The 57,671-nt window shown below is 72.1% G+C and carries 47 protein-coding genes and 1 riboswitch (1 of these 48 running past the window's edge); of the genes, 26 read left to right on the forward strand and 21 right to left on the reverse strand.

The genetic code is table 11. The features are described from left to right. Positions 1–752 (reverse strand): maltotransferase domain-containing protein (locus ABZ899_RS30195; RefSeq protein ID WP_361352084.1); only part of this gene is annotated, 752 nt, incomplete at its 3' end. A 263-nt stretch (positions 753–1,015) separates the two neighbouring features. Then, positions 1,016–2,218 (reverse strand): S8 family peptidase, encoded by a 1,203-nt coding sequence (locus tag ABZ899_RS30200; protein ID WP_361352087.1) that lies wholly within the window; start codon positions 2,216–2,218, stop codon positions 1,016–1,018. Positions 2,219–2,539: 321 nt separating this feature from the next. On the opposite strand from ABZ899_RS30200, the gene ABZ899_RS30205 reads away from it, so the two are divergent. Further along, the gene (locus ABZ899_RS30205) at positions 2,540–5,158 is read left to right on the forward strand and encodes a glycosyltransferase family 1 protein (RefSeq protein ID WP_361352090.1); all 2,619 of its coding nucleotides are present in this window, start codon (positions 2,540–2,542) and stop codon (positions 5,156–5,158) included. Positions 5,159–5,277: 119 nt separating this feature from the next. Next, a complete protein-coding gene (locus tag ABZ899_RS30210; protein WP_361352093.1) occupies positions 5,278–5,967 on the forward strand; it encodes a hypothetical protein in 690 nt (229 codons plus the stop codon). A gap of 30 nt (positions 5,968–5,997) precedes the next feature. Here ABZ899_RS30210 and ABZ899_RS30215 read toward each other — a convergent pair whose 3' ends face one another. The 9 genes from ABZ899_RS30215 to glgX all read right to left on the reverse strand — a co-directional run bounded on the left by ABZ899_RS30215 (position 5,998) and on the right by glgX (position 22,517). Then, positions 5,998–6,510 carry a DUF1990 domain-containing protein gene (locus tag ABZ899_RS30215; protein WP_361352095.1) on the reverse strand — a complete coding sequence of 171 codons (513 nt, stop codon included), beginning with the start codon at positions 6,508–6,510 and terminating at the stop codon, positions 5,998–6,000. A gap of 71 nt (positions 6,511–6,581) precedes the next feature. Beyond that, the gene (locus tag ABZ899_RS30220; RefSeq protein WP_361352098.1) at positions 6,582–8,240 is read right to left on the reverse strand and encodes a M4 family metallopeptidase; all 1,659 of its coding nucleotides are present in this window, start codon (positions 8,238–8,240) and stop codon (positions 6,582–6,584) included. A 213-nt stretch (positions 8,241–8,453) separates the two neighbouring features. Then, positions 8,454–10,502 (reverse strand): M4 family metallopeptidase, encoded by a 2,049-nt coding sequence (locus ABZ899_RS30225; protein ID WP_361352101.1) that lies wholly within the window; start codon positions 10,500–10,502, stop codon positions 8,454–8,456. Between the two features lie 272 nt (positions 10,503–10,774). Beyond that, a complete protein-coding gene (locus ABZ899_RS30230; RefSeq protein ID WP_361352104.1) occupies positions 10,775–12,805 on the reverse strand; it encodes an NAD(+) synthase in 2,031 nt (676 codons plus the stop codon). A gap of 103 nt (positions 12,806–12,908) precedes the next feature. Further along, positions 12,909–14,687, reverse strand: coding sequence for an ABC transporter ATP-binding protein (locus ABZ899_RS30235; RefSeq protein ID WP_361352107.1), 1,779 nt, complete (start codon positions 14,685–14,687; stop codon positions 12,909–12,911). After that, positions 14,684–16,396, reverse strand: a complete 1,713-nt coding sequence (locus ABZ899_RS30240; protein WP_361352109.1) for an ABC transporter ATP-binding protein — start codon at positions 16,394–16,396, stop codon at positions 14,684–14,686. The genes ABZ899_RS30235 and ABZ899_RS30240 overlap by 4 nt, the downstream gene beginning before the upstream one ends. 43 nt (positions 16,397–16,439) lie before the next feature. Beyond that, the gene (locus ABZ899_RS30245) at positions 16,440–18,293 is read right to left on the reverse strand and encodes an ABC transporter ATP-binding protein (protein ID WP_361352111.1); all 1,854 of its coding nucleotides are present in this window, start codon (positions 18,291–18,293) and stop codon (positions 16,440–16,442) included. Beyond that, a complete protein-coding gene (locus ABZ899_RS30250; protein WP_361352114.1) occupies positions 18,290–20,074 on the reverse strand; it encodes an ABC transporter ATP-binding protein in 1,785 nt (594 codons plus the stop codon). The genes ABZ899_RS30245 and ABZ899_RS30250 overlap by 4 nt, the downstream gene beginning before the upstream one ends. Before the next feature lie 187 nt (positions 20,075–20,261). After that, positions 20,262–22,517, reverse strand: a complete 2,256-nt coding sequence (glgX, locus tag ABZ899_RS30255; protein WP_361352117.1) for a glycogen debranching protein GlgX — start codon at positions 22,515–22,517, stop codon at positions 20,262–20,264. 158 nt (positions 22,518–22,675) lie between these two features. Here glgX and ABZ899_RS30260 point away from each other — a divergent pair, with 158 nt between their 5' ends. The 5 genes from ABZ899_RS30260 (at position 22,676) to ABZ899_RS30280 (ending at position 27,339) form a co-directional block, all read left to right on the forward strand. Then, complete coding sequence (locus ABZ899_RS30260; RefSeq protein WP_361352120.1) at positions 22,676–23,923, forward strand: Ig-like domain-containing protein; 1,248 nt, start codon at positions 22,676–22,678, stop codon at positions 23,921–23,923. 177 nt (positions 23,924–24,100) lie between these two features. Continuing rightward, positions 24,101–25,339 (forward strand): Ig-like domain-containing protein, encoded by a 1,239-nt coding sequence (locus ABZ899_RS30265; RefSeq protein WP_361352275.1) that lies wholly within the window; start codon positions 24,101–24,103, stop codon positions 25,337–25,339. Positions 25,340–25,457: 118 nt separating this feature from the next. Next, positions 25,458–26,225: an enoyl-CoA hydratase-related protein gene (locus tag ABZ899_RS30270; protein ID WP_361352123.1), complete on the forward strand. Its 768-nt coding sequence runs from the start codon at positions 25,458–25,460 to the stop codon at positions 26,223–26,225. Positions 26,226–26,519: 294 nt separating this feature from the next. After that, complete coding sequence (locus ABZ899_RS30275; protein ID WP_361352126.1) at positions 26,520–27,023, forward strand: ATP-binding protein; 504 nt, start codon at positions 26,520–26,522, stop codon at positions 27,021–27,023. Between the two features lie 97 nt (positions 27,024–27,120). Then, entirely contained in the window at positions 27,121–27,339 is a 219-nt protein-coding gene (locus ABZ899_RS30280; RefSeq protein WP_361352129.1) for an EF-hand domain-containing protein, read from the forward strand. A gap of 62 nt (positions 27,340–27,401) precedes the next feature. Here ABZ899_RS30280 and ABZ899_RS30285 read toward each other — a convergent pair whose 3' ends face one another. The 5 genes from ABZ899_RS30285 to gcvT form a co-directional block, all read right to left on the reverse strand. Continuing rightward, entirely contained in the window at positions 27,402–27,959 is a 558-nt protein-coding gene (locus ABZ899_RS30285; RefSeq protein WP_361352132.1) for a glycoside hydrolase family 25 protein, read from the reverse strand. A gap of 92 nt (positions 27,960–28,051) precedes the next feature. Further along, positions 28,052–29,419 (reverse strand): L-serine ammonia-lyase, encoded by a 1,368-nt coding sequence (locus ABZ899_RS30290; protein ID WP_361352135.1) that lies wholly within the window; start codon positions 29,417–29,419, stop codon positions 28,052–28,054. A gap of 124 nt (positions 29,420–29,543) precedes the next feature. Then, positions 29,544–30,821, reverse strand: a complete 1,278-nt coding sequence (gene glyA, locus ABZ899_RS30295; protein WP_361352138.1) for a serine hydroxymethyltransferase — start codon at positions 30,819–30,821, stop codon at positions 29,544–29,546. Between the two features lie 16 nt (positions 30,822–30,837). After that, the gene (gcvH, locus tag ABZ899_RS30300; RefSeq protein ID WP_361352141.1) at positions 30,838–31,215 is read right to left on the reverse strand and encodes a glycine cleavage system protein GcvH; all 378 of its coding nucleotides are present in this window, start codon (positions 31,213–31,215) and stop codon (positions 30,838–30,840) included. Positions 31,216–31,349: 134 nt separating this feature from the next. Next, complete coding sequence (gene gcvT / locus ABZ899_RS30305; protein ID WP_361352144.1) at positions 31,350–32,477, reverse strand: glycine cleavage system aminomethyltransferase GcvT; 1,128 nt, start codon at positions 32,475–32,477, stop codon at positions 31,350–31,352. 152 nt (positions 32,478–32,629) lie between these two features. Next, positions 32,630–32,728: riboswitch (glycine riboswitch) on the reverse strand. 173 nt (positions 32,729–32,901) lie between these two features. Here gcvT and ABZ899_RS30310 point away from each other — a divergent pair. The 9 genes from ABZ899_RS30310 (at position 32,902) to ABZ899_RS30350 (ending at position 43,014) form a co-directional block, all read left to right on the forward strand. Then, entirely contained in the window at positions 32,902–33,570 is a 669-nt protein-coding gene (locus ABZ899_RS30310) for an AAA family ATPase (protein ID WP_361352146.1), read from the forward strand. Between the two features lie 79 nt (positions 33,571–33,649). Next, on the forward strand, positions 33,650–34,441 hold the full coding sequence (locus ABZ899_RS30315; RefSeq protein WP_361352149.1) for an enhanced serine sensitivity protein SseB: 792 nt from the start codon (positions 33,650–33,652) through the stop codon (positions 34,439–34,441). A gap of 246 nt (positions 34,442–34,687) precedes the next feature. Next, positions 34,688–35,476, forward strand: coding sequence for an enhanced serine sensitivity protein SseB C-terminal domain-containing protein (locus ABZ899_RS30320; RefSeq protein WP_361352152.1), 789 nt, complete (start codon positions 34,688–34,690; stop codon positions 35,474–35,476). A 362-nt stretch (positions 35,477–35,838) separates the two neighbouring features. Further along, positions 35,839–36,837 (forward strand): ABC transporter permease, encoded by a 999-nt coding sequence (locus ABZ899_RS30325; RefSeq protein ID WP_361352155.1) that lies wholly within the window; start codon positions 35,839–35,841, stop codon positions 36,835–36,837. 37 nt (positions 36,838–36,874) lie between these two features. Further along, positions 36,875–38,647, forward strand: coding sequence for an ABC transporter substrate-binding protein (locus ABZ899_RS30330; RefSeq protein ID WP_361352158.1), 1,773 nt, complete (start codon positions 36,875–36,877; stop codon positions 38,645–38,647). Between the two features lie 69 nt (positions 38,648–38,716). Next, positions 38,717–39,724, forward strand: coding sequence for an ABC transporter permease (locus ABZ899_RS30335; protein ID WP_361352161.1), 1,008 nt, complete (start codon positions 38,717–38,719; stop codon positions 39,722–39,724). After that, positions 39,721–40,818, forward strand: coding sequence for an ABC transporter ATP-binding protein (locus ABZ899_RS30340; protein WP_361352163.1), 1,098 nt, complete (start codon positions 39,721–39,723; stop codon positions 40,816–40,818). Before ABZ899_RS30335 ends, ABZ899_RS30340 begins: the two co-directional genes overlap by 4 nt. Beyond that, positions 40,815–42,293 carry a dipeptide ABC transporter ATP-binding protein gene (locus ABZ899_RS30345; protein WP_361352166.1) on the forward strand — a complete coding sequence of 493 codons (1,479 nt, stop codon included), beginning with the start codon at positions 40,815–40,817 and terminating at the stop codon, positions 42,291–42,293. The genes ABZ899_RS30340 and ABZ899_RS30345 overlap by 4 nt, the downstream gene beginning before the upstream one ends. A 64-nt stretch (positions 42,294–42,357) precedes the next feature. Further along, positions 42,358–43,014 (forward strand): trimeric intracellular cation channel family protein, encoded by a 657-nt coding sequence (locus ABZ899_RS30350; RefSeq protein WP_361352169.1) that lies wholly within the window; start codon positions 42,358–42,360, stop codon positions 43,012–43,014. On the opposite strand, the gene ABZ899_RS30355 is transcribed toward ABZ899_RS30350, so the two are convergent. After that, a complete protein-coding gene (locus ABZ899_RS30355; RefSeq protein WP_361352172.1) occupies positions 42,923–44,149 on the reverse strand; it encodes an alpha/beta hydrolase-fold protein in 1,227 nt (408 codons plus the stop codon). The two genes, ABZ899_RS30350 and ABZ899_RS30355, sit on opposite strands and share 92 nt — an antisense overlap. Before the next feature lie 98 nt (positions 44,150–44,247). Here ABZ899_RS30355 and ABZ899_RS30360 point away from each other — a divergent pair, with 98 nt between their 5' ends. Beyond that, positions 44,248–45,111, forward strand: coding sequence for a thioesterase family protein (locus ABZ899_RS30360; protein WP_361352175.1), 864 nt, complete (start codon positions 44,248–44,250; stop codon positions 45,109–45,111). A 69-nt stretch (positions 45,112–45,180) separates the two neighbouring features. Here the strand turns inward: ABZ899_RS30360 and ABZ899_RS30365 are convergent, their stop codons facing one another. Next, positions 45,181–45,807 carry a TetR family transcriptional regulator gene (locus ABZ899_RS30365; RefSeq protein ID WP_361352178.1) on the reverse strand — a complete coding sequence of 209 codons (627 nt, stop codon included), beginning with the start codon at positions 45,805–45,807 and terminating at the stop codon, positions 45,181–45,183. A gap of 136 nt (positions 45,808–45,943) precedes the next feature. On the opposite strand from ABZ899_RS30365, the gene ABZ899_RS30370 reads away from it, so the two are divergent. From ABZ899_RS30370 to ABZ899_RS30380, 3 genes are read left to right on the forward strand one after another with little or no spacing between them, the layout of a single operon-like run. Beyond that, entirely contained in the window at positions 45,944–46,096 is a 153-nt protein-coding gene (locus tag ABZ899_RS30370; protein WP_361352181.1) for a hypothetical protein, read from the forward strand. 60 nt (positions 46,097–46,156) lie between these two features. Beyond that, positions 46,157–46,435: a DUF4190 domain-containing protein gene (locus ABZ899_RS30375; RefSeq protein ID WP_361352184.1), complete on the forward strand. Its 279-nt coding sequence runs from the start codon at positions 46,157–46,159 to the stop codon at positions 46,433–46,435. Between the two features lie 54 nt (positions 46,436–46,489). Beyond that, positions 46,490–47,659 (forward strand): cysteine desulfurase family protein, encoded by a 1,170-nt coding sequence (locus ABZ899_RS30380; protein WP_361352187.1) that lies wholly within the window; start codon positions 46,490–46,492, stop codon positions 47,657–47,659. Here the strand turns inward: ABZ899_RS30380 and ABZ899_RS30385 are convergent. Next, on the reverse strand, positions 47,652–48,353 hold the full coding sequence (locus tag ABZ899_RS30385) for a peptidoglycan recognition family protein (protein WP_361352190.1): 702 nt from the start codon (positions 48,351–48,353) through the stop codon (positions 47,652–47,654). The two genes, ABZ899_RS30380 and ABZ899_RS30385, sit on opposite strands and share 8 nt — an antisense overlap. A 60-nt stretch (positions 48,354–48,413) precedes the next feature. Here ABZ899_RS30385 and mnmA point away from each other — a divergent pair, with 60 nt between their 5' ends. After that, a complete protein-coding gene (gene mnmA / locus ABZ899_RS30390; RefSeq protein ID WP_361352193.1) occupies positions 48,414–49,550 on the forward strand; it encodes a tRNA 2-thiouridine(34) synthase MnmA in 1,137 nt (378 codons plus the stop codon). A gap of 43 nt (positions 49,551–49,593) precedes the next feature. On the opposite strand, the gene ABZ899_RS30395 is transcribed toward mnmA, so the two are convergent. Continuing rightward, positions 49,594–50,373, reverse strand: coding sequence for an alpha/beta hydrolase (locus tag ABZ899_RS30395; protein WP_361352196.1), 780 nt, complete (start codon positions 50,371–50,373; stop codon positions 49,594–49,596). Positions 50,374–50,410: 37 nt separating this feature from the next. Continuing rightward, positions 50,411–50,734 carry a DUF427 domain-containing protein gene (locus tag ABZ899_RS30400; RefSeq protein WP_361352199.1) on the reverse strand — a complete coding sequence of 108 codons (324 nt, stop codon included), beginning with the start codon at positions 50,732–50,734 and terminating at the stop codon, positions 50,411–50,413. Between the two features lie 51 nt (positions 50,735–50,785). Between ABZ899_RS30400 and ABZ899_RS30405 the strand changes: the two genes are divergently transcribed. The 5 genes from ABZ899_RS30405 to ABZ899_RS30425 form a co-directional block, all read left to right on the forward strand. Beyond that, entirely contained in the window at positions 50,786–51,325 is a 540-nt protein-coding gene (locus ABZ899_RS30405) for a TIGR00730 family Rossman fold protein (protein WP_361352202.1), read from the forward strand. Between the two features lie 26 nt (positions 51,326–51,351). Then, on the forward strand, positions 51,352–52,041 hold the full coding sequence (locus ABZ899_RS30410) for an SDR family oxidoreductase (protein WP_361352204.1): 690 nt from the start codon (positions 51,352–51,354) through the stop codon (positions 52,039–52,041). Positions 52,042–52,080: 39 nt separating this feature from the next. After that, positions 52,081–53,088: a methionine synthase gene (locus ABZ899_RS30415; RefSeq protein ID WP_361352207.1), complete on the forward strand. Its 1,008-nt coding sequence runs from the start codon at positions 52,081–52,083 to the stop codon at positions 53,086–53,088. A gap of 14 nt (positions 53,089–53,102) precedes the next feature. Then, on the forward strand, positions 53,103–55,298 hold the full coding sequence (ligA, locus tag ABZ899_RS30420) for an NAD-dependent DNA ligase LigA (protein ID WP_361352209.1): 2,196 nt from the start codon (positions 53,103–53,105) through the stop codon (positions 55,296–55,298). 272 nt (positions 55,299–55,570) lie between these two features. Further along, positions 55,571–57,671, forward strand: the 5' portion of a protein-coding gene (locus ABZ899_RS30425; RefSeq protein ID WP_361352212.1) for a bifunctional diguanylate cyclase/phosphodiesterase. It continues 107 nt past the right edge of the window; 2,101 of the gene's 2,208 nt are visible here — the first part of the coding sequence; the start codon lies at positions 55,571–55,573; its stop codon lies beyond the right edge, outside the window.

The raw sequence follows: 57,671 nt of genomic DNA on the forward strand, positions 1-57,671 counted from the left end.
AAGAACTCGTACCACGCCCCGTACAGGGCGCGTTCGCGCTCCACCAGCAACGGCAGCGGCTCCGACGCCGTCACCAGATCACGCAACGGATACCGGGCCAGGACGTCGTCGACCTCGGGGGTCAGCGCGGCCGACAGCCGCCAGGCGGCCGGGCGGCTCTCGTCCCGGAGCGCCTCGGCGGCCCGCAGGACCACTGTCCGTCCCGGGCCCTCGGGCACCCCGGCGGCGGCGCGTTCGTGCAGGCGCGCGCCCTCCTCCAGCACCAGGTCGGTGTCGATGCCGGCCGGGATCTTGATCTGGGCGTGGTGCCGCCAGGTGGTGACCGGATCGCTCCACGCCTCCACCCGGTAGGTCCAGTGGCCGGGCGCGTCCGGTGTCACGGTGGCGCCCCAGCGGTCGGTGCCCGGCGCGAGTTCGCGCATCGGCGTCCACGGACCCGGGCGGCCCTTCGGATCGGTCAGCACGACGTTGGCGGCGACCGCGTCATGGCCCTCCCGGAACACGGTGGCGGTGACCATGAAGGACTCGCCGGTCACCGCCTTGGCGGGCCTGCGCCCGTGCTGCACGACCGGACGGACGTCGAGGACAGGTATGCGCCCGATCCCGTCCGCCGCCCCGGCCGGGACAGGCCGCGGCGCCGGTGGTCCCGGCTCGGCGGCGGCGCCACGGACCGGTGGGGCTTCGGCGCGGGACGTCGGGTTCTCGGCGCGGGATGTCGGGGGTGAGGACGACTGGTGGTGCTTGGCGGGCATGACCGCTCCTGTCCGCGTCATCGGTGGTGGGCGGATGGCAATGGGGAGGTGGGTCCTGCGGTGTGACGGTGTCGCTGTCGGATGCGCCCCGTGGGGGTGTGCGCCCGGGAGCGCACGGGTGGGGCGTACCGGAGGAGCCTTCCCACCCTATTCGGGTGTGCAATCCGGCACTTTGTTAACTACTCACGCGTATGTCTACGCACAAGACCGGTCCCGTTCCGGACGAACGGGACCGGTCCCCGTGGTCCGCGTCGACACGTCCGCTACGGCCGCGGAACCCGCAGGAGTTCGTCCGGCGACCCGGCCCCGCGGCCGGAGATCCTGCCGGACACGGACCGCGCCACCAGCGCCTTGGACACCTGCGCGGGTGTCGCCCCGCGATGTCCGGCCAGATACAGCGCGGCGGCGCCCGCGACGTGCGGCGACGCCATGGACGTGCCCGACCAGGTGGCCTTCGCGGTGTCGCTCGCGGGCGACGCCGAGGTGATCGACACGCCCGGGGCGAACAGGTCGAGGGCCGGGCCGTGGTTGGAGAAGCCCGCCCGCCGGTCGGTGCGGTCGGTGGCGCCCACGGTGATGGCCTGGGCCACCCCGGCGGGGGAGTACAGCGCGGCGGGCTGCCCGGCGTTGCCCGCCGCGACCGTGTAGGTGACGCCGGAGGCCACGGAGTTGCGTACGGCGGCGTCCAGTTGGCTGTTGCGGGGCCCACCCAGACTCACGTTCGCCACGGCCGGCTTCCGCGCGTTCCGGGTCACCCAGTCGATGCCCGCGATGACGTCGGCGGTGCTGCCGCCGCCCGTGTCGTCCAGCACGCGCACCGACACGACCTGCGCCTTCTTGGCGACGCCGTACCGGGCGCCCGCGATCGTGCCGGCGACGTGGGTGCCGTGGCCGTTGCCGTCGCCGGCGGTCCGGTCGTCGTCCACGAAGTCCCAGCCGTACGCCGCCCGGCCGCCGAAGTCCCGGTGCGAGACGCGGACGCCGGTGTCGATGACGTACACCGTCACACCGGCCCCCGCGGACCGCGGCCACCGGTAGCTGTCGTTCAGCGGGAGATTGGCCTGATCGACGCGGTCGAGTCCCCAGGACGGCGGATTCCTCTGCGTGTCCTCCAGCGTCACCCGGGTGTCCTGCGCGACCGAGGCGACCCGGGGGTCGGCCGCGAGCCGCCTGGCCTGTCTCGCGTCGGCGTGGATGGCCCAGCCGTTGAGGACCGTGCCGTACGTATGGCTGATTTCCACCCCGTACCGCGCGGCGAGGCTCCTTCCGGCCGCCGACAGGGCCGGCGTCCCCTGTCTGAGTGTCACCACGTAGCTGCCGCCGACGGCGCCGGGCAGCCCGGCACCCCGTATCCGCCCCTCCGGTGCGGCGTGCGCGGGCGCGGTGACGGCCGAGAGCGCGGCGACACAGGTCACCGCGGTCAGGCCGGACGCCCAGCGCAGACGCCGTGTACGCGTCCGTGCCATGGTGTTGGCTTCCCCTCCTCGACTCGGCGCACGGCGGCCCTGGAACACCCGGTGCACCCGGCGTGGGCCGGCGCGCCACCCGTCACCCTCTCCCGATGCGAGAAGGCGCCACAAGGACGCCTACGGGGGTGGAACCGGCCATATCCGCCATGGCCGGACGCGTAAAGGTTGCGTCCACTTTCGGACGGGCATCCGCCGTACGACGCGCCCGGGCTACGCAAAACGCACGGTGGTGACGAAGCCCCGCATACCGATACCGTCGGTGGCCCACGGGACCCACACCGCCGTGTGTCCCCTGCCACGTGCTGCCCGAGGTGGAAAGTGAAGGCGATCCGTCGGTTCACCGTCCGTCCTGTCCTCCCCGAACCCCTGCGGCCCCTCAGCGATCTGGCGCGCAACCTGCGCTGGTCCTGGCACGCGCAGACCCGCGAACTCTTCCGCTCCGTCGACCCCGGGCGCTGGGCCGCCTCGGGCGACGACCCCGTACGCCTGCTGGGCAGCGTCCCGCCCGCACGGCTCGCGGAGCTGGCCGCGGACGAGTCCTTCCTGGAGCGGCTGGCCACCGCCGCCCGCGAGCTCGACGACTACGTCACCGGCGAGCGCTGGTACCAGCAGCAGCCCGCCGGACTGCCCGCGGCCATCGCCTACTTCTCGCCCGAGTTCGGCATCACGGCCGCCCTGCCCCAGTACTCCGGCGGTCTCGGCATCCTCGCCGGCGACCACCTGAAGGCCGCGAGCGACCTCGGCGTCCCCCTGATCGGCGTCGGCCTGCTGTACCGGCACGGGTACTTCCGCCAGAGCCTGTCCCGGGACGGCTGGCAGCAGGAGCACTACCCGGTGCTCGACCCCAACGAGCTGCCGCTCGCCCTGCTGAAGGAGGCCGACGGCACACCCGCCCGGATCCGGCTGGCGCTCCCCGGCGGCCGGTCGCTGCACGCCCGCGTCTGGCTGGCCCAGGTCGGCCGGGTCCCGCTGCTGCTGCTCGACTCCGACGTCGAGGAGAACGACCTCGGCGAACGCGGCGTGACCGACCGGCTCTACGGCGGCGGCAGCGAGCACCGGCTGCTCCAGGAGATGCTCCTCGGCATAGGAGGGGTGCGGGCCGTGCGGACGTACTGCCGGCTCACCGGCCACCCCGCGCCGGAGGTCTTCCACACCAACGAGGGCCACGCCGGCTTCCTCGGCCTGGAGCGCATCGCCGAACTGTGCGCACGGGACCTCGACTTCGACGCGGCGCTGGAGGCCGTCCGGGCGGGCACGGTGTTCACCACGCACACCCCCGTCCCGGCCGGCATCGACCGGTTCGACCGCGAACTGGTCGCCCGCCACTTCGGGCCCGACGCCGAACTGCCCGGCCTCGACGTCGCCCGCATCCTCCAGCTCGGCATGGAGACCTACCCCGGCGGCGAGGCCAACCTGTTCAACATGGCCGTGATGGGCCTGCGCCTGGGCCAGCGGGCCAACGGCGTGTCCCTGCTGCACGGCAACGTCAGCCGCGAGATGTTCTCCGGGCTGTGGCCGGGCTTCGACCCCGACGAGGTCCCGATCACCTCCGTCACCAACGGGGTGCACGCCCCGACCTGGGTCGCCCCCGAGGTGTTCCGCCTCGGCGCCGACCGGATCGGCGCCCGGCGCATGGAGGACGCGCTCACCGTGGGCGGCTCCGACCGCTGGGACGCCGTCGCCGACATCCCCGACCAGGACGTCTGGGACCTGCGCCGGGTGCTGCGCGAACAACTGGTGCAGGAGGTGCGCGAGCGGCTGCGCGCCTCGTGGCGGCAGCGGGGCGCCGGGACCGCCGAACTCGGCTGGATCGACTCGGTCCTCGACCCCGACGTCCTCACCATCGGCTTCGCCCGCCGGGTCCCCTCGTACAAGCGGCTGACGCTGATGCTGCGGGACCCCGACCGGCTGATGAGCCTGCTGCTCCACCCGGAGCGGCCCGTGCAGATCGTGGTCGCCGGCAAGGCGCACCCGGCGGACGACGGCGGCAAACGGCTCGTCCAGGAACTGGTGCGGTTCGCGGACGACCCGCGGGTGCGCCACCGCATCGTCTTCCTGCCGGACTACGGCATGGCGATGGCCAAGAAGCTCTACCCCGGCTGCGACATCTGGCTGAACAACCCGCTGCGGCCCCTGGAGGCGTGCGGCACCTCCGGCATGAAGGCGGCGCTCAACGGCTGCCTCAACCTGTCCGTCCTGGACGGCTGGTGGGACGAGTGGTACCAGCCCGACTTCGGCTGGCCGATCCCCACGGCCGACGGCACCGGCACGGACCCCGACCGCCGGGACGACATAGAGGCCGCGGCGCTGTACGACCTGCTGGAGGAGAGGGTCACGCCCCGCTTCTACGAGCGCGGACGGGACGGCCTGCCGGACCGCTGGATCGAGATGGTCCGCCGGACGCTGACCCTGCTCGGCCCGAAGGTGCTGGCCGGACGGATGGTCCGCGAGTACGTCGACCGCCTCTACACCCCGGCCGCGCACGCCCACCGCGCGATGACCCCGGACGCGGCACGTGAGCTGGCGGGCTGGAAGGCCCGGGTGCGCGCGGCGTGGCACGCTGTCACCGTCGACCACGTCGAGACGTCGGCCGCGGAGCCGACCGCGGAGCTCGGCTCGACGCTGAGCCTGCGTGTGCGGGTCGGCCTCGGCGAGCTGGGCCCGGAGGACGTGGAGGTGCAGGCCGTCTCGGGCCGGGTCGACGGGGAGGACCGGATCGCGGACGCCTCGACGGTGCCGCTGAAACCGGTGGGCAGCCCCGACGCGGAGGGCCGCTGGGTCTACGAGGGCCCGCTCTCCCTGGACCGCACGGGCCCCTACGGCTACACGGTCCGCATCCTTCCCTCCCACCGCCTCCTCGCCTCGAGCGCCGAACTCGGCCTGCTGGCGGTGCCCTCGCAGGAGACGGGGGAGGGGGGCGGGGTGCTGCTGCGCTGACCCGGCCCGGACCGGCCCGGACGTGATCCCCCCCACCACGGAGGGGGCGAACCCTGTGAGAATGGGGGGCGCTTCACCGTGGAGAGGGGGATCTCATTCAGTCGGTCCTGGGGAACATCGTGATCGGGTTGGTGACCAGCCTGCTCGGTGGAGGTTTCGTCTGGCTGTGGGAGCGGCTCAAGCGCGCCCGGGCGGTGAACAGGAGAGCGGCCTTCTTCGGTGTCCGGCCGGGTGAGACGTGCCTGATCGTGCTGGGCGACAAGCACAACGCGTCGGGCACCGCCGCCTACCGGGACGTGCGGGCCGTCGTCGAACTGACGCTGCTGATCGGCGAGCTGGGGTGCAGGGCCTCCGTCGAGTCCGGAGCCTTCCGCGGTGGCAACGGCGATCGTACGGAGTTCTGCGTCGGCGGCCCTGCCGGCGGCTCCAATCCCCGCACCGGCGGGCATCTCGCCGCCCATCTGCCCGGGGTCACCATCCACCCCTACGACCGCGCCCGGCCGGAGTCGGTGGCCATCGAGGTCGGAGGGGAGAAGTTCCTCTTCGACCACGGCAACCAGGAGTACGCCCTGGTGGCCAAGTTCACCCCCGCCGAGTCCGGCCGACCCGTGTTCCTGGTGGCCGGGCAGTCGTCCGTGGCCAATCTGGCGGCCATCCACTTCCTGCGCCGGGACTACGCGCGGGTGGCGGAGCGGCTGCCGTCGGTGGAGCGGTTCTGCCTGCTGATCCGGGTGTCCGACATCCGCACGTACGAGTTCCACCGGGCGACCCTGGAACGGGACGTCACCGCCGCCGCGTTCGGGTGGTGAGGGCAGACACTCGCCGTGGCCCGGCGAGCGTCATGTGCCGTCTCCGCACAGCCTTCGCAGCACCGCCCCGCACCGTCGTGCGTACGCGTGCTGGAGGCCGCGGGTGGCGGGGCCGCCCGCGCGGGAGTACCACTTGGCCGGGCGGCTGAAGGCGTTCACGGTCAGCCAGACCGTGCCGTCGCCGGTGCGCTCCACCAGGAAGGCCTCCTCGCCGCACTCGGGGTGGCCGGTCAGGGTGCCGTAGGCCCAGCCGGTCCTGCGGTACTCCTCCACCGTCCACACGACCCGGCAGGGCGCCTTGATCACGCCGGCGAGGGTGACCGTGACGTCGACGTCGGTGGCCGCGCGGTCGGCCGAGGCGTCGACGCCGACGCCCATCGCGCGGTGCATCTCCCAGGTCATCACCGCGTCGGCGGCTCTGCGGAAGACGTCCTCGCCCTCGCCCACGCGGGTGCGCACATGGAGGGGGTGGAAGCCGGACGGGCAGAAACCGGTCTCCCGGGTCGCTCCGACGTCGTCGTACGTGAAAGGCCCCAAAGACATAGCTCCCAAGAGTAGGGCGGCACCCGGGACGCGTTCGTCCCGGGTGCCGCCCGCCGGTCAGGAGGACCGGGTCAACTCACGTTGACCGCTGCCCAGGCGGCGGTCACCGCCTTGTACTCGGTGCTGGTGGAGCCGTACAGGGCGGACGCCGCGTTCAGCGTCGCCGTGCGGGCGCCCGCGTAGTTCGTCGTCGACGTCATGTACGACGTCAGCGCCTTGTACCAGATCTGCACGGCCTTGGCGCGGCCGATGCCGGTGACCGTCGAGCCGTTGGAGGTGGGGGAGTTGTAGCTCACCCCGTTGATCGTCCGGGCGCCGCTGCCCTCCGCGAGGAGGAAGAAGAAGTGGTTCGCGGGGCCCGAGGAGTAGTGCACGTCGAGGTTCTTCAGGCTCGACGACCAGTTGTCGGCGGACGCGCCGTCCTTGCTGGGCTTGTCCATGTAGCGCAGCGGCGTGCCGTCGCCGTTGATGTCGATCTTCTCGCCGATGAGGTAATCGCCGGCGTCGGAGGAGTTCGCCGCGTAGAACTCCACCGCCGTGCCGAGGATGTCCGAGGTGGCCTCGTTGAGGCCGCCGGACTCGCCCGAGTAGTTCAGGCCCGCGGTGTTGGAGGTGACGCCGTGCGTCATCTCGTGGCCGGCCACGTCCAGCGAGGTCAGCGGGTGGGTGTTGCCCGTGCCGTCGCCGTACGTCATGCAGAAGCAGCTGTCGGACCAGAACGCGTTGACGTAGGCGTTCCCGTAGTGCACGCGGGAGTAGGCGGCCCTGCCGTCGTTCTTGATGCCGTTGCGGCCGAAGGTGTTCTTGTAGAAGTCCCAGGTGACCTGGGCGCCGTAGGCGGCGTCCACTGCGGCCGTCTGGTCGCTGGTCGAGCTGGAGGCGCTGCCGGTGCCCCAGACGTCGTCCGCGTCGGTGAACAGGGTGCCTGTGGCCGAGCTGGTGCTGCGCGCCTTGTTGTACGTCTTGTGGCCGCCGCGCGAGGTGTCGTACAGCTGGTACGTCGACCCCGACGCGGTGGTGCCGAGGGTGACGGTGCCCGAGTACAGGCTCTTGCCGCTGCCGGTCTCGACGCCCTGGAACTCGTAGAGCTTCTCGCCGGTGGCGGCGTCGGTGACGACGTGCAGCTCGTTCGGGGTGCCGTCCTCCTGGAGGCCGCCGACGACCGTCTCGTACGCGAGGGTCGGCTTGCCGCTCGCCGCCCAGATCACCTTGCGGGGGGCGCGGTCGGCCTCGGTCCGCTCGGCGCCGGCCGCCTCGGCCCGCTTCAGGGCCTGGCCCTCGGCCTTCGCGGCGCTGATCGCCGGCTTCAGCGAGGACACCGTGATGGCGGCCTTCGTCGCCTTGGTCACGCCCTTGCGCGCGCCGGACGCCGACTCGTGGACGACCAGGTCGCCGCCGAGGACGGGGAGTCCGGCGTAGGTGCGCTCGTAGCGGGTGTGGACGGAGCCGTCGGCGTCCTTGACGACGTCTCTGACGACCAGCTTCTCCTGGGCGCCGAGGCCGAGTTCCTCGGCGGTCCCGGCGGCGTCGGCCTGCTGGTCCTGGATCAGGGCGGTGCGTGCCGCGGGCGCCAGGGCGACCGGGACGGCGAGCGGGGTGGCCTCGGCGCCGGCGGCGGGGGCCGCGGACGACGTCCCGGTGGTCAGGGCGGTGGTGAGGAGTGCCCCGGCCGCGACCGCGGTGGATATGGCCAGGGTGGTGCGCTTGCGACGCGCGTAGAGGGGGGTCACACGGGCTCCTTGGTGGGGGAAGGACGGGAGTTCTGTGCGGCGGGTGGTGGAAGAGTGACATCTAAGTCGCGTACATGTCATGAGGCCGCGATGATGTTGACCTGAATTTGACCGTCCGGTCAATGTTTCTGATATGTGAACGGGCGCCGCCCCGGCGGGAGTTGAACCCACCGGGACGGCGCCCCGTACCGGGATGCGCCGTGTGCGTGCGGCCTACGGGAAGGTCAGCTTCCAGCTGTTGATGTAGCCGGTGTCGAGCGACGCGTTGTCCTGGACCCGCAGATTCCAGACACCGTTGGCGGCCTCGGAGGAGGCGTTCACGGTGTACGTGGTGTCGATGTTGTCCGCGCTGCCGCCGGTGCCGTAGGCCTTGAGGACGTACACGCTGCCGTCGGGCGCGACGAGGTCGACCTTGAGGTCACCGATGTAGGTGTGGACGATGTTCACACCGACCTGGAGGTTGGACGGCGCGTTGCCGGTCCGCCCCGACACCGTGATCGGCGAGGTGACCGCCGAGCCCCGGTCCGGGATGGCGACGTCCGCCGTGTTCTCGAAGGTGGTGCCGCCACCGCCGCCCCCGTCGGAGCGCGTACCGACGTTGACGCCCGCCCAGGCGTCCTGGACCGCCTTGTACTCGGCGCTGGTGGTGCCGTACAGCTCACCGGTCGCGGCCAGGGTGCCGGTGCGGGCGGCCGCGTAGTTGGTGTTCGAGGTGAACTTCGTGGTCAGTGCGCGGAACCAGATCTTCTCCGCCTTGGCGCGGCCGACGCCGGTGACCGGAAGGCCGTCCGAGGTGGGCGAGTTGTAGGTGACACCGTTGATGGTCTTGGTGCCGCTGCCCTCGCTCAGCAGGTAGAAGAAGTGGTTCGCGGGGCCGGACGAGTAGTGCACGTCGACCGAGCCGATGCCCGAGTACCAGGAGTCCTTGGACGCGCCGTCCTTGCTCGGCTTGTCCATGTACCGCAGCGGCGAGCCGTCGCCGTTGATGTCGATCTCCTCGCCGATGAGGTAGTCGCCCACGTCGGAGGAGTTGTTGGCGTAGAACTCGACGGTCGAGCCGAAGATGTCGGAGGTCGCCTCGTTCAGGCCGCCGGACTCGCCGCTGTAGACGAGGCCCGCGGTGTTGGAGGTGACGCCGTGCGTCATCTCGTGGCCGGCCACGTCGATCGAGGTCAGCGGGTGCGTGTTGCCGGAGCCGTCGCCGTACGTCATGCAGAAGCAGCTGTCGGACCAGAACGCGTTCACGTAGTTGTTGCCGTAGTGGACGCGGGAGTAGGCGCCGACGCCGTCGCCCCGGATGCCGCTGCGGCCGTGCACGTTCTTGTAGTAGTCCCACGTCAGCGCGGCGCCGTAGTGCGCGTCGGCCGCCGCGGTCTCCGCGTTGGACGGCGAGCCGTTGCCCCACACGTCGTCGGCGCCGGAGAAGAGCGTCCCGGTGCCCGAGGTGCCGCGGTTGAGGTTGTACGTCTTGTGGCCTCCGCGCGCGCCGTCGGTCAGGTTGTACGTCGACCCCGACTGCGTGGTGCCGAGCGTCACCGTGCCGCTGTACATCGTGTTGCCGGTGCCGGTCTCGATGCCCTGGTACTCGTAGAGCTTCTCGCCGGTGGCGGCGTCGGTGACGACGTGCAGCTCGTTCGGGGTGCCGTCCTCCTGGAGGCCGCCCACGACCGTCTCGTACGCGAGGGTCGGCTTGCCGCTCGCCGCCCAGATCACCTTGCGCGGCGCCTTGTCGACGTCCGCGGTCCTGGCGTCGCCGGCCTTCGCCGCGGCCAGCGCCTGCTTCTCGGCCTTCGCGGCGGGGACGGCGGCGGTCGTGGTGGCCGGCTCGATCGCGGCGCGGGTCGCCTTCACGACGTCCTTGGTGGCGCCGGACCTCGTGGTCTCCACGACCAGGTCGCCGCCGAGGACGGGCAGGCCGTCGTAGGTGCGCTCGTAGCGGGTGTGGACCGTGCCGTCGCCGTCCTTGACGACGTCACGGACGACCAGCTTCTCCTTGACGCCGAGGCCCAGGTCCTTCGCGGTCTCCGCCTTGGTGGCGTTGGCCTCGCGTATCAGTTCGGCGCGCTGGGCGGGGGTGAGCTTGACCGACTCCGCGCCCGGGAGCACCTGGCCGGCGGCCTGCGGCGCCCGGGGCGGGGCCGCGGTCGCGGCGCCCGTCTGGACGGCTGCCGCGACGAGCGCGGCGACGCCGACGAGGGCCACGGCGGCGGCCCGGCGGCGGGGGGTGTGGGGAGTGCGTCTGTGGGAGGACCTGTCTCTCAACACTGACTCCTTCTGCGCGGCCGCGGATCACGCGGCCAGGGGAGACCGGCCGGCGGGTGGGCCGTCCGGGCAGATCGTGGTGGTACGCAGAACGACGTGCGCGTGCGGAGCTCGGCCGCGGCCACCGCCGTGCGGCGGGGCTGTGGGGTTGCTGTATCGCGGCCGTGGGAAGAGTGGCAGGTGATTGCGGTTTCTGTCAGGGGCGCGTCAGGAAGTTGGCCGGAAATCGTTCGTTGTCCGGGAGTTCACGTTCGATAAACGGACTGGCCGCCTCAGACGTCGATCTGCTCCAGATCGCGCAGCCACGCCCGCGCGTTGCCGTCGGAGGGTGCCCGCCAGTCGCCGCGCGGGGAGAGCGAACCGCCGGCCGACACCTTCGGGCCGTTCGGCATCGCGGACCGCTTGAACTGTGCGAATGCGAAGAAGCGACGGCAGAAGACCTCCAGCCAGCGCCGGATCTCCGCCAGGTCGTACGCCCCCCGCTTGGCCTCGGGGAAGCCGGGCGGCCAGGCACCGGCCTCCGCGTCGTGCCAGGCGTGCCAGGCCAGGAAGGCGATCTTCGACGGCCGGAAGCCGTACCGCAGCACGTGGAAGAGCGTGAAGTCGTGCAGCGCGTACGGCCCGATCTTCGACTCCGTCGACTGCATCTCCTCGCCCGGCACCAGCTCCGGGCTGATCTCGGTGTCCAGGATCGCGGTCAGCGTGCGGCCGGTCTCCTCCTCGAACTGGCCGGAGGCGACGACCCAGCGGATCAGGTGCTGGATCAGCGTCTTCGGCACCCCGCCGTTGACGTTGTAGTGGCTCATCTGGTCGCCGACGCCGTACGTCGACCAGCCGAGCGCCAGCTCCGACAGGTCACCCGTGCCCAGCACGATCCCGCCGCGCTGGTTCGCCAGCCGGAACAGGTAGTCGGTGCGCAGACCGGCCTGCACGTTCTCGAAGGTGACGTCGTACACCGGCTCGCCGGACGCGAACGGGTGCCCCATCTCCTGCAGCATCAGCCGCGCGGTGGCCGTGATGTCGAGCTCCGCAGCCGTGACGCCCAGCGAGTTCATCAGCTTGTGGGCGTTGTCCTTGGTGTGGTCGCTGGTGGCGAAGCCCGGCAGCGTGAACGCCAGGATGTCGCTGCGCGGCCGGCCCGCCCGGTCCATCGCGCGGGCCGCGACGATGAGCGCGTGCGTGGAGTCCAGACCACCGGACACGCCGATGACGACCTTCGGGTTCCCGATCGCGGCCAGCCGCTGCTGGAGCCCCGCGACCTGGATGTTGTACGCCTCGTAGCAGTCCAGCGCGAGGCGGTCGGCGTCCGCGGGGACGAACGGGAAGCGCTCCAGCCGGCGCCGCAGGCCCAGGTCGCCGGCCGGCGGGTCCAGCACGAACGCGATCCGCCGGAAGTCACCGGTGCGCCCGGCGTGGGTGCGCCGGTTGTCGTCGAACGTGCCCATCCGCAGGCGCTCCTGGCGCAGCAGGTCCAGGTCGACGTCGGCCACCGCGAACTGGTCGTCGGCGGAGAAACGGTCCGTCTCCGCGAGGAGCACGCCGTTCTCGTAGATCATCGTCTGCCCGTCCCAGGACAGGTCCGTGGTCGACTCGCCCAGACCGGCCGCCGAGTAGACGTACGCCGCCAGACAGCGCGAGGACGCCGAACGGCACATCAGCCGGCGGTCCTCGGCCCGGCCCACCGTGATCGGGCTGCCCGACAGGTTCGCGAGCACCGTCGCACCGGCCAGCGCCGCCTCCGCGCTCGGCGGCACCGGCACCCACATGTCCTCGCAGATCTCCGCGTGCAGCACCAGCCCCGGCACGTCCCGCGCCTCGAAGAGCAGGTCGACCCCGAACGGGACCTCCTCGCCGCCGATCCGGATGGTGCCGCCGCGCTCGTCGTCCCCGGCCGCGATCTGCCGCTTCTCGTAGAACTCGCGGTAGTTCGGCGGGTACGACTTCGGCGCCACGCCGAGGATCCGGCCCCGGTGCACGACGACCGCGCAGTTGTAGACCCGGTTCCGGTGGCGCAGCGGGGCGCCCACCACCAGCACCGTCAGCAGGTCCGCCGAGCCCGCGACCACCGTGTCCAGCGCCCGCTCCACGTCGTCGAGCACCACGTCCTGGAGCAGCAGGTCCTCGATGGAGTAGCCGGTCAGCCCCAGCTCGGGGAAGACGGCGACCGCCACCCCCTCCTCGGCGCACCGCCGCGCCTGCCGCAGGGCGGACTCCGCGTTGGCCTGCGGGTCGGCGAGGACGGTGTGGCCCGTGCACGCGGCCACGCGCGCGAAGCCGTGCTGGTAGATCGACCAGAAGTTCAATGGACCGTGCTTTCTGCTGGGCGTTCCGCGGTCTGTCAGGCCTCTAGTACCCCGTCGAGCATAAATCTTCCGATCATGCGCCCCCGGATCCGGGTTCCCGGCTTCAGGCGGGCCGCTCCCCGTGCCAGGACCGCCACAGCGCCGCGTACGCGCCGCCGGCCGCGACCAGCTCCTCGTGCGTGCCCAGCTCGGTGAGCAGACCACCCTCCATCACGGCCACCCGGTCGGCGTCGTGCGCGGTGTGCAGCCGGTGGGCGACGGCGATGACCGTACGGCCCCGCAGCACGGCGGCCAGCGCCCGCTCGGTGTGCCGGGCGGTCGTCGGGTCGAGCAGGGCCGTGGCCTCGTCGAGGATGAGGGTGTGCGGGTCGGCCAGCACCACCCGCGCCAGGGCGAGCTGCTGCGCCTGCGAGCCGTCCGTGGGGCTGCCCCCGTCGCCGAGCCGGGTGTCCAGGCCGGCGGGCAGCTCCCGCACCCAGCCGTCGGCGCCGACCGCGGTGAGGGCGGCCCACAGCGCGTCGTCCGGCGCGGACGGCTCGGCGATCCGGAGGTTGTCGCGGACCGTGCCGAGGAAGACGTGGTGCTCCTGCGTCACCAGGACGACCTGACGGCGCAGCTCCTCCGGGCCCAGCTCGGCCACGGGCACCCCGCCGACCGTCACCGAGCCGGCGGTCGGCGCGTCCACGCCCGCCAGCAGCCGGCTCAGCGTCGACTTCCCGGCGCCCGACGGGCCGACGACGGCCAGGCGTTCGCCGGGCCGCACCGCCAGATCGACACCGCCGAGGACCTCGCCGCCCCGGTCGTAGGCGTAGCGCACGCCCGTCACGTCGATCCGGTCGCCCTCGGGGGACGGACCGGCCGCGTCCGCCGCCTGCGGGGCGCGGGCCAGCCCCTCCACCCGGGCGAACGAGGCGCCGCTGCTCTGCAGTTGCTCCACCCGCATCAGGATCTCGTCCAGCGGGCCGGTCATCTGCTGGAGGTACAGCGCCGCCGCGACCACCGTGCCCAGGCTGACCGCGCCGTGCGCGTGCAGCGCCCCGCCGGTGAGCAGGACCGTCACCACCGGCACCAGATAGGCGATCTCGACCGACGGGAAGAACACCGAGCGCAGGAAGAGGGTGTGCAGCCGGGCGCGGCGCGAGACGTCCAGCGCGTCACGGCTCGCCGCCACCCGCCGGCGCTCCAGCCGCAGCGCCTCCACGGTGCGGGCGCCGGACGCGGTGGCCGCGAGGATCTCGGCGACGTCGGAGTTGGCCGCGCCCTCCGCGAGGTAGCCGGCGCGGGCCCGGCGCAGGTACCAGCGCAGCGCCGGCCACAGCACGGCCAGGCCGAGCAGCCCGCAGGCGCCGAGCAGGGGGTCCAGCACGACCATCGCGACCAGCAGGAACAGCACCTGCACGCCGTTGATGAGCAGTTCGGGCCCGGCGTCCCGCAGGGTGGTGCCGACGGCGGTCACGTCCGCGGTGCCGCGCGCCGTCAGATCACCGGTGCCGGCCCGCTCCACGACCGACGCGGGCAGCGCGAGCGTACGGCGGACGTACTCCTCGCGGACCCGGGCGAGGGTGCGTTCGCCGAAGCGGTGGCCCACGTAGCGGGCCCAACGGGCCAGGAGCAGCTGTGTCAGCGCCGCCACGAGGATGGCCAGGGCCAGCCGGTCCACCACCGGCACCCCGGAGCCCGCCCGGACCCCGTCGACGATGCGGCCGAGCAACCAGGGCGCGGCCAGACCGGCGAGCGCCGCGGCCGCGTTCAGGGCGAGCACGGCGGTGAAGGCCCGGGCGTCGGAGCGGATCAGGCGGGCGGTGGCCCGGCGGACGTCCGCGGGCCCCGCCACCGGAAGGGCCCCCCGCGGAGCCTGCTGAGCGTGTTGTCCGTCCGTCACCGCACGACCTCCTCGGCGTCCTCGTCCCTGGCCACCAGGGACCGGTATCCGGGCTCGCCGTCCAGCAGGGCGCGGTGGGTCCCGGTGGCCGCCACCTTGCCGTCGACCAGGTAGTGCACGACGTCCGCGCGGTCCAGGACGAGCGGGGACGTCGTGGTGACCACGGTGGTGCGGCCGGCGCGGTCGGCGCGCAGCCGCTCCGCGACCCGCGCCTCCGTGTGCGCGTCCAGCGCCGACGTGGGCTCGACGGCCAGCAGCACCTCCGGATCGGCCAGCAGCGCACGCACCAGACGGACCCGCTGGCGCTGCCCGCCGGACAGATTGCGGCCCTGCGCGTCGACCGGGGAGTCCAGGCCGTCCGGCAGACCGCGGACGATGTCCTCGGCGACGGCGGTGCGCAGAGCCCGGCCGATCGCCGCCTCGTCCCGGTCGGTGTGCCCGGACACGAGCTCGCGCAGCGGGCCCGCGAACAGGTCCGCCTCGTGATCGGCCACCAGGATGCGCTCCCGCACCCGCGCCGCCGGGATCTCGGCCAGCGGTACGCCGCCCCAGGTCGCCGCCGACGGCGTGTACCGGCCGAGGCGGTCGACGACGGCCGCCGCGTCGGCGGGCCGCGCCCCGGCCAGCGCCGTCAGCCGGCCCGGAAGGACGCGCACCCCGGACTCGGGGTCGTGCAGCGGCGCCGGTTCGGCGGGCGCGTCCCGGGTGCCGGTGTCCTCCATCGGCTCCAGCCGCAGGAACCGCACGACCCGCCGGGCCGCCACCACCCCCCGGCTGACCTGGTAGCCGCACTCGATGAAGAACGCCACCGGCGCCACCAGCACCGCGACATAGCCGTACACCGACACCAGCTCGCCGACCGTGATCGCGCCCTGCGCGGCGAGCCGGGCCGCCAGCCAGGTCACCACCGCCAGGAACAGCGTCGGCAGCCCCACCCCGAGCGCCTGCACCCAGCTGGTCACCGCGCCCACCCGGTATCCCTGCGCCCGCAGCCGCTGCGAGTCGCGCCGGAAGGCGTCCGCGACCAGGCCCTTGCCGCCGAGGCCGTTGAGGACGCGCAGTCCGCCCGCCAGGTCGGTGATCCGCGCGGTCAGCACCCCCTGGAGCTCCCGGTACTCCGTCTCCGTGCCCTGCAGCCGTCCCAGCAGCGGCCCGACCAGGACCCCGATCAGAGGCATCCCCAGCAGCACCACGAACGCGATCGGCACCGACACGGACACCAGCAGCCCGGCGACCACCAGATAGGCGACGACCGCGCCCACTCCCGGCCCGACGACGGTCAGGGACGTGCTGATGGTCTGGACGTCGCCCACCCCGATGGTGACGACCTCCCCGGCGCCGATCCGGCGCGGCAGCGCCGCACCCAGGCGCACCGCGTGGTCGACCAGCACCTTGACCGTGCGGAAGTTGGCGTCCATCCGCACCCGGGTCATCGTGCGGTGCCGCATGATGCTCAGCCAGGCGTTGAACGCGCCCACCACGAACAGGGCGGCCGTCCAGCCCCACAGCGCGCGCCGGTCACCGTCCGCGAGCCCGTCGTCCACGGCACGCGACAGCAGGTAGGGGGTGGCGGCCAGCAGCACCATCCACACGCTGGAGATCAGCGCCCCGGCGGCGGACCGCGCCGCCTGCCGCCGCACCAGCCACCCCAGATACCGCCGGCCGCCCCGCCGGTCGGGCTCGCCCGGGTCCCCGTACGCGTCGATCATCGTCCCCCGCATCCCGTCCGCCGTCCGCACGCCGCCCGGCGCCTCACGCCAGGCTGTCCCGCCACGCCCGGTGCAGGTCCGCGAAGCGGCCCGTGCCCGCGACGAGACCGGCCGGCGCGCCGTCCTCGACGATCCTGCCCTGCTCCATGACCAGCACCCGGTCGGCGATCTCCACCGTGGACAGCCGGTGGGCGATGACGACGGCCGTGCGGCCCCGCAGGACCGTCGCCATCGCGCGCTGCACGGCCTGCTCACCGGGGATGTCCAGCGAGCTGGTCGCCTCGTCGAGGATCAGCACCGCCGGATCGGCGAGCAACGCCCGCGCGAACGCCACGAGTTGCCGCTGTCCCGCCGAGATACGGCCGCCCCGCTTGCGCACGTCGGTGTCGTAGCCGTCGGGCAGGGCGGTGATGAAGTCGTGCGCCCCGATGGCCTTCGCCGCCCGCTCGATCTCCTCACGGGTCGCGTCCGGCCGCCCGATCGCGATGTTCTCGGCGACCGTGCCGGAGAACAGGAACGCCTCCTGCGTCACCATGACCACCCCGCGCCGCAGCTCGGGCGCCGCGAGGTCGCGCAGGTCCACGCCGTCCAGCAGGACCCGCCCCTCGGACGGGTCGTAGAACCGGGCGAGCAGCTTGGCCAGCGTCGACTTGCCCGCCCCCGTGGAGCCCACGACCGCCACGGTCCGCCCGGCGTGCAGGGTGAGGTCGAAGCGGGGCAGCACCTCGCCGCCGGTGCGGTAGGCGAACCGGACGCCGTCGAAGACGACCTCGCGGCCGGGGTGCCCGCCCACCCGCGCCGGGAGTTCCTTCGGGCTGGCCGGATCCGGCACGGACGGCGTCTGCGCCAGCAGACCGGCGATCTTCTCCAGGGACGCCGCCGCCGACTGGTACGAGTTGAGGAACATGCCGAGCCGGTCGATCGGGTCGTACAGCCGCCGCAGGTACAGCACGGCCGCCGCCAGCACTCCGAGGGCCAGCGTGCCGCCCGCGACCCGGTGGGCGCCCCACAGCACCATCCCCGCGACCGCGGTGTTGGCGACCAGCCGGGACCCGACGACGTACCGGGCCATCTCCAGCAGGGCGTCGCCGTTGGTGCGCTCATGCCGGTGGTTGAGGACCCGGAAGTCGGCGTCGTTGGCGCGCTCGCGGCGGAACGCGCGCACCGGGCGGATGCCGTTCATCGTCTCCACGAACTTCACGATGACGGCCGCGATCGCGGTGGACCGCTGGGTGTACACGCGCGCGGCCCGCCGCCGGTAGGAGCGCACGAGCAGGTACAGCGGCACGAGGGAGGCCACGGCCACCGCGCCCAGCCCGAGGTCCAGCCACAGCAGCATCGCCGAGATGTAGACGAACGACAGGACGACGGTGACGAGTTCCTGCAGGCCCTCGTCGAGCAGCTCGCGCAGCGACTCGACGTCCGTGGTGGAGCGGGAGATCAGCCGGCCCGAGGTGTAGCGCTCGTGGAAGTCGACGCTCAGCGCCTGCGCGTGGCGGAAGATACGGCCCCGCAGATCGAGCAGCACGTCCTGGTTCACCCGGGCGGACGCGCGGAAGAACGCGTACTGCAGGCCGCCGGAGGCCACCGCGCACAGCAGATAGCCGGCCGCGACCGCGATCAGCGGCCCCAGGTCGTCGCGCCGGAACGCCGGCACCGCCGAGTCGATGGCGTACGCCACCAGCAACGGCCCCGCCTGCACGGCCGCCTGCTGGAGCAGCAGCAACAGCGTGGTCACGACGACCCGGGCCTTCATCGGGGCCAGCAGGGACCGCAGCAGCGCGGCCGTGGCACCCGGCGGCGAGGGCAGGGCGTCGTGGTCGAACGGGTCGTCCGGACTTCCGGTGCGCTCGTCCGGGCGGCCCGTGCCCGGCGGGGTGGCGGTCGTCGCCGTCATCGGGCGGCCTCCTCGGTTCCGGCCATGAGATGCGCGTACTCGGCGTTGTCCCGCAGCAGTTCGTGATGGGTCCCGACCGCGGCGACGCGGCCCCCGGAGAGGAGGGCGACGCGGTCCGCCAGCAGGACCGTCGACGGGCGGTGCGCCACGATCAGGGCGGTGGTCTCGGCGAGCACGTCCCGCAGGGCGGCCTCGACCAGCGCCTCGGTGTGCACGTCCAGGGCGGACAGCGGGTCGTCCAGCACGAGGAAGCGGGGCCGGCCCACCACCGCGCGGGCGAGCGCGAGACGCTGGCGCTGGCCGCCGGACAGGCTCAGCCCCTGCTCACCCACCTGGGTCGCGGTGCCCTGCGGCAGGTCGTGCGCGAAGCCCGCCTGCGCGACCGCCAGGGCCCGCTCCAGCTCGGGGTCACCGGCGTCCGCCGCCGCTCCCATGAGAACGTTGTCCGCGACGCTCGCGGAGAACAGGGTGGGCTCCTCGAAGGCGACGGCCACCAGGGCGCGCAGCTCCTCGCGCGGCATCGCCGTGATGTCCCGGCCGTCCAGGGTGATGCGGCCGGACGTCAGCTCGTACAGCCGGGGCACCAGCGCCGTCAGCGTCGTCTTGCCGCTGCCGGTCGCGCCGACCAGCGCCATGGACTCGCCGGGCCGGATGTGCAGGTCGACGCCGTCCAGGACGGGCGGCGAGCCCTCGGGAGCGTCCGGGTAGCGGAAGCGCACGCCCTCGAAGCGCAGCCCCCGGCCGGTTCCGTCCTGCGGCGCCTGCGCCACCTCGCGGCCCTCGGGCACCGCGTCCATGACCTCGAAGTACCGCTCGGTCGCCGTGGCCGCCTCCTGGCTCATCGCCAGCAGGAAGCCGATCGAGTCCACGGGCCAGCGCAGCGCCAGCGCCGTCGACAGGAACGCCACCAGGGTGCCCGCCGAGAGGTCGCCGTCGGCGACCCGCACCGTGCCCAGCACCAGGGCCGCGCCGATGGCCAGCTCGGGGAGCGTGATGATGACGGCCCAGATCGTCGCCAGCAGCCGTGCCTTGTGCAGCTCCGTGCCGCGCAGCGTCCGCGCCATCTCCCGGAACGCCCGGGCCTGGCTGCGGTGCCGCCCGAACCCCTTGATGATCCGGATGCCGAGCACGCTCTCCTCGACGAGCGTCGTCAGATCGCCGACCTGGTCCTGCGCGCGCCGCGCCACCAGCGCGTACCGCTTCTCGAAGACGACGCACATGACCATCACGGGCACCGCCGGCACCAGGATCACCAGCCCGAGCGTGACGTCCTGGACCAGCATGATGACGACGCCCGCCAGGATCGTCACACTGTTGACCAGCAGGAACGTCAGCGGGAACGCCAGGAACATCCGCACCAGCATCAGATCGGTGGTGCCGCGCGACAGCAGCTGCCCCGACGCCCACCGGTCGTGGAACGCCACCGGCAGCCGCTGCAGATGCCGGTACAGCTCCGCGCGCATCGACGCCTCGACCCCGGCCAGCGGCCGCGCCACCAGCCAGCGCCGCAGCCCGAACAGCACGGCCTCCCCTATGCCGAGGAGCAGCAGGAACAGCGCGCCGAGCCACACCCCCGCCGGGTCGCGTTCGGTGACCGGGCCGTCCACCATCCACTTCAGGACCAGCGGGATGACCAGCGCCAGACAGGAGGCGACGACGGCCACGGCGGCTGCGGTGAACCACCGCGCACGCACCGGCCGCACGTACGGCCACAAGCGCAGCAGCGTGCGCACGGCGGATCGGTCGGACCTGCTCCCCGGGGTTTCACGTGTAGTGGCCATCAGCAGCGAGCCTACGGATCGCCACTGACACTTCCCACCGAGTTTTGGCCGGACCCCGGTCCGCCCCTGGTCCTACGACCTGCGTGTTCGACGGGCCGTACGCAGGACATGGGGCGAGCTCGTGCCCCGACCATCATCCGATCGGGGGATGCGTTCTCGAACGTGCGAGCGGGGCATCCCCGGCCGATCAGCCGGCCACCCGCAGCAGCAGCACGGCCCGCTCCGGCACGGTGATCTCCGTCCCCGCCGCATGCTCCACACCCGGCGGCCGGTCCTGCTCCTCCCGCGAGGTGTCGACCACCACCTCGTACCGCCGCGCCCAGGGCGCCCCCGGCAGGACGAACCGCACCGGCCGGTGGCCGGCGTGCAGGACCACGAGGAAGCTGTCGTCGAGGAAGGGCGCCCCCCGCTCGTCCCGGCCTGGGATGTCCCGACCGGACAGGTACATGCCCAGCGTGGCGGCCGGCGCGTACCAGTCCGCCTCCGTCATCTCCGCGCCGCTCGCGGTGAACCAGGCCAGGTCGCGCAGCCCGTCCGCCGAGTGCGGCCGGCCGGAGAAGAACGCGCGGCGGCGCAGCACGGGATGCCGGTGGCGCAGCGCGATCAGCCGCGCCGTCAGGTCGGACAGCGCCTTCCAGCCCGGCTCCTGGAGCAGTCCCCAGTCCAGCCAGCTGATCTCGTTGTCCTGGCAGTAGGCGTTGTTGTTGCCGCGCTGGGTGCGTCCCATCTCGTCGCCCGCCACCAGCATCGGCACACCCGTCGACAGCAGCAGTGTGGTCAGCAGGTTCCGCAGCTGGCGCCGCCGCAGCGCCAGGACGTCCGCGTCGTCCGTCTCGCCCTCGGCTCCGCAGTTCCAGGAGCGGTTGTCGTTCGAGCCGTCCCGGTTGCCCTCGCCGTTCGCCTCGTTGTGCTTGTGCTCGTAGGACACCATGTCCCGCAGCGTGAAACCGTCGTGCGCGGTCACGAAGTTCACCGAGGCGTAGGGCCTGCGCCCGCCCCACGCGTACAGGTCGCTCGACCCCGACAGGCGGTACCCGAGGTCCCGTACGTCCGGCAGCGCACCGCGCCAGAAGTCCCGCACGGCGTCGCGGTAGCGGTCGTTCCACTCCGTCCACAGCGGAGGGAAGGCGCCGACCTGGTAGCCGCCCGAGCCGACGTCCCACGGCTCGGCGATCAGCTTCACCCGCCGCAGCACCGGGTCCTGCGCGATCACGGCGAGGAACGGCGACAGCATGTCGACGTCGTGCATCGAGCGGGCCAGCGCGGCGGCCAGGTCGAACCGGAAGCCGTCCACGCCCATCTCCGTCACCCAGTACCGCAGCGAGTCGGTGATGAGCCGCAGGACGTGCGGCTGGACGACGTGCAGGGTGTTCCCGCAGCCCGTGTAGTCGGCGTAGCGGCGGGCGTCCGCCTGCAGCCGGTAGTAGCCCCGGTTGTCGATGCCCTTCAGCGACAGCGTCGGGCCCAGCTCGCCCGCCTCCGCCGTGTGGTTGTAGACGACGTCGAGGATGACCTCGATCCCGGCCGCGTGCAGGGCGCGCACCATCCGCTTGAACTCGCCGACCTGCTGGCCGGTCGTCCCCGAGGCGGCGTACGCGGCGTGCGGGGCGAAGTATCCGATGGAGTTGTAGCCCCAGTAGTTGCGCAGACCGCGCCGCAGCAGATGGTCCTCGTGCGCGAACTGGTGCACCGGCAGCAGCTCCACGGCCGTCACCCCGAGCTCCACCAGGTGCTCGATCGCCGCCGGATGCGCCAGGCCGGCGTAGGTGCCGCGCAGTTCGTCCGGGATGCCGGGGTGCAGCCGGGTGAAGCCGCGCACATGCAGCTCGTAGATCACCGAGTCGGCCCAGGGCGTCTTCGGGCGGCGGTCGTCCTGCCACTCGTCGTCCGGCGCGTCGTCGTGCACGACCACGCCCTTGGGGACGTACGGCGCCGAGTCCCGCTCGTCGCGCACGGTGTCCGCGACATGCTGCTGGGGCCAGTCCCGGACATGGCCGTACACCTCGGGCGGCAGGCCGAAGTCGCCGTCCACCGCGCGCGCGTACGGGTCGAGCAGCAGCTTCGCCGGGTTCCAGCGGGCGCCGGTCCACGGGTCCCAGCGGCCGTGCACCCGGTAGCCGTAGCGCTGCCCGGGCATCACCCCCGGCACGAAGCCGTGCCAGATCTCGTGCGTCAGTTCGGTCAGCTTGGCGCGCGTCTCCTTGCCCCGTTCGTCGAACAGGCACAGCTCCACGGCCTCCGCCCCGCCCGCCCACAGCGCGAAGTTGGTGCCCGCCACCCCGTCCGGGCCCACCCGGAAGCGGGCGCCGAGCGGCACCGGCGTGCCCGGCCACACGGGCACCCCCGGCGCCCTGCCGCGCGACCCGTTCACGACGGTGGCCGGGCGCCCCTCCTCAGCGGCGACCGCCCCGGCCACCGCCTCCTGCTCGGCTGCGCTCGACACCTGACGGCCTCCCACGGCTCAGGGACCACACACGTAAGGGAAGGGGGCCGCGGTCGTCCCGTGCCGCGGCCCCCCGTCGCGTCGTCTCCCCACTGTTCTGCCCACCGCGTAGCTCGCACTCACGTTTCCCCAGGGCCGCCCCCGTCGTTGGGGACTACGTGAGGCACGTACAAGGGCGCGCACGGCGCGCGGTGGCAGTGGCGGCCGCCGTACTGACATGGGCGGGACTGCTGGCCGGAGTGGCCGGCTGCACCGAGGACGGCGACGGCGCCGGGCTCGGCCAGGTGCTGAACAAGGCACCCGCGCCCGAGGACGTCATCCGGGTGACACCGGACGACGGCACCAAGGGCGCCTCCCCGGGCGACCGGCTGCTGGTCCGGGTGCGTAGCGGGCGCCTGGAGTCGGTGCGGGTGGTGAAGTCGCAGGACGCCGAGGACACGCCGGTGCCCGGGCACATCTCCAAGGACGGCCTGCGCTGGGAGCCCGACGAGCCCCGGCTCGCGCTGGCCGCCCGGTACACGGTCGACGCGGTGGCCCTCGACGGCCACGGACGCCGCAGCGCACGGCACACGACCTTCACCACGTACGTCCCCGAGAAGCGGTTCATCGGCTACGTCACCCCCGAGGACCGCGCGACCGTCGGCACCGGGATGATCGTCTCCCTGGAGTTCAACCGCGCGATCGCGCACCGGGCCGCCGTGGAGCGCGCGGTCCGGGTCACCGCCGAACCGCCCGTGGAGATCCGCCCGCACTGGTTCGGCGCCGCCCGCCTGGACTTCCGCCCCGAGCAGTACTGGAAGCCCGGCACCCGGGTCACCGTCGCGCTGCACCTGCGGGACGTCGAGGGTGCGCCGGACGTGTACGGCCTGCAGCGCAAGACGTTCTCCTTCACCGTGGGCCGCCACCAGGTGTCCGTCGTCGACGCGGCCCGGCACACCATGGAGGTACGGCGCGACGGCGCCCTCCTGACGACGGTGCCGGTCACCGCGGGCGCCCCGGCGACGACCACCTACAACGGCAAGATGGTGGTCACCGAGATGCTCGAACTGACCCGGATGAACGGTGCCACCGTCGGCTTCAAGAAGGCCGACGGCAAGGGCGAGTACGACATCCCCGACGTCCCGCACGCCATGCGCCTGACCGACTCGGGCACGTTCCTGCACGGCAACTACTGGGCGGACGCCTCCGTCTTCGGGCACAGCAACGTCAGCCACGGGTGCGTGGGTCTGCGGGACGTCAAGGGCGGCGGCTCCGACACCCCCGCGGGCTGGTTCTTCGACCGCAGCCTCATCGGGGACGTCGTCGAGGTCGTGCACAGCAACGACAAGCGGGTCGCCCCGGACAACGGCCTCGGGGGATGGAACATGACCTGGAAGGAGTGGAAGGCGGGGAGCGCCGTGAAGTAGGCGGCACACAGCGCCGGGTGGGGTGGTGGGGGCCGTCCCGCCCGCCCGGCGATGTTGGAACGAAACGGTGACAGACGCACCGACGTCGGCGCCCTGGCCCTGTGGTTAATATGCGCCGGTGAGCGCGGTGGACGCGCGGGGGAGTGGGCCGGTGAGGCCCGGGGGAGGGACACGGAATTGAACGTGCGGCCGATATCGGGGGCGTCGGTGGACGCACGCGCGCGGCGCGGACGCAAGGGCATGGCGGCACTGGCCGGAGTGCTGATGCTGGCGGTCGCCGCGTGCGGGGGCGGCGGATCGGACGCGGGCGGGGACGAGGGCAAGGGCGGGGACTCCTCGCAGGCCGAGGTCCGCAAGTCCCGCGCGGAGGTGACGATAGCCCCGAAGGACGGGGCCAGGTCCGTCGACACCAGCGGCGCGCTGAAGGTCACCGCGGCCAAGGGCCGGCTGACCGCCGTCGAGGTCGAGGACGCCGAGGGGAACGCCGTCGACGGCAAGATATCCGGCGACGGCACCAGCTGGACGCCGTCCAGGCATCTCGCCGCCTCCACCAAGTACACGGTGCACGCGGTCGCCAAGGACACCGAGGGCGTCGAGACCACGCAGGACTCCGGCTTCACGACGCTCACCCCGAAGGCCACCTTCCTCGGCAGGTTCACCCCCGAGGACGGCTCCACGGTCGGGGTCGGCATGCCGTTCTCCCTCCGGTTCGACCGGGGCATCACCAACCCGGAGGACGTCGAGAAGGCCGTCACCATCAAGACCGAGCCGGCCGTCGAGGTCGCCGGTCACTGGTTCGGCAACGACCGCCTGGACTTCCGGCCCGAGAAGTACTGGAAGGCCGGCACCAAGGTCACCGTCGACCTCGACCTCGACGGCGTCGAGGGCCGTGACGGCGTCTACGGCGAGCAGGACAAGAAGATCACCTTCACCATCGGCCGCAGCCAGGTCTCCTACGTCGACGTGAAGACCAAGAAGATGAAGGTCACCCGGGACGGCAAGGTCCTCAGGACCATCCCGGTCACGACGGGCGCGCCGGGCTACGAGACCTGGAACGGCCAGATGGTCATGACCGAGAAGTTCGTCCAGACCCGGATGAACGGCGACACGGTCGGCTACGACGGCGAGTACGACATCAAGGACGTGCCGCACGCCATCCGCCTGACCGACTCCGGCACCTTCATCCACGGCAACTACTGGGCGAGCGGCGCCTTCGGCAACACCAACGCCAGCCACGGCTGCGTCGGCCTGCGCGACGTCAAGGGCGCCTGGGACAAGAAGGCTCCGGCCGCCTGGTTCTACAACCGCTCGATGATCGGCGACGTCGTCGTCGTGAAGAACTCCGCCGACGCCACGGTGGCCCCGGACAACGGCCTGAACGGCTGGAACATGTCCTGGGAGAAGTGGAAGGCGTAGCTCCTGCCTGGTGACGGCCCCGGTGCGGCTTGCGCACCGGGGCCGTTCGCGTTCCCGGGCGCGGGATGTGACCGACCGCACCCCTTCGCTCCCCGTTAGCCCCCGTTAACCTGCTCGCATGACCGTGAATCTCGAAGTCGCCGAAGGCGTCGGTACCCTCCGTCTCGACCGGCCGCCGATGAACGCGCTGGACGTCGCCACCCAGGACCGGCTCAAGGAGCTCGCCGAGGAGGCGGGCCGCCGTGACGACGTGCGGGCCGTGGTGATCTACGGCGGGGAGAAGGTGTTCGCGGCCGGCGCGGACATCAAGGAGATGCAGGCGATGGACCACACGGCGATGGTCCTGCGCGCCCGCGCCCTGCAGGAGTCCTTCACGGCGGTGGCCCGGATCCCCAAGCCCGTCGTGGCCGCCGTGACCGGCTACGCGCTCGGCGGCGGCTGCGAGTTGGCGCTGTGCGCCGACTTCCGCATCGCCGCGGACAACGCCAAGCTGGGCCAGCCCGAGATCCTGCTCGGCCTCATCCCGGGCGCGGGCGGCACCCAGCGGCTGGCCCGCCTGGTCGGCCCGTCGAAGGCCAAGGACCTCATCTTCACGGGCCGGATGGTCAAGGCCGAGGAGGCCCGCGAACTCGGCCTGGTGGACCGCGTGGTGGCGGCCGACCAGGTCTACGCCGAGGCGCACGCCTGGGCGGCGAAGCTGGCCCAGGGGCCGGCGATCGCGCTGCGCGCGGCCAAGGAGTCCATCGACGCGGGCCTGGAGACGGACATCGAGACGGGCCTCGCCATCGAGCGGAACTGGTTCGCAGGTCTGTTCGCGACCGAGGATCGCGAACGCGGGATGCGGAGCTTCGTCGAGGAGGGTCCGGGCAAGGCGAAGTTCCTCTGACCCGCCCGCGCCGTCCGGTGAAAGTCCGCCGTACCCCTTGCAATTGACACCGTGTCTGACCCGTATCCCTCGACGGGGCGGTTTATGGCAGCCTTAAGGCAGCCTTAAGCGCACCTTGTCGAGGGAACTGGTCAAAGGCCGTCGACGGGCCTTGAGGCGCAGCTCAGCAGGGCTGTGGACGGTTCCGAACTGCCCGTGGCATATGCCGACCGGCTGCAGTGGAATCACCGCTTCCGGGGGGTGTATTCCTCGGGAACGGCCACGGAGAGCCCCGTGGACGGCCATGATGGGGGCATGGCGGGGCTGGAGGGTATCGAACAGCCGCGGGGACACAGCCGTGCGACCGCGGCGCGCTGGTCGCCGGCGGTCGAGGACGAAACTGCCGCGAAGGCGCTGGAGCTGTTCGGCAATCCCACGGAGGCCGAAGTTCCGCTCCCGTCCCGCCCCGAGTCCGCCGCCACCGCACGCCGGCTGACCCAGACGGTGGTCCTGCGGCAGTGGGCGCTGAGCCCCAGGATGGCCGAGGACGCCGTGCTCCTCGTCTCCGAACTCGTCGGCAACGCCGTCCGCCACACCGGCGCCCGGGTCTTCGGCTTACGGATGCGCCGCCGCCGCGGCTGGATCCGCATCGAGGTCCGCGACCCCTCCCGCGGTCTGCCCTGTCTGATGCCGGTCCAGGAGATGGACGTCAGCGGCCGGGGGCTCTTCCTCGTCGACAAGCTCGCCGACCGCTGGGGCGTGGATCTGCTGCCCCGCGGCAAGACGACCTGGTTCGAGATGAGGGTCACCGAGCGCTGAGGGCCACCCCGCGTGCGCGAACGGATAATCTGACCTGCGGCAAAAAGCCAGCACGACACGACTTGACGCGAGTACACGCGAGTAGAGGGGCGGACCGGTGGCGCACATCGACATCGAGGAAGCACGCAAGCAGTTCGAGCGCATCGATGCGGACGGCGACGGCACCATCACCGCCGCCGAGTTCAAGACCGCCCTCGCCCAGGGCGGCGACTGGAATGTCACCGAGACCGTCGCCGAGGCCATCATCAAGAGCCGCGACCTCAACGGCGACAAGCTGCTGTCCTTCGACGAGTTCTGGGCCTTCCTGAACAAGTAGCACCCGGGCAGGACCCCGGCAGGACCCCGTGAAGGGGCGCCCCCCGCGAGGACGGCGCCCCTTCAGGCGTTCCCGGCCCACTCCCGCAGCGCCGCCTTGCTGGAGAAGTTCCCCACGTTCTTGTCCAGCGGGTCGTCCGTGTACTGGTGGAAGCGCCACTTCGCCTTGATCCGGGGCTTGCCCTTGGTGACGTAGTCGGCGATCCACAGCCCGTCCCCGGCGTACGACGTGGTGTCGACGTTCAGCCAGTAGTGACGGTTGCAGTACAGCACCACCCGGTTGTCGGGGCGCTTCTCCTTCAGGAGGCGGATGAACCGGTCCTTCTCCGCGTTGCTCGCGTGCGTGCCCTCGCCGGTCGTCTCCCAGTCGACGGCGAGGAGGTCACCCGCCTTCTCCGGCGCGTGCTTCAGGAAGTAGTCCGCCTGGGCGGTCAGGTTCCCCGGCCACAGGAAGTGGTAGTAGCCGACGACCAGACCCGCGTCACGGCCGTGCTTGGCCTGGGCGGAGAGCTTGGGGTTGACGTAGGAACGGCCCTCCGTCGCCTTGATGAAGACGAAGGAGAGGCCGTCGGTGTCGTAGGAAGAGGACTGGTACGCGCTCACGTCGATGCCGCGCAGCATGGCGGGACTCCCTGAGGTGCCGTGGGGGGACAGGAGTTGACCTGGCTCATGCCCCACCGTGGCACGGCTGACGCGTCACCGACGTGGAATCGTCAACATTCGATGATGTTGACGGCCAGCCCGCCGCGCGCCGTCTCCTTGTACTTGACGGACATGTCGGCGCCCGTTTCCTTCATCGTCTTGATGACCTTGTCCAGGGACACCTTGTGCGAGCCGTCGCCGCGCATCGCCATCCGGGCCGCCGTGACCGCCTTCACGGCCGCCATGCCGTTGCGCTCGATGCAGGGGATCTGGACGAGGCCCCCGACCGGGTCGCAGGTGAGGCCCAGGTTGTGCTCCATGCCGATCTCGGCGGCGTTCTCCACCTGCTCGGGGGAGCCGCCCAGCACCTCCGCCAGCGCGCCCGCCGCCATCGAGCAGGCCGAGCCGACCTCGCCCTGGCAGCCGACCTCGGCGCCGGAGATCGAGGCGTTCTCCTTGAAGAGCATGCCGATCGCGCCCGCGGCCAGCAGGAAGCGGACCACGCCCTCCTCGTCGGCGCCGGGCACGAAGTTGATGTAGTAGTGCAGGACGGCCGGGATGATGCCCGCCGCGCCGTTCGTGGGGGCGGTGACCACCCGGCCGCCGGCGGCGTTCTCCTCGTTCACGGCCATCGCGTAGAGCGTGATCCACTCCATGGCCAGCGCCTTCGCGTCACCCTCGGAACGCAGCTTGCGCGCGGTGTTCGCGGCCCGGCGGCGCACCTTCAGCCCGCCGGGCAGGATGCCCTCGCGGCTCATGCCGCGCGACACGCACTCCCGCATCACCCGCCAGATCTCCAGCAGGCCCGCGCGGATCTCCTCCTCGCTGCGCCACGCCCGCTCGTTCTCCAGCATCAGCGCCGAGATCGACAGGCCCGTCTCGCGGGTCAGGCGCAGCAGCTCGTCGCCCGTGCGGAACGGGTACTTCAGGACGGTGTCGTCGAGCTTGATCCGGTCCTCGCCGACCGCGTCCTCGTCGACGACGAAACCGCCGCCCACCGAGTAGTACGTCTTCGTCAGCAGCTCGGCGCCCTGGGCGTCGAACGCCCACAGGGTCATGCCGTTCGCGTGGTAGGGGAGGGCCTTGCGGCGGTGCAGGACCAGGTCGTCGTCGAAGGAGAAGGCGATCTCGCGCTCGCCGAGCAGCCGCAGCCGGCCCGACTCCTTGATCGACTCCACCCGCTGGTCCGCGGACTCGACGTCCACGGTGCGCGGCGAGTCGCCCTCCAGGCCGAGCAGCACCGCCTTCGGGGTGCCGTGGCCGTGTCCGGTGGCGCCCAGCGAGCCGTACAGCTCGGCCCGTACGGCGGTGGCGGACTCCAGCAGGCCCTCGTTGCGCAGCCGGCGCGCGAACAGACCGGCTGCCCGCATCGGACCCACCGTGTGGGAGCTGGACGGGCCGATGCCGATCGAGAACAGGTCGAAGACCGATATGGCCACGGAAACTCCTCGGTGCGGGGTGGTGCGGGGTGGTGCGGGGTGGTGCGGGGTGGTGCGGGGGGCCTTTCCCGGGGTGCCCCGCACCTTCGAGTGTGCGGGACGCCCCGGGAAAGGGACGACGGTCCTACTTGTTCAGACCGGCGTAGAGCGGGTGCTTGTCGGCCAGGGCCTTCACCCGTGCCTTGAGCGCCGCGGCGTCGTACGACGGCTTCAGCGTCTCGGCGATCACGTCCGCGACCTCGGTGAAGTCCTCCGCGGTGAAGCCGCGGGTGGCCAGCGCGGGGGTGCCGATGCGGAGCCCGGAGGTCACCATCGGCGGACGCGGGTCGTTCGGCACGGCGTTGCGGTTGACCGTGATCCCCACCTCGTGGAGGCGGTCCTCGGCCTGCTGCCCGTCCAGCTCGGAGTCACGCAGGTCGACCAGGATCAGGTGCACGTCCGTGCCGCCAGACAGCACGTTCACCCCGGCCTCCCGGGCGTCCGCCGCGGTCAGCCGGTCCGCGAGGATCCGGGCGCCCTCGACCGTGCGGCGCTGGCGCTCCTTGAACTCCTCGGAAGCCGCGATCTTGAACGAGACCGCCTTGGCGGCGATCACGTGCTCCAGCGGGCCGCCCTGGAAGCCCGGGAAGACCGAGGAGTTCAGCTTCTTCGCGAACTCCTTGCCGCGGGCCAGGATGATCCCGCCGCGCGGCCCGCCGAGCGTCTTGTGGGTGGTGGAGGTGACCACGTCGGCGTGCGGCACCGGGTTGGGGTGCAGCCCGGCCGCGACCAGGCCCGCGAAGTGGGCCATGTCCACCCACAGGTAGGCGCCGGTCTCGTCCGCGATCCGGCGGAAGGCCGCGAAGTCCAGCTGCCGCGGGTACGCCGACCAGCCCGCGATGATCACCTTCGGCCGGTGCTCCTTGGCGAGGCGCTCCACCTCGTCCATGTCGACCAGACCGCTCTCGGCGTCCACGTGGTACGCGACCACCTGGAACTGCTTGCCGGAGAAGTTCAGCCGCATCCCGTGGGTGAGGTGACCGCCGTGCGCCAGGTCCAGGCCCAGGATGGTGTCGCCGGGCTGGGCCAGCGCGAACAGCGCGGCCTGGTTGGCCGAGGCGCCCGAGTGCGGCTGCACATTGGCGTACTCGGCGCCGAACAGCTCCTTGACCCGGTCGATCGCGATCTGCTCGGCGACGTCGACGTGCTCGCAGCCGCCGTAGTAGCGCCGGCCCGGGTAGCCCTCGGCGTACTTGTTCGTCAGGACCGAGCCCTGCGCCTCCATGACGGCGAGCGGAGCGAAGTTCTCCGACGCGATCATCTCGAGGGTGGACTGCTGACGCTCCAGCTCGGCGTCGAGCGCCGCGGCGACCGCCGGGTCCAGCTCGTGCAGGGGCGTGTTCAGAAGGGAGTTCTCAGACATGGGGGACTACGGCTCCTCAGCCGGCGGTGTGGGCGGCGTACTCGTCGGCGGAGAGCAGGTCGGCCGGCTCCGCCGTGACGCGCACCTTGAACAGCCAGCCGCCCTCGAAGGGGGCCGAGTTCACCAGGGCCGGGTCGTTCACCACGTCCTCGTTGATCTCGGTGACCTCGCCGGTGACCGGGGAGTACAGGTCGGAGACGGACTTCGTCGACTCCAGTTCGCCACAGGTGTCACCCGCGGTCACGGTCGAGCCGACCTCGGGGAGCTGGGCGTAGACGACGTCGCCGAGCGCGTTCGCCGCGAACTCGGTGATGCCGACCGTGGCGACGCCGTCCTCGGCGGTCGCGAGCCACTCGTGCTCCTTGCTGTAACGCAGCTGCTGGGGGTTGCTCATGGCCTGAATTCTCCTGTACACGCGGGAGTGCTGATGAAGGGGGGACGGGGGACACGGACACGGCGGCGGGCGTGCGCGGGCGCCGCCGCCCTGCCAGTCTGTACGCGCGGCGGCGCTCGTGCCGCTCGCGGGTCCTACTTCTGGCGCTTGTAGAACGGCAGCGCCACGACCTCGTACGGCTCGTGGCTGCCGCGGATGTCCACGCCGACACCGGGAGTGCCCGGCACGGCGTGCGCGGCGTCGACGTACGCCATGGCGATCGGCTTGCCCAGGGTCGGGGAGGGGGCGCCCGAGGTCACCTCGCCGACGACCTCGCCGCCGGCGACGACCGGGTACCCGGCGCGCGGGACCCGGCGGCCCTCGGCGACCAGGCCGACCAGGACCCGCGGCGGGGCCGTCTCGGCGCGGGCGGCGGCCTCCCGGAGCGCCTCGCGCCCCACGAAGTCGCCCTCCTTCTCGAACTTCACCACCCGGCCGAGCCCGGCGTCGAAGGGGGTGAGCGAGGTCGACAGCTCGTTGCCGTACAGCGGCATGCCCGCCTCAAGGCGGAGCGTGTCCCGGCAGGACAGACCGCACGGGACCAGGCCGACGCCCTCGCCGGCCTCGGTCAGCGCCTGCCACAGCGCCACGGCGTGCTCCGGCTTCACGAACAGCTCGAAGCCGTCCTCGCCGGTGTAGCCCGTGCGGGCGATCAGAGCGGGCACGCCGGCGACGCTGCCGGGCAGGCCGGCGTAGTACTTCAGGCCGTCGAGGTCGGCGTCGGTGAGGGACTTCAGGATGCCCGGGGACTCGGGGCCCTGGACGGCGATCAGCGCGTACGCGTCGCGGTCGTCGCGGACCTCGGCGTCGAAGCCGGCCACCCGCTCGGTCAGGGCGTCGAGCACGACCTGGGCGTTGGAGGCGTTGGCGACGACCATGTACTCCGTCTCGGCGAGCCGGTACACGATCAGGTCGTCGAGGATGCCGCCGTCGGCCTGGCAGATCATGGTGTAGCGGGCGCGGCCGACACCGACGGAGGCGATGTTGCCGACCAGGGCGTGGTTGAGGAAGGCGGCCGCCTGGGCGCCGGTGACCGTGATCTCGCCCATGTGGGACAGGTCGAACAGGCCGGCCCGGGTGCGCACCGCGTTGTGCTCGTCGCGCTCGGAGCCGTAGCGCAGGGGCATGTCCCAGCCAGCGAAGTCGGTCATGGTGGCGCCGAGCGAGCGATGCAGGGCATCGAGCGCGGTACGGCGCGGTGCGGAGGCTGCGGTACTGCTCATCGGTCGGTCTTCTCCAAGGGCAGACGGGCGAGGAACGTCCTCCCCATCTGTCATCGGAACCTGAGAGGTTCGCCACGACCCCCGGCGGGGAAGTTCATGGCTTGCACCTTGGGTGGAGCCACCGCGCACGGTGGCCCGCTTTTCAGATGTGCCTCGCCCGCGCGGTAACGGGGCCTGAGAGATTCAAGGGAGGGACTTGCTCCTTCGGCGCCCCGGCGGCGTACTGCCGGGGACTCTCCCGCGCGGATTCAAACGGCCGGTATGCAGTTGGCGCCGACATCATCGCATGCCCGGGCCCGTCTGCCCCAGGCCACATCTGTAACCGGCCTGTGGCAGTAAGCGAACGAAAACGGAGGCGATCCTCTATTACCTTCTCTTTACACGCGGTGGGGACGGGGAAGCCTGTATGCGGAGGAGGAGGACGATGACGGTGAAGCGCACCTCGGCGTACGCCACGACGTCGGGCATCGCCCTGCCCGGGCAGCCGGCCGCCCCCGTCGTCGAGGCCGGTGCGCCCGCGCCCGTCGTCCGCGACCTGCGCGAGCGGTCCGGCCGCAGCCCGCACGCCCTGCTCTTCGGCCCGCGGGACCTCGTCGTGATCACCGGTCTGCCCGGCAGCGGCAAGTCCACCCTGATGCGCCGGACCGTGCGCGGCCCGCGCGTCGACTCCCAGGACACCCGGGACCGCTGGGACGCCCGGATGCCCGACCTCCTGCCCTACGCCCTCTACCGCCCCCTGGTCCGCCTCTCCCACTACGCCGGGCTGCGCCGCGCCGTCCGGCGCGGGGGCGGGCTCGTCGTGCACGACTGCGGCACCCAGGCGTGGGTGCGCGGCCGGCTGGCCCGGGCGGCCCGGCGCCGCGGCGGCGTCCTGCACCTGCTGGTGCTCGACGTCGACCCGGACACCGCGCTGGCGGGGCAGCGCGAGCGCGGCCGGGGCGTCTCCCGGTACGCCTTCCTGCGCCACCGGCGCGCCGCCGCCCGGCTGATGCGCGCGGTCACCGCCGGCGACCTGCCCCGGGGCTGCGGCTCCGCCGTGCTGCTCGACCGGGACGCGGCCGCGGCGCTGCGCCGGATCGGCTTCACGGGCTGACCGGACCCCGCCGGCCGGCGCGGGGCACCGGTAGCCTTTCGACCCTCAGACGTGTTTCACAGCAGGCGGTCACCCACAGATGGACTTCGCAGCGGATCTCCCCGCGGACTTCCCGGCAGGCTCACCCCTCCACCCGCACGGCGGGTGGCCCGGCAACGAACTGGAGGAGGTGCTCTCCGCCTCCCTCGGCCGGCCCTCGGCGGGCGCCCGGATCGTGGAGGTGCTGGGCCGCAGCTTCGTCTGGGTGCCGCTGCCCAACGGCGGTGGCCCCGACACCGGTCCGCTCGACCTGCCCGGCATGGAGATCGACGGCCAGGGCTATGTCCCGGTGTTCTCCTCCGAGGAGCAGTTCCGCCAGGTCGTCGGCTCCCACATGGCGTACACCGTCGCCCCGGCCGTGGAGTTCGCCCGCGGTCTGCCCCCGCACGTGGGCATCGCCGTCAACCCGGGCGGGGTGGTCGGCGTGCCCCTGCCCCCGGCGGCGGTGGCCGAGGTGTGCCGGGCGGGCCGCACCCCGCCGGCCGGCCAGGCCTCCGGCGGCCGCGTCAGGCTCTACGAGCCCGACTGGCAGGACGACCCGGTGGACTTCCTGTCCGCCGCCTCGGCCGAGTTCGCGGCGACCGGCGTCGTCGCCACGGCCCGCCGCTGCCTCGCCGCGATCGAGACGGGCCCGCCGGTCATGTTCGTCGGCGTCGAACTGACCCGGTGGGAGGGCGACCTGAGGGCGGCTCCCCTGGACGCCCTGGGCCGCGCCCTCGGCCGCGTCCCCGTGCCCTGGCCGGTCAACCTGATCCTCCTCGACATGGCCCAGGACCCGGTCATCGACTGGATGCGGGCCAAGGTCCGCCCCTTCTACACGCGCGAGCCCTGACACCCGGGTGAACGGCGCGGCGTCCTCCCGGGAGCGCCGCGCACCGCGCCGTCCGCGCCCTCCGTCCCCGCGCGGCCGACCAGTTCACGTGCCGGGCCCTCCCCGGCTCGCCGGGTGGAGCGCCCAGGGTCTGCCGTTCGGATCAGGCCGACGGCGAGATACTGCGCTCACACGACGCCGGACCGATCCGAACGACAGGCTCTAAGCTGGGCTCACAGCCATGTTTTCCCGAAGGGGCGGTAAAAGGTGAGCGCGAGCGGCACAACCTCGACCGGGCAGGTCGAGCACATGCTGCGCCAGGTGACCCCCGGGCGCTACGACGCCTACGAGGCCCTCCTGCGCGCGCTCGCCACCCCGGCCACCGGCCAGGTCTGGATGCTGCTGTGGCACGGTCAGGCGGGCTCCCCGGACGCCCAGTACGGGACCATGGAGGTCGAGGGCCACGGCTACGCCCCGTGTGTCACCTCCGCCCAGGAGCTGTCGGCCAGCGGCTGGAACCGCAGCTACGAGGTCGTCGACGGGCTCGACGTGGCCCGCACCCTCTACCCCGACCACTACGGCCTCTGGCTGAACCCGCACGCCCCCGGCGGCGGCGTCGGCATCCCCTGGCTCGACCTGCGCCGGATCGCCACCGGCCTGGACCGCCAGCCCGCGGGCCCGCTGCGGCTGTCGGAGCCCGCCATCGAGGTCCCGCAGTTCTACGCCCTGCTCGCGCAGAACGCCCACCGCACCCCGGCCGTGCGCACCTTGCGCCGCGCCTGGGTGCAGCCCGCGCTCGGGGCGCCGTACCTGGCGATCGGCCTGGACGTGTACGACACCAGCCCGCCCGCCGTGGACGCGGTGCGCTCGATGATGCTCCAGTCGGTCACCGCGGTCCCGGACGGACTGCCGGTCTCCACCGTCGCCCTGGCCGACGAGGACGACCCGGTGGCGATGTGGATGCGGTCGCAGGCGCGGCCGTTCTACGACCGTGAGGCACACGCCGCCGCCCCGGCGGCGGGCTATGGCTACCCTCCGGCACAGGGCCGTTACTGATCTTCGACTTGCCGGAACGCCGTTCGGCCCCACCCCCCTCTGTCGTAGGTGTGAGCGTCTTCCGGCTGTGGTTTCGCAGGTGAATCTCCGCGCGTAGATGCGATCAGAAGGTCCCGGTCCGCCCTCATACGCCCCAAGTGGTCCGCGTCCGGCCCCTGTTACCCGCTGTTCGGATAACGGAATCCCCCAAACAGCATCACGGTTACGCATCCTTTCCCCGCCAGCTCTGGCGACTGATCACCCCCGCATTGAAGACTCCCCGCTAGGCACGGGCCGGTCGGCCCTGTGTGCGAGTGAGAGCAACCGCTACCGCGGCAGCCAGGGGGGTCGGCAACCGCCGGCCGAGAGGGGTCAATTCCACTGTGACCGCACCGATCGAGACAACGGGAGCGGAGGCTGGAGCACAGCCCGAGGCCGTGCTCTCCGGGATCGAGAAGAGCCAGATCGAGGGGCGCTCCCTGGGGCAGATCGCCTGGTCCCGCTTCAAGAAGGACAAGGCGGCCGTCGCCGGCGGCGTCGTCGTCATCCTGCTGATCCTGCTCGCGATCCTGTCGCGTCCCCTCCAGGCGATGCTCGGCCTGGACCCCAACGGCCTGAACCAGGACCTCATCGACCCCAACACCTCGCTGCCCAAGGGTGACTTCGGCGGCATGAGCTGGGATCACCCGCTGGGTGTCGAGCCGAAGTTCGGCCGCGACATCGCCACCCGCATCCTCGAGGGCTCCTGGGTCTCGCTGGTCGTCGCCTTCGGCGCCACCCTCCTGTCCAACACGATCGGCGCCGTCCTCGGCGTCGTGGCCGGCTACTACGGCGGCCGGGTGGACACGATCATCAGCCGCCTGATGGACACCTTCCTGGCCTTCCCGCTGCTGCTGTTCGCCATCGCCATCTCGGCCACCCTGCAGGGCGGTGCCTTCGGCCTGGAGGGCCTGCCGCTGCACATCAGTGTGCTGATCTTCATCATCGGTTTCTTCAACTGGCCGTATCTGGGCCGCATCGTCCGCGGTCAGACCCTGGCCCTCAGGGAGCGCGAGTTCGTCGACGCCTCCCGGGGCATGGGGGCCAAGGGGCCGTACATCCTCTTCCGGGAGCTCCTCCCGAACCTGGTCGGCCCGATCATCGTCTACTCGACGCTGCTCATCCCGACGAACATCCTTTTCGAGGCCAGCCTGAGCTTCCTCGGTGTCGGCATCCAGCCCCCGCAGGCATCGTGGGGCGGCATGCTCAACCAGGCGGTCGACTTCTACGAGGTCGACCCGCAGTTCATGATCGTGCCCGGCCTCGCCATCTTCGTCACCGTCCTGGCGTTCAACCTGCTCGGCGACGGTCTTCGTGACGCTCTCGACCCGCGCAGCCGCTGACCGGCGGCCGCACCGAGAGTCCCAGAGATTTCCAACAATGGAGGGGAAGCAGACCATCATGCGAAGGTCAGTGCTGGCCGCGGTTGCGGTCGTCGGCAGTGCGAGCTTGCTGCTTTCGGCCTGCAGCAAGGCCGAGGACAAGTCGGACAACAATGGATCGAAGTCGGCTGGGGCCAACGCCGCGACCAAGGACGTCGTCAACGCCTCCACCCAGAAGGGCGGGACGGTCACGTACGAGTACTCCGACGTCCCGGACTCCTTCGACCCGGGCAACACGTACTACGCGTACATGTACAACCTCAGCCGGCTGTACGCCCGCCCGCTGATGACGTTCAAGCCCGGCGCCGGCGAGTCCGGCAACGAGCTGGTCCCGGACCTGGCCTCCGCCCCGGGCGAGCCCAGCGACGGCGGCAAGACCTGGACGTACAAGCTGCGTCCGGGCCTGAAGTACGAGGACGGCACCCCGATCACGTCCAAGGACGTGAAGTACGCCGTCGAGCGCTCCAACTTCGCGCGTGACGTGCTCTCCCTCGGCCCGAGCTACTTCCAGCAGTTCCTCGAGGGCGGCGACAAGTACAAGGGCCCGTACAAGGACAAGAGCGACAAGGGCATCTCGTCCATCCAGACGCCGGACGACACCACGGTCGTCTTCAAGCTCAACCGCGCCTTCCAGGAGTTCGACTACCTGGTCGCCACCCCGCAGACGGCCCCCGTGCCGAAGGCGAAGGACACCGGCGTCGACTACGTCAAGAAGATCGTGTCGTCGGGCTCCTACAAGTTCGAGAGCTACCAGGAGGGCAAGGAAGCCGTCCTGGTCCGCAACGAGAACTGGGACGCCAAGACCGACCCGCTGCGCAAGCAGTACCCGGACAAGGTCGTCGTCAAGCTGAAGGTCAACGCCGAGACCATCGACCAGGACGTCATGGCCGGCAAGGCCATCGACCTCGGTGGTACGGGCGTCCAGGCCGCGACCCAGGCGAAGGTCGTCAACTCCTCGGACCAGAAGGCCAACACCGACAACACCTACGGTGGCCGCCTGGTCTACATGGCGATCAACACCAAGCTCGCGCCGTTCGACAAGGTCGAGTGCCGCAAGGCCGTGGAGCTCGCGGTCAACAAGGTCTCCGTGCAGACCGCCCTCGGCGGCCCGATCCGCGGTGACATCGCCTCCACCGTCCTGCCGCCGGACATCCCGGGCTACCAGAAGTCCGACCTGTACGCCACGGCGGGCAACAAGGGCGACGTCGCCAAGGCCAAGGAGCAGCTGAAGGCCTGCGGCAAGACGTCGATCAACACCAACATCTCGGCGCGCAGCGACCGCCCGGCGGAGATCGACGCGGCCACCGCGATCATCGACTCGCTGAAGAAGGTCGGCATCAACGCCTCCCTGAAGCAGTTCCCGTCGGGCAAGTACTTCACGGACGCCGCGGGTGTGCCGAAGTTCAACAAGAAGCAGAACATCGGCCTGCACATGATGCAGTGGGGTGCCGACTGGCCGTCCGGCTACGGCTTCCTGCAGCAGATCCTGCACAGCGACGCGATCGGCGACTCCGGCAACACCAACCTGTCGCAGCTGGACAACAAGGACGTCGACTCCATGCTGGAGAAGGCGATCGCCAGCGAGGACCAGGGTGAGCGCGACGGCCTCTACGCCCAGATCGACAAGAAGGTGATGGAGGAGGCGGCCCTCGTTCCGCTGACCTACTTCAAGGTCCTGCTGTACCGCCCCGCCGGCTTCACCAACCTGGTGTCGACTGCGGCCTTCAGCGGTCAGTACGACTACCTCAACATCGGTACGACCAAGAAGTAGCCCCGGAAGGCAGGTGAAGGCTTTGGTGCCCGCGGGCCTCGCGGCCCGCGGGCACCAGCGCCGATCCCCGTGATCTCGTACATCCTCCGCCGGACGCTCGCGGCAGTGATCCTGCTGCTGGTCGTCACCGCGGTCACCTTCGCGATCTTCTTCCTGCTGCCCAGGCTCGCCGGCCAGACGGCCGACCAGCTGGCCCAGCAGTACATCGGGAAGAGCCCCACCCAGGCCGACATCGAGGCGGTCAAGCAGAACCTCGGTCTCGACCAGCCCGTGTACGTCCAGTACTGGGACTTCATCAAGGGGATCGTCTCCGGCGCCACCTACGACCTCGGCCCCACCACGGCGCACTGCAGCGCGCCCTGCTTCGGCTACTCCTTCAAGACGCACGTCGAGGTCTGGCCCCAGCTCACCGACCGGCTGCCCGTGACGGTCTCCCTGGCCGCCGGTGCCGCGGTGCTGTGGCTGGTGGGCGGTGTCACGGCCGGTGTGATCTCCGCGCTCAAGCCGCGGTCGTTCGCCGACCGGACGTTCATGGGCATCGCACTCGCCGGTGTCTCGCTGCCCATGTTCTTCACCGGCCAGCTCGCGCTGTTCCTCTTCACCTTCCAGTGGCCGATCTTCGGCCGCGAGTACGTCCCGTTCACCGAGAACCCCTCGCAGTGGGCCAACACCCTCTTCCCGGCGTGGTGTTCGCTCGCCCTGCTCTACTCGGCCATCTACGCCCGGCTCACCCGCTCGGGCATGCTGGAGACGATGAACGAGGACTTCATCCGCACCGCCCGCGCCAAGGGCCTGCGGGAGCGGAAGGTCGTGGTCCGGCACGGTCTGCGCGCCGCGCTGACCCCGATCATCACCGTGTTCGGCATGGACCTCGGACTCCTGCTCGGCGGTGCCGTGATCACCGAGACGGTGTTCTCCCTGCACGGCATCGGCGAGTACGCGGTGCAGTCCATCCGGGACAACGACCTGCCGCCGATCCTCGGCGTCACGCTCCTGGCCGCCTTCTTCGTCGTGCTCGCAAACTTCCTGGTGGACCTGTTGTACGCCGCCGCCGACCCGCGGGTGAGGATCTCGTGACCGAACTCTCCAAGACCGGTGCCGCAGTGGGGGAGCCCGTGAAGGGCCCCTCCGACGCGCCCACGGCGTTCCTCGAAGTCCGCGACCTCAAGGTGCACTTCCCGACCGACGACGGTCTGGTCAAGTCCGTCGACGGCCTGAGCTTCTCGCTGGAGAAGGGCAAGACCCTCTGCATCGTGGGCGAGTCCGGCTCCGGCAAGTCGGTCACCTCGCTGGCGGTCATGGGCCTCCACCGGCTCGGCGCCCGCGGCAAGAACGTGCGGATGTCCGGCGAGATCTGGCTCGACGGCAAGGAGCTCATCTCCGCCGACCCGGACGAGGTGCGCCGGCTGCGCGGCCGCGAGATGGCGATGATCTTCCAGGACCCGCTGTCCGCGATGCACCCGTACTACACGATCGGCAACCAGATCGTGGAGGCGTACCGGGTCCACCACGACGTCAACAAGAAGACCGCGCGCAAGCGGGCGATCGAGATGCTCGACCGGGTCGGCATCCCCGAGCCCGGCAAGCGCGTCGACAACTACCCGCACGAGTTCTCCGGCGGTATGCGCCAGCGCGCGATGATCGCGATGGCGCTGGTCAACAACCCCGAGCTGCTCATCGCGGACGAGCCGACGACCGCCCTCGACGTGACCGTCCAGGCGCAGATCCTCGACCTCATCCGCGACCTGCAGAAGGAGTTCGGCTCCGCGGTCGTCCTCATCACCCACGACCTCGGCGTGGTCGCCGAGATCGCCGACGACGTCCTCGTGATGTACGGCGGCCGGTGCGTGGAGCGGGGCTCCGTCGACGACGTCTTCGAGCGGCCGCAGCACCCCTACACCTGGGGCCTGCTCGGCTCGATGCCGCGCATCGACCGGGAGACCTCCGAGCGGCTCATCCCCGTCAAGGGCCAGCCGCCGAGCCTCATCAACGTCCCGTCGGGCTGCGCCTTCCACCCGCGCTGCCCGTACGCCGACATCCCCAAGGGCGATGTCACCCGTACCGTGCGCCCGGAGCTCCAGCCGGTCGGCAACGGACACTTCTCCGCGTGCCACCTCTCGGCTGAGGACCGCACGCGGATCTGGACCGAAGAGATTGCGCCGAAGCTGTGAGTGAGACGAAGAAATCGGACGCGGCCGTTCCGGCCCAGGCGCCGGCTCCCGCCGCCGAGCGCGAGGTGCTGCTCAAGGTCGAGGGCCTGCAGAAGCACTTCCCGATCCGCAAGGGCGTCCTCCAGCGTCAGGTCGGCGCGGTCAAGGCCGTCGACGGCATCGACTTCGAGGTGCGCAAGGGCGAGACGCTGGGCGTGGTCGGCGAGTCCGGCTGCGGCAAGTCGACCATGGGCCGGGTCATCACCCGCCTCCAGGATCCGACGGGCGGCTCGATCCACTTCGAGGGCAAGGACATCACGCGGCTGAACACGGCCGGGATGCGCCCGCTGCGGCGGGACATCCAGATGATCTTCCAGGACCCCTACGGCTCCCTGAACCCGCGCCACACCATCGGCTCGATCGTCTCGGCGCCGTTCCGCCTCCAGGGCGTCCAGCCCGAGGGCGGCGTGAAGAAGGAGGTCCAGCGGCTCCTGGAGCTGGTGGGCCTGAGCCCCGAGCACTACAACCGCTACCCGCACGAGTTCTCCGGCGGCCAGCGCCAGCGCATCGGCATCGCCCGGGCCCTCGCGCTGAAGCCGAAGCTGGTCGTGGCGGACGAGCCGGTCTCCGCCCTGGACGTCTCCATCCAGGCGCAGGTCGTCAACCTCATGGACGACCTCCAGGAGGAGCTCGGCCTGACCTACGTGATCATCGCGCACGACCTCTCGGTCGTCCGGCACGTGTCGGACCGCATCGCGGTGATGTACCTCGGCAAGATCGTCGAGCTCGCCGACCGCACCTCGCTGTACGAGGCGCCGATGCACCCGTACACCAAGGCCCTGATGTCGGCCGTGCCGGTGCCGGACCCGAAGCGCCGTGGCGCCAAGAGCGAGCGCATCCTGCTCCGCGGTGACGTGCCCTCGCCGATCGCCCCGCCGCTCGGCTGCCGCTTCCACACCCGGTGCTGGAAGGCGACCGAGGTCTGCCGGACGGTGGAGCCGCCGCTGCTGGAGCTGAGGCCCGGCCAGCGCGTGGCGTGCCACCACCCGGAGAACTTCGAGGACCAGCAGCCGCAGGACACGGTGCTGCTCACCGCGGCCAAGGAGGCCGCCGAGCTGGTGGCCGACGAGGTGCTCGCGGCGTCGGCCGCGGTGGCCGCGGAGGTGCGGCCGGAGACGGAGAAGCCCGCCGTCCCCGCCGCCGAGGACCCGGCGCCGACCCCCGAGGACCGGGAGCCGGCCGCCAAGGACCCGGAGCCGGCCGCCAAGGGTGCGGAGCCCGCCGTCGGGGACCCGGAGCCGGCCGCCAAGGATGCGGAGCCCGCCGTCGGGGACCCGGAGCCGGCCGCCAAGGGTGCGGAGCCCGCCGTCGAGGACCCGGAGCCGACCCCCGAGGACCCGGAGCCGGCCGCCAAGGGCGCGAAGCCCGCCGTCGAGGACCCGGAGCCTGTCGCCGAGGCGTCCACGGACGCTCCGGCGGAGGGCGACGAGAAGTAACCCACGCTGCAGCCCCCGCCTTCTTTTGTAAGGCGGGGGCTGTTTGCTGCGTAAGAATGTACGGGTGCTCCAGCAACTGTTCACTCCGTCCGTCCAGCACACGCTCGATCTGATCGGGATCTTCGTGTTCGCGATCTCGGGCGCCCTGCTCGCGGTCCGCAAGAACTTCGACGTCTTCGGCATAGCCGTCCTCGCCGAGGTCACGGCCCTGGGCGGCGGACTGTTCCGGGACGTGGTCATCGGTGCCGTGCCGCCGGCCGCGTTCACGGACCTGGGGTACTTCCTCACCCCGCTGCTCGCCGCGCTCCTGGTGTTCTTCCTCCACCCGCACGTCGAGCGCATCCAGACCGGCGTGAACGTCTTCGACGCGGCGGGCCTCGGCCTCTTCTGCGTCGCGGGGACGGCGAAGGCGTACGACTACGGGCTGAACCTCACCGCCTCCGTCGCCCTGGGCCTCGCGACCGCCGTCGGCGGCGGTGTGCTGCGCGACGTGCTGGCCAACGAGGTGCCGTCACTGCTGCGCTGGGACCGCGACCTGTACGCCGTCCCCGCGATCGTCGGGGCGTCGCTGACCGTCCTGTGCATCCACTACGACGCCCTGACCCCGGTCACCGGCGCGCTCGCGGCGGTCACGGCCTTCGTGCTGCGGCTGCTCGCCATGCGGTTCCACTGGCGGGCTCCGCGTGCGTGGAACCGGCGCTCGACCGTGCGAGAGGAGTAGCGCGGGACGTGCCCTGCGGCGCCATCACCTCGCTCAGCCAGCGGAAGGACGGCACGACCTGCGGCTTCCACAGCGCCATGGTGTGGCCTCCGGCGCTCGGCGGGACGAACACCACGTCCACCCGCGTGGGCGCCCGGGCGGCGCGGTCGAGGGCCTGCGCGGCCTCGTACCCGTCGCCCGGCTGCCCGGACAGGTACAGCGCGACGGGCGGTGGGGCGGGGGAGCGCGTCAGCAGGGTGTACGGGTCGTTGGCGGCGCGCAGCGCGGGGGTGCGGGCCGTGAGCGAGCCGGCCTCGGCGGCGGGGTCGTTGTACCCGGACAGGCCCACGGCGGCGCGGTAGCGGTCGGGGTGGGCCACGGCCAGCTTGACCGCGCAGTGGGCGCCCGCCGAGTAACCGGCCACCGCCCAGCCCTCGGGCGCGGCCCGCGCCCGGAAGTTGTCCGTGACCATCTTCGGCACGTCCACGCTCAGCCAGGTGTCGGCGTTCACCCGCCCCGCGATGTTGGCGCACCCGGTGTCCGCCCCCGGCAGCAGATTGGTGCGCGGGGAGACGAGGATGAACGGCTCGATCCGCCCGTCGCGCATCAGCGGCGCCAGCTGCTCGGGGGCGTCCATCGACCCGAACCAGGCCTTCGAGGAGCCTGGATAGCCGGGCAGCAGCTCGACGACGGGGAACCGGTGCTCCCGGTAGGCGGGGTCGTCGTACTGGGGCGGCAGCCAGACGTTGACCTCGGCGTGGACCCCCGACACCCGGCCCTCCAGCTGGGTGACGAGCACCCCGCCCTCGGTGCGCATGCCGGGCCCCCGGCCGCGCTCGAAGGTCTGGGGCAGCCGGGGCAGGGTCTCCAGGGCTATCCCGCCGGTGCCGCTCGCGCCGAGGTCGACGGCCGCGCGGACGTGGTCGCCGGTCCCGAGCAGATCGTCCCAGTTGTCGTAGAGCTGGTTGGAGTTGTTGACCAGCGTGAAGACCAGGGCGACCGCTGTGGCCTGGGCGAAGAGCAGCATGGCCAGCCGGGCGGCGGCACGGGCGAACCGGGGTCCGGGCACCCGCGACCAGAGGGCCAGCGGCAGGGCGACGGCGGCGGCGCACAGCACGGCGAGGGTGGTGAGGAACGGGCTCCCGGTGAGACTCATGTCCTCATAGAGGGGCGAAGCGGGCCCCGGGTTTCACGATCGCCCCCTCGCCGACGGCAAAGCTACCGCTTAGTAGTTAGTTGTTGTACCGTTCAGCCATGCCAGAAGCAGCCTCCGCCACCACGGCCCAGCGGGCCACGATCGGCGACAGTGAGTTCGACCGCGACACCGCGCTCACCCGGCGCGAGCCCGGCGTGTACGACATCGACCTCTCCGCCGGCTGGACCATCATCAGCGCCGTCAACGGCGGCTATCTGCTGGCCGTCCTCGGCCGCGCCCTCGCGGACGCCCTGCCGCACAGCGACCCGTTCACGATCTCCGCGCACTACCTGACCGCGTCCCAGCCGGGCCCCGCGGTCGTGCGCACGGACGTGGTCCGCACGGGCCGCACCCTCTCCACCGGCCAGGCCTCGCTCTTCCAGTACGACGACGAGGGCAACGAGATCGAGCGCATCCGCGTCCTCGCCTCCTACGGCGATCTCGACGCCCTTCCCGACGACGTCCGTACGACGGCCGTGCCGCCGGCGATCCCGCCCGTCGAGCACTGCCTCGGCGCCGACGACGGCCCCGCCCCCGTCTCCGGCAGCTCTGCCATCACCGAGCGGCTGATGCTCAAGCTCGACCCCGCCACCGTCGGCTGGGCGATCGGCCGGCCGTCGGGCAAGGGCGAGATGCGCGCCTGGTTCGGCCTGGCCGACGGCCGTGACGCCGACCCGCTCTCGCTGCTCCTCGCCGTGGACGCCCTGCCGCCCACCGCCTTCGAGATCGGCATCTCCGGCTGGGTCCCGACCGTCGAGCTCACGGTCCATGTGCGTCACCGTCCCGCCCCCGGCCCGCTGCGGGTCTCCATCACCACCCGCAACCTCGCGGGCGGCTTCCTCGAGGAGGACGCCGAGGTCTGGGACAGCGAGGACCGGCTCGTCGCCCAGTCCCGGCAGCTGGCGCGGGTGCGGCTCGGCTGAGGCCCGTCCCCGCACGACGAAGGGCGGCACCCCCGGTGAAGGGGGGTGCCGCCCTTCGTCGTCCGCCGCTCAGTCCAGCCAGTGCTCCCGGCCGAGGGCGATCAGCCGCATCCGCCGGATCGCCTCCTCGGCGACCTGGTGGCGGGCGTCCTCCGGCCCCTCCAGGGCCTCCAGGAACAGCGAGGCCGTGACCAGCATCTGGTCCACGTACAGATGGGCGAGCATGCGCAGGTCGTCGTCCCGCCAGCCCGCCGAGACGGGGTCCTCGGCCAGCGCGGCCTTCACCTCCTCGCCGAACAGGGCGAGCTGGTCCTGTATCGCCGCGCGCACCGGCTGCACCCCGCCGTGCCGCTCCCGGGCGATGAACCGCACATGGGCCGGATGGGTCTCCACATGACCCGCGATCAGCTCGACCGCCCGCTCGATGCGCCGGTCGCTCTCCCCGTCCGAGGCGACGATGGTGCGGATCATCGGGTGCAGGCTGCCGAGCGCCTCCTCCACCAGGGCGACGCCCAGATCGGCGGTGGAGCGGAAGTGCCGGTAGAAGGCGGTCGGCGCGACGCCCACGGCGCGGGTGACCTCGCGCAGACCCAGGCTGCTCAGACTCTGGTCCTCCAGCAGCGCCAACGCGGCGTCCAGGAGCGCCTGCCGGGTCTTCTGCTTCTGGGCCTGCCGTATGCCGAGGGTGTGACTCATGACATGCAGTTAACAACTGTTCTCTGGAGTTGGAAAGTCGGGGGGCGGGGTACTCTGAAGTCAGTGAACAAGTGTAACCACAACTGTTCACCCAAATGAGAGAGATCGACACGTGATCTCGGAGGGGGATCCGACCATGTTGTTCCTCGTCGCAGCGCTCCTGCTGCTGGGCTTGCTGCTGGGCGCCGTCGCCCACGCGCCGATCGCCTTCAGCGCCGTCGCCGCCGTCGTGATCGCCGGCTGGCTGGCCGTCTTCGCCGCCCGCGAACGCCACGCCCGCCGTCACTGACACGGCCGTCACCGACACCGCCGTCCGGTCCTTTCGACGACCTCACAGGAGCTGACACCCATGCACCTCACCGCACCGGCCGCCGAACGGCCGCGTACCCGGACCCGTACCCGCGACGCCGACGGCATGGCCGTCGCGTCCTTCATCCTGGGCCTCCTGGGCCTCCTCGTCTTCAACGTCTTCCTCGGCCCGACCGCCGTCGTCCTGGCCGCGGTCTCCCTGTGGCGGGGCACCGCCCGCAAGGGCCGCGCCTACCTGGGCATGGGCCTGGGCGTCGCCGACCTGCTGGTCCTGCTGATCGTCATGCAGATGGACGACACGCTGTCCTGGAGCTTCTGAGCCGCGGCCTTGACACGGGGTCGCTCAGCGGGGCCCCCTAGAATCGTGGCCACCATGGCTTACCTCGACCACGCCGCGACCACTCCGATGCTCCCGGAGGCGGCTGAGGCACTGACCGCCCAGCTGGGCGTCACCGGCAACGCCTCCTCCCTGCACGCATCCGGCCGCCGCGCGCGGCGCACCGTCGAGGAGGCCCGCGAGACCCTCGCGGAAGCACTCGGCGCCCGCCCCAGCGAGGTGGTGTTCACCTCCGGCGGCACCGAGGCCGACAACCTCGCGGTCAAGGGCCTGTACTGGTCCCGCCGCGACGCCGAACCGGCCCGCACCCGCGTCCTCGCCAGCCCCGTCGAGCACCACGCCGTCCTCGACGCCGTCCACTGGCTCGGGGAGCACGAGGGCGCCACCGTCGAGTACCTGCCCGTCGACACGCACGGCCGGGTCCACCCGGACGCCCTGCGCAAGGCCATCGCCCGCAACCCCGACGACGTCGCCCTGGCCACCGTGATGTGGGCCAACAACGAGATCGGCACGATCATGCCGGTCCGTGAACTGGCCGAGGCCGCCGCCGAGTTCGGGGTGCCCCTGCACGCCGACGCCGTCCAGGCCTTCGGTCAGGTCCCGGTCGACTTCGCCGCGTCCGGCCTCGCCGCGATGACCGTGTCCGGCCACAAGATCGGCGGCCCCTACGGCATCGGCGCCCTGCTTCTGGGCCGCGACCAGACCCCGGTGCCCGTCCTGCACGGCGGCGGGCAGGAGCGGCACGTCCGCTCCGGCACCCTCGACGTCCCCGCCATCGCCTCCTTCGCGGTCGCCGGACGCCTCGCGGCCGAGCAGCGCGCGTGGTTCGCCCGCGAGATCGGCGCCCTGCGCGACTCCCTCGTCGACGCGGTCCGTACGGCCGTCCCGGACGCGATCCTCGGCGGCGACCCCGAGCCCGGCGGGCGCCTGCCGGCCAACGCGCACTTCACCTTCCCCGGCTGCGAGGGCGACTCCCTGCTCCTGCTGCTGGACGCCCAGGGCATCGAGTGCTCCACCGGCTCCGCCTGCACCGCGGGCGTCGCCCAGCCCAGCCACGTCCTGCTCGCCACCGGCACCGACCCGGACCTGGCCCGCGGCACCCTGCGCTTCTCCCTCGGCCACACCTCCACCGAGGCCGACGTCGAGGCGGTCGCGCGGGCCATCGGACCCGCCGTGGAACGGGCCCGCGCGGCCGGTCTCACCTGAGGTCCCGCGGACTCCGGTCGGGCAGCGCCCGGGCGGGCGCCGTGCGCGCCGCCCGCACCAGCTTCATGTACCGGTCCCAGTCCCAGTGCCGGCCGGGGTCCGTGTGGTCCGTCCCCGGCACCTCCACGTGCCCGATGATGTGCTCCCGGTCGACCGGGATGTCGTAGCGCGCGCATATGCGGGCCGTCAGCCGGGCCGACGCCTCGTACATCGCGTCCGTGAGGTCCTCGGGGCGCTCCACGAACCCCTCGTGCTCGATGCCGACGCTGCGTTCGTTGTAGGCGCGGTTGCCCGCGTGGTACGCCACGTCGAGCTCGCGGATCATCTGCGTGATGTGCCCGTCCTTGCGGACTATGTAGTGCGCGGCCGCCTTGTGCTCCGGGTCCTGGAACACCTTCACGGCGCTCGCGTAACTGCCCTGCGTGACATGGACGACGACCATGTCGATGCCGTAGTCGTCGGGCCGGTCCGCCCGCCGCCAGTTGGCCTCCGAGGCCGCCACCCACCGCGCCCCGGCGTAGTCGACCTCGCCCTCCTTGCGGGGCTTCTCCACGCCCGGCGTCCGCCACCACAGGCGGGTCAGCTCGTCCCGGGCCAGGACGGCCGAGCCCGCCGCGGCCACGGCCCCGCCGATCAGCACCGCGCGGCGCCCGACCCTCCGGTCGCCGTCCTTCGAAGCCTTCCCCTGTCCCATGTGATCGTCAACGGATACCCGTGGGCCCTGGTTCCCGGGCCCCCGTACCCTGGAGGGGTTATGACTGACACCGCGCAGCCCTCCCGCCCCCTCCGCGTCCTCGCCGCCATGTCCGGCGGGGTCGACTCCGCCGTCGCCGCCGCCCGCGCGGCCGAGGCGGGGCACGACGTGACCGGCGTCCACCTCGCGCTCTCCGCGAACCCGCAGTCGTTCCGCACGGGCGCGCGGGGCTGCTGCACCATCGAGGACTCCCGTGACGCGCGCCGCGCCGCCGACGTCATCGGCATCCCGTTCTACGTGTGGGACCTCGCCGACCGCTTCCGCGAGGACGTCGTCGAGGACTTCGTCGCCGAGTACGAGGCCGGCCGCACGCCCAACCCCTGCCTGCGCTGCAACGAGAAGATCAAGTTCGCGGCGCTGCTGGACAAGGCCCTCGCCCTCGGCTTCGACGCGGTCTGCACCGGCCACTACGCGCAGGTGATCGTGCGCGAGGACGGCACCCGGGAGCTGCACCGGGCCTCCGACATGGCCAAGGACCAGAGCTACGTCCTCGGCGTGCTCGACGACCGGCAGCTCGCCCACGCGATGTTCCCGCTCGGCGACACGGTCACCACCAAGGAGGAGATCCGCGCGGAGGCCGAGCGCCGCGGCCTCGCCGTCGCCAAGAAGCCCGACTCGCACGACATCTGCTTCATCGCCGACGGCGACACCCAGGGCTTCCTCGCCTCCCGCCTCGGCAAGGCGGAGGGCGACATCGTCGACGAGTCCGGCGCCAAGGTCGGCACCCACGAGGGCGCGTACGGCTTCACCATCGGCCAGCGCAAGGGGCTGCGCATCGGCACCCCGGCGCCCGACGGCAAGCCGCGCTACGTCCTGGACATCTCGCCGGTCGACAACACCGTCACGGTCGGCCCGGCGTCCGCCCTCGAGGTCTCCGCCCTGACCGCGATCAGGCCCCGCTGGTGCGGCGCGGCCCCGTCCGGCCCCGGCACCTACACCGCCCAGCTGCGCGCCCACGGCGGCGAGACCGAGGTGCGCGCCGAACTGGTCGGCGACCGCCTGGAGGTCACCTTCGGCGAGCCGGTGCGCGGCGTCGCCCCCGGCCAGGCGATCGTGCTGTACGACGGCACACGCGTGGTGGGATCGGCGACGATCGCCTCGACGGTCCGGGCGAAGGAAGCCACCCCGGCGGTCTGAGGCCCCGCGCGCGAGCGGGGCACGCGCGCGTACCCCGCGCCGGTCACTGCCCGAAGAACTCCGCCAGCACCGGCGCCAGCACCTCCGGTTCCGCCATGTGGGACTGCCGCTCCAGCACCCGGTACGTCCCCCGCGGGGCCGTCTCCGCGACGGTGCGGGCCGCCTCGCGCATCCACTCGGGGCTCGCGCCGCCCGCGAGCGACAGGACCGGGGCCGTGATGGACGCGAGCCGGGCCTCGGGCACCAGCCCGTCGCCCATCACGGCGTCGTCGTAGCCCAGGCTCGGGGCGATCGACTCCATGCCGGGCCACATCGGGGACTGCCGGGCGCCCTGGATGATCCCCTCGCCGAGCCCGGTGAGCCGCAGGAACAGCTCGACCGCGTCCCCGCGCCGGCCCTGCGCCAGCGCGCTCGTCAGCCGCTCGGTGTACTCCGCCCGCTCCCCGGCGCCGCCCTCGTAGACCGCGAACGGCACCTCGTACACGGCGAGCCGGGGCACCGGCAGCCCGCTCGCCGCCGCCCGCAGCGCCAGCGCCCCGCCCGAGGAGACGCCGTACAGCGCCGCCTCGCCGCCGACCGCGCCGATCAGCGCCGCCAGGTCCTCGACCTCGCGCTCCACCGCGTACGGCGGGGTGTCACCGCTCTCGCCGCGTCCCCGGCGGTCGTAGACGACGGCCGTGCAGCGATCCGCGAGCGATTCCGCCAGGGGCGCCACCGTGTCGCCGGTGGACATCGCGCCACTGACGAGGATCACCGGCGGTCCCTCGCCCCGGCTCGCGTAGGCGAGGGAGGTGCCGTCGGCCGAAATGGTCTTCTTGTCCATGCCTGTGCAGATTGCCGCACGGCACGGAACTATTCGCCTACGACACCTCGACTTCGTAGAAGCAGAGGTGGTCCTTGATCGCGGCCACGTCCGTCTTCGGGTCGGGGTACGCCCAGACCAGGTCCGCGGCGTCACCGTGCGACCAGTAGGAGGCGTCGCCCTTGAAGGGGCAGTGGGTGTGGGTGGCCGACGGGGTCAGCAGGTCCAGGCGGACGTCCTCCGGCGGGATGTAGTAGCGCACGGGAGAGCCCGTCTCCCGCAGCACCAGCGGCCGGTCGCTCTCCGCCAGCACCTGGCCGTCGTGCACGACCCGTACGCGCCGGGTCCCCTGCTCGATCGTGATCGTGTGTCCAAGAGTCATATCGGGGTCAGCGCGCGCGGGCCGTCCGTTCTTCCCGCGTACCGTGGGCCCATGCGTATCTGCGTCTTCCTCTCCGCCGCCGACCTCGACGACCGCTACACCCGCCCCGCGCGCGAGTTCGCGGCACTGCTGGGCAAGGGCGGGCACACGCTCGTCTGGGGCGGTTCCGACGTCGGCCTGATGAAGGTCGTCGCCGACGGGGTGCAGGAGGCCGGCGGCCGGCTCGTGGGGGTCTCCGTGGAGTTCCTCGCCGCCACGGTGCGGCCGGGTGTCGACGAGATGGTGATCGCCAAGGACCTCGCCGAGCGCAAGAGGCTGCTGCTGGAGAAGGCCGACGCCGTCGTGATCATGGTCGGTGGCACCGGCACCCTGGACGAGGCGACCGAGATCCTGGAGCTGAAGAAGCACGGCCACACCGAGATGCCGGTGGTCCTGCTCAACACCGCCGGGTTCTACGACGGCCTGAAGGAGCAGTTCCGGCGCATGGAGGACGAGGGCTTCCTGCCCCGCCCGCTCACCGAGCTGGTGTTCTTCGCGGAGGAGCCGGTGGGGGCGCTGGCCTACCTGGAGGAGAGCCAGGGCGTGGCGTGATCCCGGCCGGTGCGAGCATGGCGGGTATGGCTACACATGTGATCACCGGAGCGGGCTCCGGAATCGGCGCGGCCGTCGCCCGCCGTCTGCACGGGCGCGGGGACGAGCTCGTCCTGCACGCGCGCGACGCCGCCCGCGCGAAGGAGCTCGCGGCCCTGTACCCGGGCGCGGCGACCCTGGTCGGCGACCTCGCGGACCCGGACCGGCTGTCCTGGGCCTTCTCCCACCAGTCGCTGCCGGACCGCGTGGACTCCCTCCTGCACATCGCCGGCGTCGTGGACCTGGGCCCCGTCGGCGATCTCACCCCCAAGTCCTGGCGCCACCAGCTGAACGTCAACCTGATCGCCCCCGCCGAACTGACCCGGCACCTCCTGCCCCAGCTGCGCGCCACCCGCGGGCACGTGCTGTTCGTGAACTCCGGCGCAGGGCTCACCGCCCACGCCGACTGGGGGGCGTACGCCGCCTCCAAGCACGGGCTGAAGGCCCTGGCGGACTCGCTGCGCGCCGAGGAGCACGGCAACGGCGTGCGGGTCACCTCGGTCTACCCGGGCCGCACGGCGAGCCCGATGCAGGCGAAGGTGCACCAGCAGGAGGGCAAGGAGTACGACCCCGCGCGCTGGATCGACCCCGAGTCGGTCGCCACGACGATCGTCATGGCCCTGGATCTGCCCCGGGACGCGGAGGTGAACGACCTGACGGTCCGGCCGGGCAGGTGACCGGCGCGACGGCCGCGCCGCGTTGCATAGTCTTTCAGGGTGAGCAACAGCACTGAATACCTGTTCGGCGCGGCCACCGGCGTCGGTTCGCTGCCCGGCGGCGACGCCCGCGAGGCCGCGAAGACCGCCACCGGCTCCTTCGAGGACTTCCCGTTCCTGGCCGAACTGCCCGCCCGCGGGCCCGGCGCCGACATGATCGGGCGGACCGCCGGGATGCTCGTCGAGCTGTACGCGCGCGTGGAGCCCAGCGGGTGGCGGATCGGCGACCGGCCCGGCCGGGACACCCGGCGGGCCCGGTCCTGGCTGGGCGAGGACCTCGACGCGCTGGAGGAGTTCACCCAGGGCTACGAGGGGCAGCTGAAGGTCCAGGCGGTGGGGCCCTGGACGCTCGCCGCGGCCCTGGAACTGCGCAACGGCGAGGCCGCGCTGTCCGATCCGGGCGCCCGCCGCGACCTCGCCGCCTCGCTCGCCGAGGGCCTGCGCGAGCATCTCGCGGAGGTCCGGCGCCGGGTCCCCGGCGCCCAGGTCGTCCTCCAGCTCGACGAGCCCTCCCTGACCGCGGTGCTGCGCGGCCAGGTCAGGACCGCCAGCGGCTACCGCACCCACCGCGCCGTCGACCGGCAGATCGCCGAGGACACCCTGCGCGACATCGTCGGGGTGAACGGCGAGGGCCCGGTCGTGGTCCACTCCTGCGCACCGGACGTCCCGTTCGCGCTGCTGCGCCGGGCGGGCGCGGCCGCGGTCTCCTTCGACTTCTCCCTTCTCACGGAGCGTGACGACGAAGTGATCGGTGAGGCCGTGGAAGGCGGTACGCGGCTGTTCGCCGGTGTCGTCCCCGGCACGGACGGCCCGTTGTCAGACCGTGCCGGTAGCGTCATGGGTGTCAGGACGTTGTGGCGCAGGCTGGGGCTGTCACCGGGGCTTCTCGCGGAGACGGTCACGATCACGCCCTCGTGCGGACTCGCGGGCGCGTCCCCCGACTACGCACGCAGGGCGCTGGCCCACTGCGTCCAGGCGGCGAGATCCCTCGCGGACAACCCAGAGTAACGGGAGGAAACACGGTGGCCGGCGACAAGCAGGCGGAGACGACGGCGGTGCCCGCCGAGGCCCGCGAAGAGCACGCGCAGCTGGCGGAGCAGGTCGAGGAGCACCGCTTCCGGTACTACGTGAAGGACGCCCCGGTCGTCAGCGACGCCGAGTTCGACACGCTGCTGAAGACGTTGGAGGCCCTGGAGGAGAAGTATCCGGAGCTGCGCACACCGGACTCGCCGACCCAGAAGGTCTCGGGGTCGTACGAGACGGAGTTCACCGCGGTCGAGCACCGCGAGCGGATGCTGTCGCTCGACAACACCTTCAACGACGACGAGCTCGGCGCCTGGGTGGACCGCATCGCCCGTGAACTGGGCGAGCAGGAGTACCACTTCCTGTGCGAGCTGAAGGTCGACGGACTCGCCGTCAACCTCACCTACGAGAAAGGCCGCCTGACCCGCGCGGCCACCCGCGGCGACGGCCGCACGGGCGAGGACATCACCCCGAACGTCCGCACCATCGCGGAGATCCCGGACCGCCTCGCCGGCGACGACGTGCCCGAGCTGGTCGAGATCCGCGGCGAGGTCTACTTCCCGATGGCGAAGTTCCTCGAGCTCAACGAACGCCTGGTCGCCGCCGGCGACAAGCCCTTCGCCAACCCGCGCAACGCCGCCGCCGGTTCGCTGCGCCAGAAGGACCCGCGCGTCACCGCCACCCGCCCGCTGCACATGGTCGTCCACGGCATCGGCGCCCTCCAGGGCTTCTCCGGCATGACCCGGCTCTCCCAGGCCTACGACCTGCTGAAGACCTGGGGCCTGCCCACCTCGCCGCACAACCGCGTCGTCGACGACCTCGCGGGCATCCGCGAGTTCATCGCGTATTACGGCGAGAACCGCCACTCCGTCGAGCACGAGATCGACGGCGTCGTCGTCAAGCTGGACGAGATCCGGCTCCAGGGCCGCCTCGGCTCCACCGCGCGCGCCCCGCGCTGGGCCATCGCGTACAAGTACGCGCCGGAGGAGGTCAACACCAAGCTCCTCGACATCAAGGTCGGCGTCGGCCGCACCGGCCGCGTCACCCCGTACGCCCAGGTCGAGCCGGTCACCGTCGCGGGCAGCGAGGTCGAGTTCGCCACCCTGCACAACCAGGAGGTCGTCAAGGCCAAGGGCGTCCTCATCGGGGACACCGTGGTCATCCGCAAGGCCGGGGACGTCATCCCGGAGATCCTCGGCCCGGTCGTCGACCTGCGCGACGGCAGCGAGCGGGAGTTCGAGATGCCGAGCGAGTGCCCCGAGTGCGGCACCCCGCTGCGGCCCATGAAGGAGGGCGACATCGACCTCCGCTGCCCCAACGCCCGTGCCTGCCCCGCCCAGTTGCGGGAGCGGGTCTCCTATCTCGCCGGCCGGGAGAGCCTGGACATCGAGCACTTCGGCTCGGTGGCCGCCGCCGCGCTCACCCGTCCGCTGGAGCCGGCCGACCCGCCGCTGGCCGACGAGGGCGACCTGTTCGACCTGACGGTGGAGAAGCTGCTGCCCATCAAGGCGTACGTCCTCGACCCGGACAGCGGCCTGCCCAAGCGCGACCCCAAGACGGGCAAGGAGAAGGTCGTCACGGTCTTCGCCAACCAGAAGGGCGAGCCGAAGAAGAACACCCTCGCCCTGCTGGCCAACATCGAGGCCGCCAAGCAGCGCCCGCTCGCGAGGTTCCTCAACGGGCTGTCCATCCGGCACGTCGGCCCGGTCGCGGCGCAGGCCCTCGCCCGCGAGTTCCGCTCCATCGACCGCATCGAACAGGCCACGGAGGAGGAGCTGGCGGCGACCGCCGGAGTCGGCCCCATCATCGCCGCCGCGCTCAAGGAGTGGTTCGCCGAGGAGTGGCACCGCGAGATCGTCCGCAAGTGGAAGGCGGCCGGAGTCCCGCTGGAGGAGCAGTCCTCCGGTGAGGACGAGGGCCCCCGCCCGCTGGAGGGCCTCACCGTCGTCGTCACCGGCACGCTGGAGCATCACACTCGGGACGGTGCCAAGGAGGCGCTGGAGAGCCGCGGCGCGAAGGTGACCGGTTCGGTGTCGAAGAAGACCTCCTTCGTCGTCGTGGGCGACAGCCCGGGGTCCAAGTACGACAAGGCGGTGCAGCTGAAGGTGCCGGTTCTGGACGAGGACGGCTTCGCCGTCCTGCTGGAACGGGGGCCGGAGGCGGCGGCCGAAGTTGCCCTGTCCGTGGAGCAGTAGCGGTTGAACCCGGCCCGATGGGCGCATATCAGATGCATACGGGTGGCTGGGGCGCATTCGGGCAACCGTCGACGACCGCTGCCCGTACACGCCTTCGGCGGCCTACTGTTGGGATGTGCGCCTGCCGTGCCCAGCTGCGGTCGGGGCATCCCTTCGCTCCCGAGGAGCAAGCAAGGGCGAGGGGAAGGGTTTTCCAGCGCGGGGCCGTCGAGGGCAGTCGTCGGGCGACGGGCCGCGTGGCGTGGGCACCGCCGGCTGTGAGAGGGACGGGAATGGAACCGACCGAGAGTGCCGCCCCGCGCTCACGGCTGCGCCGGACGGCCGGCGTATGCCGCGGGTGGGCGGCACGGACCGCGGATCGCCCGGGTGCGGGCAGCGGGCGGGACACCACGGACGGCGGCGCCCGGCGCGACGGCGAGCACGCCGCGGGGCTGGCGGACCCCGACCACGAACGGCACCTGTCCTGGCCCGCGTTGCCCGCGTCGGTGGTCGCGGCCGCCGCCTTCGTCCTCGGGGCCTGTTTCTACCGGGCGTTCACCGACGGCCACGCCCTCTTCCCGTCCGGCACCGTCGGCTGGTCCCTGGCCGTGCTGACCGGCATCATCGTCGGCCATCTGGTGGCCCTGGGCCGCGCCCGCTGGTGGGGCGGCACCGGCTCCGGCGCCGCCCTCACCCTCGCCGTGCTGCTGCTGTACGGCTGGGTGCCGGCCGGCATGGTCAGCCTCACCGTCGTCGTCCTGGTCGGTGTCGCCCGCCGCGGCCGCTGGCGCCAAGGCGTGCTGCACGGCGCGGTGGACATCCTCGGCATCGCCTCCGGCGCCCTGGTGCTGGCCGCGTTCGGCCGGGTCCCCAGCGTCGAGAGACCCTGGAGCCCCGACACCTGGACGCTCTACACCGCCCCCGGCGTGGTGCTGGTCGCGGTCGCCTATCTCCTCGTCACCCGCGTCCTGCACTGGTATCTGCACGCCCCGCGCGGCGGTCTGCCCACCGTCGCCCGCACCGCCCTGGTCAGACAGGGGCTGGCCGCCGTCGCCCTGCTGGGCATCGCCCCCCTGGTGTGCGTGGTGGCCGTCGCCAAGCCCCTGCTGCTGCCGCTGTTCTCCATCCCGCTCGTCGCCCTCGACTCCACCCTCTGGATAGCCCGGGCCCGGGCGGAGGAGCAGTTGCGCGATCCGCTGACCGGGCTGCCGAACCGGCAGTGGCTGCTGGAGCGGATCTGGACCGCGCTGGACGACGCCGAACGCATAGGCGCCCGGTCCGCGCTCATGCTGATCGACCTCGATCGCTTCCGGTCGGTGAACGACACCCTGGGTCATCTCGCCGGTGACCGGCTGCTGTTGCAGATAGCCGACCGGCTGCGGCTCGCCCTGCCGCGCGGGGCGGAGGCCGCGCGGCTCGGGGGAGACGAGTTCGCCGTCCTGCTGCCCGTCGCCGACTCCACCACGTCCGCGACCCGCGTCGCCCGCGGCCTCGTCTCGGCGCTCAGCTCACCGCTCGACCTGGACGGCCTCACCCTGGTGCTGGAGGCCAGCGCGGGCGTCGCCGTCTTCCCGGACCACGCGCTCGACGCCGAGGGGTTGCTGCGCCGCGCGGACGTGGCGATGTACCAGGCGAAACGGGACCGCACCGGCGTCGAGGTCTACGAGTCCAAACGGGACTCCAACACCCCGGACCGGCTCGGCCTCCTCGGCGATCTGCGCCGCGCCCTCGACGCGCACGAGGTCGAACTGCACTACCAGCCCAAGGTCCGCTTCGACGGACAGGTCGCCGGACTGGAGGCGCTGGTGCGCTGGGTGCACCCCGAGCGCGGGAAGGTGCCGCCCGACGAGTTCATAGCGATAGCCGAGTCCTCGGGGCTGATGCCGCACCTCACCGAGTACGTCCTGGAGACCGCGCTCGGCCAGGTGGCGCGGTGGCGCTCCCAGGGCCTGTTCGTGCCGGTCGCCGTCAACGTCTCCCCGCGTGACGTGCACACCCCCGGATTCGCCGGTTCCGTGGCCGCGCGCCTCGCCCGGCACGGGGTCCCCGCGGGAGCGCTCCAGCTGGAGATCACCGAGCACGTCCTGCTGGAGGACCCGACCCGCGCCGCCGACACCCTCGCCGCGCTCACCGGGCACGGCGTGAAGATGTCCCTCGACGACTTCGGCACCGGCTACTCCTCGCTGGTGCATCTGCGGCGGCTGCCGGTGAGCGAGTTGAAGATCGACCGCTCGTTCGTGGCCCGGCTCGCGGTGGACGCCGAGGACGCCGAGATCGTGCGCTGCACGGTCGACCTGGCCCACTCGCTCGGCCTGCTGGTCGTCGCCGAGGGCGTCGAGGACGACGAGACCTGGGAGCGCCTGCGCGATCTGCGCTGCGACGCCGTCCAGGGCT

It is taken from the genome of Streptomyces sp. NPDC046859, assembly GCF_040645135.1.
In the GTDB taxonomy this organism is placed as follows: domain Bacteria; phylum Actinomycetota; class Actinomycetes; order Streptomycetales; family Streptomycetaceae; genus Streptomyces.

Excerpts from the sequence above, each read along its gene's own strand:
- ABZ899_RS30200 (WP_361352087.1), bottom strand. The coding sequence starts at position 2,218 with ATGGCACGGACGCGTACACGGCGTCTGCGCTGGGCGTCCGGCCTGACC.
- ABZ899_RS30215 (WP_361352095.1), bottom strand. The coding sequence starts at position 6,510 with ATGTCTTTGGGGCCTTTCACGTACGACGACGTCGGAGCGACCCGGGAG.
- ABZ899_RS30240 (WP_361352109.1), bottom strand. The coding sequence starts at position 16,396 with ATGATCGACGCGTACGGGGACCCGGGCGAGCCCGACCGGCGGGGCGGC.
- ABZ899_RS30245 (WP_361352111.1), bottom strand. The coding sequence starts at position 18,293 with ATGACGGCGACGACCGCCACCCCGCCGGGCACGGGCCGCCCGGACGAG.
- ABZ899_RS30250 (WP_361352114.1), bottom strand. The coding sequence starts at position 20,074 with ATGGCCACTACACGTGAAACCCCGGGGAGCAGGTCCGACCGATCCGCC.
- ABZ899_RS30270 (WP_361352123.1), top strand. The coding sequence starts at position 25,458 with ATGACCGTGAATCTCGAAGTCGCCGAAGGCGTCGGTACCCTCCGTCTC.
- ABZ899_RS30275 (WP_361352126.1), top strand. The coding sequence starts at position 26,520 with ATGGCGGGGCTGGAGGGTATCGAACAGCCGCGGGGACACAGCCGTGCG.
- ABZ899_RS30285 (WP_361352132.1), bottom strand. The coding sequence starts at position 27,959 with ATGCTGCGCGGCATCGACGTGAGCGCGTACCAGTCCTCTTCCTACGAC.
- glyA (WP_361352138.1), bottom strand. The coding sequence starts at position 30,821 with ATGTCTGAGAACTCCCTTCTGAACACGCCCCTGCACGAGCTGGACCCG.
- gcvH (WP_361352141.1), bottom strand. The coding sequence starts at position 31,215 with ATGAGCAACCCCCAGCAGCTGCGTTACAGCAAGGAGCACGAGTGGCTC.
- gcvT (WP_361352144.1), bottom strand. The coding sequence starts at position 32,477 with ATGAGCAGTACCGCAGCCTCCGCACCGCGCCGTACCGCGCTCGATGCC.
- ABZ899_RS30310 (WP_361352146.1), top strand. The coding sequence starts at position 32,902 with ATGACGGTGAAGCGCACCTCGGCGTACGCCACGACGTCGGGCATCGCC.
- ABZ899_RS30315 (WP_361352149.1), top strand. The coding sequence starts at position 33,650 with ATGGACTTCGCAGCGGATCTCCCCGCGGACTTCCCGGCAGGCTCACCC.
- ABZ899_RS30330 (WP_361352158.1), top strand. The coding sequence starts at position 36,875 with ATGGAGGGGAAGCAGACCATCATGCGAAGGTCAGTGCTGGCCGCGGTT.
- ABZ899_RS30355 (WP_361352172.1), bottom strand. The coding sequence starts at position 44,149 with ATGAGTCTCACCGGGAGCCCGTTCCTCACCACCCTCGCCGTGCTGTGC.
- ABZ899_RS30360 (WP_361352175.1), top strand. The coding sequence starts at position 44,248 with ATGCCAGAAGCAGCCTCCGCCACCACGGCCCAGCGGGCCACGATCGGC.
- ABZ899_RS30365 (WP_361352178.1), bottom strand. The coding sequence starts at position 45,807 with ATGAGTCACACCCTCGGCATACGGCAGGCCCAGAAGCAGAAGACCCGG.
- ABZ899_RS30370 (WP_361352181.1), top strand. The coding sequence starts at position 45,944 with ATGTTGTTCCTCGTCGCAGCGCTCCTGCTGCTGGGCTTGCTGCTGGGC.
- ABZ899_RS30375 (WP_361352184.1), top strand. The coding sequence starts at position 46,157 with ATGCACCTCACCGCACCGGCCGCCGAACGGCCGCGTACCCGGACCCGT.
- ABZ899_RS30380 (WP_361352187.1), top strand. The coding sequence starts at position 46,490 with ATGGCTTACCTCGACCACGCCGCGACCACTCCGATGCTCCCGGAGGCG.
- ABZ899_RS30385 (WP_361352190.1), bottom strand. The coding sequence starts at position 48,353 with ATGGGACAGGGGAAGGCTTCGAAGGACGGCGACCGGAGGGTCGGGCGC.
- mnmA (WP_361352193.1), top strand. The coding sequence starts at position 48,414 with ATGACTGACACCGCGCAGCCCTCCCGCCCCCTCCGCGTCCTCGCCGCC.
- ABZ899_RS30395 (WP_361352196.1), bottom strand. The coding sequence starts at position 50,373 with ATGGACAAGAAGACCATTTCGGCCGACGGCACCTCCCTCGCCTACGCG.
- ABZ899_RS30400 (WP_361352199.1), bottom strand. The coding sequence starts at position 50,734 with ATGACTCTTGGACACACGATCACGATCGAGCAGGGGACCCGGCGCGTA.
- ABZ899_RS30405 (WP_361352202.1), top strand. The coding sequence starts at position 50,786 with ATGCGTATCTGCGTCTTCCTCTCCGCCGCCGACCTCGACGACCGCTAC.
- ABZ899_RS30410 (WP_361352204.1), top strand. The coding sequence starts at position 51,352 with ATGGCTACACATGTGATCACCGGAGCGGGCTCCGGAATCGGCGCGGCC.